We start from the raw sequence: 57,671 nt of genomic DNA, 5'->3' as shown, positions 1-57,671 counted from the left end.
AAACTAATCTATTAGCACTTAATGCAAGTATAGAAGCTGCTAGAGCTGGAGAAGCTGGAAGAGGGTTTGCTGTAGTTGCAGATGAAGTAAGAAAGCTTGCAGAACAGTCTAGTGACGCAACTAATAAAATTAAAGAATCTTTATCAAACATAAACAAGGAAACTAATAATGTGAAAAGTGCAATATATAATACTAATGAGATAAATGCTGAGACAGCTAGTGCTGTTTTAAGTACGGAGAAATCATTTAACTCTATTAATGATGAATTAATGGAAATAGTTAAACTTATAAAATATACAGATAGCAAAACACAAGATATTAATGTTTATAGTGGACATATTTTAAATGGGGTAGAAGATGTATCAACTAATGCACAACAAAATGCCGCTGTAGTAGAAGAGGTAAGTGCTTCAGTAGATGAACAATGCATCATATTTGGAAATATTGCTAAACATTCAGAAGAATTAGCTCAATCTTGTCATGACTTATCAGAAATAATAAAGCATTTTAAGGTAAATGAATAAGTTTTGATACAATAGGCTGTAAAGTTAATATATTTATAATACAATAAGAGGGACTGTGTCAAAAAGATTTTTAAAATCATTTTGACACAGTCTCTTTAGTTTTAAGTGTAAATCGAGATTATAATTAAGGTAATAAAATAAGATTTAATGAATAAAGATATTAATAGTAGTGAAAAATATATAAAGCAACTTAAAAAGTTAATGTTAATTATCAATAGTAATTATAAATAGTAATTATTGATTAATACTTATTATTGATATATAATTAAGTTAAGAAATAAAAGGAAATTTAAGGAGGAATAAACTATGGCAACAGATAAGATTATATGTTTATGTAATAATGTAACCTACGCTTCAGTAAGAGAAGCAATGGCTAAAGGTGCTCGTTCAGTAGAGGATATACAAGGAGCTACAGGAGCGGGTACAGTTTGTGGAGGATGTATTGAAGAAATTGAAAGAGTATTAGGGGATGCTTGTACATGCCGAAATGTATCCACTGATGAAGTTAGAGCAGCTGTAGAGAATGGAGCTGATACAGTTGAAAAGGTTGGAGTAGTTACTGGAGCAGGAACTGCTTGTGGAAAATGCAAAGATGTTATAGAAAATATCATAAAACTAAAAAAATAAATACACATATATAAATAAAAAAGAAATCCTAAGACAGTTAGGATTTCTTTTCTATTATAACCCTCTTTACACAGGTAGTTTATAAATTAAATTTAACTTTGTGCAAAGAGGGTTAATATAGTTGAATAGGTATAATTTTATTTTTTAGTTTCAAGATGTTCTGAATTTTTTGCTTCCTGGCAACATTTCTTTGCGAGTTTACCTTCTTCACGAACTTCTTTATTCATTTGATGCTTTAAATCATGAACAAATTTTCTTTCAGAAAGATGTTCTTTTACATCTTCTTTTGTTTCCTCATAACGGATTTTAATTTCATTAATTTTTTCTTTAACTTCGTGACTTAACTTAGTTACACCGCCTTGCATCTCTTCACCTAACTTACTTGCACTAGTTTTTACATCTTGATTTAATTTGTTTCTATCATCGTTTACATCTTCTATATCTTTACCTAGTTTATTGGCACTAGTTACTACTTCTTCACCTAATTTACTTGCAGTATTTTTGATATCTTCACCTAAGTTACTTGCACTTATTTTTGCATCTTCACCTAAGTTACTTGCGCTTATTTTTGCATCTTTACCTAATTTTTTTGCATCATTTTTTACATCTTTAATATCTTTACCTATTTTACTCATACTGTTTACAATTTTTTCACTTGCTTTGTCCACGGTTTTTTTTACTTCTTCACCTAATTTATTCATGATAATCTCCTTTCTAAATATATGAATAACCAATAAATATTTAAGTAATTATAGGACTAGAAGACTACAAACAATATTATTTTTAGGGTTAGTAAACTTTGTATAAAAACTTTAATTATAGCTTCTATAGTAAGTTTGTGTAGAATTGAAAATAATATTTTATTAAATTAGTGGTAGGCTATCTAATAATTTCAATTTTATTAGCACAATTTAACAAGAATTCTAATGATTATCTAAAAAAACATATAGAAAACCTATGATTTTGGTGGGAATTTTTTTTATTTAGTCTCTCTAAATAACTTAAGTTATAGTATAATTAGTAATATGTGTATTTAAGGGTTAGAATAAGAAACTAATATATAGACACATACTAAAGGGGGCATAAAATGAAAGAGAAATTTAAGGGGATAAAAAAAGAAGTTCTAATTTATTTTATCATTATAGCACTGGTAGCGTTAGCGGCAGGACTTAGTGATGGGGTATTTTCAAATTATTTTAAGGATGCATATAATATAACTGCTTTTCAAAGGGGAGTAATTGAATTCCCTAGAGAGTTACCAGGATTATTATTAATAGTAATTATATCAACATTATCTTTCTTAGGAGATATAAGAATTGCTATGATATCTTCATTACTTAGTGTAATAGGGGTAATAATTCTAGGACTTATAACTCCAAGCTTTGGAGTTATGCTTATATTTTTATTTATTAATTCATTGGGAATGCATATGCTTATGCCAGTTCAAGATGGAATAGGGATGGCTTTGATAGATAAAGAGAATCCAGGAAAAAGAATGGGTCAGTATAAAGGTGTAAGTACTGCATTTACTATGATATCAGGAATCTTAGTATTTATTGGGTTTAGAACAGGATTTTTTAGTTTTACTTCTAAAATAAAATCTATATTTATTATTTCGGCAGGAATTTCAATATTATGCTTAATTTTATTTGTAGCACTTCAAAAGTGTATAAAAACACCTATTAAATCATCAAGAAAAGCCAGGATTATATTTAGAAAAGAATATAAGTATTATTATATTCTAGCTATAATGCATGGAGTACAAAAACAAATTATGATAGTCTATGGACCTTGGGTTTTAATAGAAATACTTAATAAAAAAGCGGATACTTTAGCTATTCTGGGAATAGTGGGATCTTTCATAGGAATATTCTTCATTCCAGCTTTAGGAAGATGGTTAGATAAATTTGGAATTAAAAAGCTACTTTATGCGGATGCACTATCATTCATCATAGTATATTCCATATACGGACTACTAGCTGCAGGTTTTTCAAGTGGAAGATTAGCCACTGTTGGAATACCTGTTGCTATAATATTTGGTATATTTATAATAGACAAGATGTCAATGCAAATGGGAATGATTAAGGTGCTTTATCTAAGGTCTATTGCTGTTGATCCGCAAGATATTACGCCAACATTATCTCTTGGTATAAGTATGGATCATATAGTTTCTATAATATGTGCATACATTGGAGGAATTGTATGGAGTGCATGGGGACCACAGTATATATTTTTCTTAGCAGCAGGATTTTCATTTGTAAATCTTTTCGTAGCTAGAAAAGTTAAGATTAATGAGGTGGGAATTCAAAGTAATTTACAAGCATAGAGAGGTAATAAATATTGGGATAAAAGATAAATTATAGTAAAAAAATATTGAGATTAAGCAAGGTTTAGAGTGCTTAGATTAAGTATTAAAATGGATTAAACTCTAGGAAAAAATTATTCCTAGAGTTTATTTTATGAATTAATTTATATCTAAACTTCCAATTCCAATGCTTAAATCAAATAGATAGGTATCTTCACCTGAAGTTCTAACATTAACATTAACACTTCCTAGACCAGATTCAGTACTTATTTTCACTGGAGAGTTATCTGGTATATCTATTGTTGCTTCTCCGATTCCTCCACTATAAGTTAAGTTTCCACCAACCTCAGCAAGACTTATATCAAGTTCTCCTACACCTCCAGTAATATTCATGTTGCCACACTTATATTTTAATGATATATCTGTAGTTCCCACTCCTTGTTCAAGCTTTAAATCTTTAAATATAACATCTTTTATAGTTAGGTCTCCCGCACCACCTTTAATTTCAAGGTTATTAGATATTATAGAATTAATAGTAATATTTCCAGCGCCAGATCCTAGAGTTATATCATCCTTAAAGTCCTTAGGTATACCTATAACAACTTTTCTATTATATGATGAATTAAAAGAGTTAAGATTAAAAGATGAGCTGATACCATTTTCCTCAATATTTAAAGTGCCACCCTTTTTCTCGAAGGAGGTATTTTTAACCATAGAACTTGAACCTGTGCAGCTTAAGGTAAAATCAGTACCTTCGATAGATTGCACAGTAACAGTTGAAGCATAGATATTGATATTTACACTTTCAATACCTTCCATGGGGATAGAATTATTAAGATTTTCTTCATACAGATCTGTATTAGCATTATTATTATTATTATTATTATTGCTATTAATAATATCACTTACATTAGAACCAATATTATTATTCATATCACGTCTTGAACCAACGCCAAATTTTACATTACACCCTACAAGTAGAGTGGTAGAAAGCAATACACAAGGGATTATAGTCAAAAGTTTCTTTTTCATAAATAACACCTCTCATTTATAATTAAATTATATCTAGTTTTTTATCTATCATATATGCAGCAACAAGTTGTAGGGCTACTAAGGCTATCATATCTAGGATCACTGAGAATATATCTATTTCAATGAAACCTAGTTTTCCTATAGATACATAAAAATAAGGAAGTAGATATAGCATGATTTTAGATAAGAAATCATAAATAATATTTCCAAATATACAACTAAAAATTACTGCGAAAACACAAAGGACAGTACTTTTTATATAGCTAGATAGGATAGCAATTAATGCAGTTATAATTAAATACCCCACCATAATCCCAATTAACATGGTTAAAGAAGTTAGAAATAATACTGAAGCAAATCCGTTGGAGTTTACAGTTCCTGCCATACCAGTTAAAACAACTACAAAACCATTAACTAAAAGAAGCTCTAAAAAATTTCCAAGTATGAATTCTATGCCTTTAATTGGAGTTAGGAAAAGAAGTTTTCCATATTCTTTTGAAAGCTGACAAGAGAAAATTATAATATGAGCTACGAAATTAATTGTAAGAGCAATTCCAACGGTTGGGATTAAATCGAATCCTTGGGTAAACCTAGATATGAATGTACTAGAGCTAAGTCCAAGAATTAAAATTACCGCTTCTATAATGTAGGTAAGTCTAAGACTTCTAAAGCTATACTTCATTATATTTAAAATATTTTTTGTACTATTTATATTTTTTATATTTGATACATTTTCCATAATTACCACCTATTCTGCGAATACCTTTCTATATATTTGGTCTATAGATGCTCCGTACTTTACTCTTAAGTCTTCAGCATCACCGGATTCAATAATTGAACCTTCTCCAAGGAACAACACTTCATCAAAAAGTTTTTCTAATTCTCCTACATAGTGAGTTGTAATTATCATTGAAGCATTAATATCTAAGTTGTCTATAATAGCATTAATTATTTTATCTCTGCTTATAATATCCACACCTGATATAGGCTCATCAAGTATATATAAGCTACATCTTCTACTTAGAGTTAAGCTAAGACCAACTTTTTCAAGCATACCTTTTGATAGAGTTTTTAACTTCATATTTGTGTCTATATTCATAAACTTTAACAATTGATATGCTTTAGATTCATCAAAATCAGGGAAAAAATTCTTGTAAAAATCAATAGCATCCTTTACCTTCATCCACTTAGATAAATAATCTTTTTCTTGTAGATATGAAACTAGCTTTTTAGTTTCATGGCTAACTTTAATTCCATTTACCTTTATTTCTCCACCCGTTGGTTTAAATAAACCAGATATTATATTAAGTAGGGTAGTTTTGCCTTGACCATTAGGTCCAAGTATACCTAGAACCTTACCTGTTTCTAAGTTTATATCAATTCCATTTAGTACATGTTTTGAACCAAAGGTTTTAACTAGATTAGTAACTTCAAGAACAGGTAATACGGGTAAATTTGTATTTATACTATTTTGTAGTTCATTTTCATTTGTTAGATTTAATAAATCATTATTCACTGCTATTCCTCCTCATACATATCCACAATTAGTTGAAGTATTTCGTCTTTAGAAAGTCCTAGACTCTTACTTTTATGAATAAAATCTCTTAATAATTCCTTTGAAGACTCTTTTCTTAAACTTTTAATATTATTCTGGTCTTCAGTTACAAATTTTCCAATACCTCTTTGAGTATTTATTAAACCTTCATTTTCAAGTTCTGAATAAACTCTTAATATTGTATTGGGATTCACTTTAAGTTCACGTGCATAGTCCCTAACAGACAATAATCTCTCCCCCTCTTTTAATTCCCCAGAAACAATTTTCATCTTCATATAGTTTTTAATTTGTACATATATAGGTTCTCTTGAGTTTAATTCAAATTCCACATTTTCACCTCATTCTTGTCAGTTATACTGTCTTAATTACATGATACACCGATACTGTAAAAAGTGTTAATGTTATAGTAAGCCATTTAAGGCTATTCTTATAAATTAGCTCATGATTTCATTGATTTCCTTGATATTAGTTAAAAATGTAATTAATTAACAAGGAAGAAAAAATTAATACGACAGTTTACTTCGGTAACTTGATATATTGTAATATCTTGGAATAGAATGTATAATAAAGTAGTATGAATTTAAAACATTTCAATGGAAAATGTTAATGATATTTACATAGAGAAATGTTAATTAACTTAAGGATAAATAAATAACTTGCTAGTTTATATAGAGGTAATTGGTAGATTTTTAAATGCTTATGTTGAGAATATGTTATATGAATAATAAGCAAAAGGGGGATGCATAATGGAACAAGTTTTTAATAGTATAGATAACTATATTTTGGTTGTGAGTAAAGGTGGAATAATTTTATTTTGCAACAATGTATTATTAAGCAAACTTAGATACAAAAGAGAAGAATTAGAAGGCACTAATGTAAAGAAGCTTTTAAGTCTACAAGATAATGTGTTCAAAGATATATTTGAAAATTTCGATGAACATTTTAAAAATAAAGTTCCCTTAATACTTTATTCTAAGCATGGCGATGAAAATTTTTTTGTGGGAAATATAAATTTAGAACAGTGGAAGAATCAGAGTGCACTTTTTATCACACTAAAAAATCATGTAAATGAAACATACACTAAGGATAATTTAGAGGATCTTTTAGACACTATTCCTTATAGTATTTGGATTAAAGATATAGAGGGTAAATATGTATATGCAAACAAAACTCATTCGGATTTAATGGGTCAAAATAAATTCAATATTATAGGTCATTATGATTCTGATTTTTGGAAGGATGAAGAATGTTGCTATTTTAATGAAACTGATAACACTGTAATACAAAGCAAAATGTCCATAATAAATCAGAAACAATCCAGTCTTATTGATTCAAAACAATGGTTTGAAACCTATAAGGCACCAATACTTGACTGCAATGATGAAGTAAAGTATGTAATGGGGATTTCTATAGATATTACTCTTAGTAAAAAGATAGAATCAGAGTTGGCTAAGAGTCATAATGAGCTAAACACATTAAATGATTTAGTTAATAGTAATTTTGAAAGTGATAAAGGTATCTTTGATAATATAAAGGATGATCTGATTTCTAAATTATGTGTAGATGGTATGTCTATTTGGATATACGATGATAAAAAGGGTAAGCTTATTTCTAAACTTAACATAGGAAAAAATAAAGAAATAGTAGATAAAGCAATGAATATGAACATAACCAGAGAGGAATTTGAAGAAGAATTTAAGGGATGGACTTATAGATGTCTAACATCTATAGAAGAACGAAAGGATTTAGATTTAAATCTTTTAAGACAAGCAAATATAAAATATATAGGAACTTATCTTATAAAGTTTAATAACAAGCTCATTGGAGTTATGAATATTTTATATGAAAATGATAATCCTTCAGCATTTAAAAAAGATGATTTTGTAAAAACAATATGTAATCAAATCGCAATATTGATAGTAAATGATTCACTTACTGAAGGTATAAAGACTGAGTTAAGTAAACGTGCAGAAACTGAGAGAGAGTTAGAATTATTTTTAGATACTGCAGCGGAGTTAATGGCAATGCTAGATTATGATGGAAAATTCATAAAAGTTAATTCAGGGTGGACAACTAACCTAGGTTGGAGTGAAGAAGAGATTTTGTCTATGGAATGGAATGATATACTTGTTCCAGAAGATGCAGCACCTACTCTTGAATTTGTAAAAGCATTAAAAGAGCAAGGAAATGTAGGGAGATTTACCAATAGGTATATTTGTAAAAATGGAGAAATTAGATGGTTAGAATGGAATAGTAGATATGTAGAAGATAGAAAAATATCAGTATGTACTGCTAGGGATATCACTAAACAAAAGGAAGCCGAAGAGCAACAGGCTAATTATGAAAAAGCTATTCAGGTGGAAAGAATAAAGAGTGAATTCTTTGCTAATATATCTCACGAATTTAAAACTCCACTAAATATAATTTTAGCTACAATGCAATTAATTAATCAAAATATAGATAATAATAGGATTATAGCTTTAGATAGCGTTGATATTAAAAAATATATGACATCAATAAAACAAAATTCCTATAGATTATTAAGGTTAGTAAATAATCTTATTGATATGACACGTATAGATACAGGTTTTTACGATATACATTTAGAAAATCAAAACATTGTTAATATAGTAGAAGATATTACAATTTCAGTGGCTCAGTATATAGAAGATAAAGGCATAGAGCTTATATTTGATACAGAGATTGAGGAACAAATAATTGCTTGCGATCCAGATAAAATTGAAAGAATTATGCTTAATTTATTGTCTAATGCAATTAAGTATACGGGAGAACAGGGTAGGATAGATGTAGAACTGAATATTAAAGATAACAATATTATAATATCAGTTAAGGATAATGGTGAAGGTATAGAGAAAGATAAGTTAGATTTAATATTTAATAGATTTATGCAAGTTGATAGTTCTTTAACAAGAAAGGGTGAAGGTAGCGGCATAGGGTTATCCTTAGTTAAATCACTTGTTGAAATGCATGAAGGAACCATTAAGGTTGCAAGTGAGTTAGGAGTAGGAACAACCTTTGAATTTAAACTTCCAATAAGGATTTTAGAGGGGGAAGAGAATATAGTATCGATGAAGGATATAGTAAACTCTAAGGTAGAAAAGTGTAATATAGAGTTTTCAGATATATATAATTAAAAGCGAAATTATATATATTTAAAATTAAAATCATTACACTAATTAATGATTATAATTTTAGTGTTGAATAAACTTTTATAAGTTGTGCTATAATATTCTATATATTCTTAGAATATGAAGAATTTATTAATAAGGAGTGATTTTGCATTATATCATAATTGATATAAGCGGATATTATGAATAAAACTAAAAAGGCTATTTTTGAAGCTGCAATTAAAGTATTCTCTAGAAATGGATATGATAGTGCAACCATGGATGAAGTGGCAACTACTGCAGGAGTTGCAAAGGGATCATTATATTATCACTTTAAAAGTAAGGAAGAGATATTTTATTTTATCGTACAAGCAGGTATTGATTTAATAAATAATGAGGTTAAAGAAGCAATAAAAGAAATAAATGATCCTATAGAAAGGTTGAAGACAGCGGCTAAGGTTCAGTTAAAGTATGTATACACCAATAAAGATTTATTTAGAGTAATCATGAGTCAAGTATGGGGTCAAAAGGAACGTCATGAAGAAATAAGAGAGCATATTAAGAATTTAATTAATATGAATTCTAAGTATTTAGAAGGAATCGTAGAAGGCGGATATATTGAGAAGGGTAATTCAGATATAGTTAGCTTTTGCTTTATTGGAGTATTGTTCTCCTCTGCACTTTATGAAATTATAAATAATGATAATTATAATCATGATGACGTGGTGGAAAAATTTATGAATTATGTTAACTATGGCATAAGACTAAAATGAAATGTGCAATAGAAATAATATTTAATTAAGAGGAGTTTTCAAGGGCGATGTAAGATTGCTAAGAAAACTCTTTTTTTTTTATATTTATTAAAAAAAAATTAAATTTTATAGAAAACCCATATATGTATTGACTATTCAGTACAAAGAGAGTATAAATATAGTGTACTGACTATTCGGTATAAAAAATATAGAGGGTGGTAGCATGGAATTTTTAAAAATTGCAGGTAAGGATATTAAAAGCATTTTCAAAAATAGGTTCATAAGGGTATCTGTTATTGCAATTATTGTAGTACCGTTATTGTACTCATTATTGTACTTAGATGCGTTTTGGGATCCTTATGCGCAAATTGAAGACATGACCATAGCGGTAGTTAACGAAGATGGTGGTGCTTCACTTGATGGAGAAAAGGTAAACTATGGTGAGGACATCGTAGCAAATCTAAAGAACAACAATAAGATTGGTTGGGAATTTACTAGTGATAAAGAAGCCAACGAGGGGCTAGAGAATGAGGGATACTATGCTAAATTTGTAATCCCTGAGAGCTTTTCAGAAAATATTATAGCTGCAAAGGAAGGTAATCCCGAAGTAGCAGATTTAAAATTTGTATGCAATGAAAAGAAGAATTTTTTAGCAGCTCAAATCAATTCACAGGTAGAAAATTTACTTAAAGAGGAAATTGTCAGTACAATTTCAAACAACTATGTCACCGTTGCTTTTGATAAATTATACGAAGCAAAGGATGGACTTGTGAAGGCTTCAGACGGAAGCGGAGAACTTTATGATGGAATTGGTCAACTAAATGAAAAAGTACCAATGTTAGCTGAGGGTGCTAATAAACTTGGAGATGGAGCTACGAAATTAAAGGATGGACAGGGTACACTTAACTCTGGACTAAAATCATTAAATAGTGGCTTAGTAGAATTAAAGAGCAAGGTGCCTTCATTAAGTTCTGGAGTAGACAAATTATATGCTGGTTCAGAGGTATTGAAAAATGGACTAGGCGATGCTGCAAGTGGATCAAATCAATTAGCAGCAGGTAGTAATGGTTTATACAGTGCATTTAGTGGAACAGTTTATCCAGCTGTAACTTCACTTAAGAGTGGAGCTAATGAATTAAATAGTAAATTAGAAGCTGGAAAAGGTAATGTAAATACCTTAAAACAAGGTGGAGAAGGATTAAAAGTTGCTAGCAGTAAGGTTGTAGGAGCTGATGGATATCAATTAGTTAAGGGTGGAGTTGATCAGCTTATAGGTGGCGTAAATGCATCTTCAGCTGCAATGGATGATATAGCTAAAACCATTATGACTGCAGCTGCAACAAATCCTCAAGTAGCTAGTGACCCTAATATAATAGCTGCTCTTGCAAAAATACAAGAGCTAGGTCAAGCAACTAGTGGAACACCAAAGCAGATAAAAGAATTGCAAGCAGGAACTAAGGCATTTGGTGACGAACTAGGAAAGTTTACTGGTAAGGTTAATGATTTTGCCACTGGTACAATAGCTTTAACAGATAGTGTTGCCAATGTTAGTGCAGGAGTAAGCAAAATAAGTGGAGGATTAAATTCTCTAGAAGCTGGACTTAATGAAAATACAGCTGGTTCATTTGGTAATGGATTAAAAGCTGTTTCAGACAATATGTCTGGTTTAAATGCAGGAATCAATAAGTTAAATAGTGGTTCTGCTGAAATTAATGGTGGACTTGGAGAATTAAAAGGTAATGTTCCAGCTTTAAGTGGTGGAATACAAGCTTTATATAATGGTTCAAATCAACTAGTAGATGGATCCAATGCTTTAGTAGATGGACAAAATCAATTAAGCACTGGAGTATCAGAACTAACAGCAAAAGTTCCAGAATTACAAGATGGTGTAAAAAAACTATATGATGGCTCTGATGAGCTTGCAACAGCTTTAGAAGATGGAGCTACTGAAATGAAATCAGGACTTAAAAATTCATCTAAAGTTATGGGTGACTTTGTATCAGCTCCAATAAATATGAAGAATGAACCTATAAACTCAGTACCTAATTATGGAACAGGCTTTGCACCATATTTTATATCATTATCTTTATGGATAGGTGCAATAATGATGTTCTTCGTTATCTCATCTAAAACTGATGATGATGCTAATTTATCTAAATTTGATAAGGTTATAGGTAAATATTTATCCTTTGGATTTATAGGGTTACTACAAGCAGCCCTTGTAAGTATAGTAGTAATGGTACTAGGATTAAGTCCATCAAGTACAGTTATGTACTTTACAGCAGTTATATTCTTATCATTAGTATTTATAGCTATAATTCAATGTCTAATATCACTATTTGGAGATGCAGGAAGACTTTTAGGAATAGTATTATTAATACTTCAGCTAACAGCTTGTGCAGGTACATTCCCACTAGAGATAGTACCTAAATTCTTTAAAGTAATTAATCCATATATGCCATTTACTTATAGTGTAGAATTATTAAGAGAAGTTATTTCAGCTAGTACAATTAATTATGCTATAGTTGGAAAAGATTTCTTAATCTTAGGAATAGTACTTCTTGTATTCTTAACAATTTCTGTAGTATTTAAAAATGTAGGAGAAAGACTTCAAGAAATGATAGAAGGCAGAAAAGAAGAGTCAGCAGAAAATATAAACAAACAATCTATACAAGGATAAAATCTTAACAATAAGTCCTTGAAAAATGTGAATGTTCGTGTTAGAATTAAAATATAATTAGTAAAACTCGTATATAATCGGTGATATGGTCCGAAAGTTTCTACCTGCAAGCCGTAAATTTGCAGACTACGAGGAGTTGTATTTTATTATAAACCCAAGAACTTTGTTTATAGTTATAAAACACAGCACCTCAATTTTTATTGAGGTGCTTTAAGTTTTACTCCAAATTTTACATTTGGCTAAGTAAAACTTACTCATTCGAATGAATATGAGAAGGTGTTTCGTAATTGCTAATTCAAGTTTTATAGTTAGTTGGTTTGTAAAAATATTTAACTCCTGTTGAAGAATAGAATTTCATATCAGTTATTTTTATATTCATTATAGAACTTATTTAAAAAAATATGAATACTAAAGCGAGAGTCACTAGAAAATCTATATTTAAAGGAGCTAAACTTATGAAAAATAAAGAAAACTTTACAAATGACATTAATCTAACCTACGGTGTGGATGATAATCCATCACTAGTAAAAAAGATATTATTCGGATTACAGCATATATTCGCTGCTTTTGGTGGAATAGTTGTTGTACCTCTAGTTATATCGGGAGCATTAAATTTAGATGCTAAGACAACTACTGCAGTGATTAGTGCCACAATTTTAGCATCAGGAATTGCAACTGTAATTCAAGCTAGAGGAATTGGACAAGTAGGATCAAGAGTAGCATGTATAATGGGAACGGATTTCACTTTTGTATCGCCAGCTATTTCTGTTGGATCGGTACTTGGACTTCCAGGAATAATTGGAGCTACAATATTTGGATCAATATTTGAAATTATTTTAAGTTATTTTATTAAGCCATTAATGAAGTTGTTTCCACCAATTGTTACAGGAACCGTTGTATGTTTAATAGGATTAACGCTACTTCCGGTTTCTATTGACTGGGCTGCCGGTGGATTTGGAGCTGCAGATTATGGAAGTATTCGTAATATATCTATTGCAATGTTTGTATTAGTATTTACTCTATTGTTAAATAGATATGGAAAAGGAATGGTAAGTAGTGCATCTATTCTAATTGGAATGGTTGCAGGCTATGCAATATGTATTCCATTAGGGTTAGTAAATTTTTCAGCGATTAAAGAAGCTAGCTGGATTTCAATTCCTAAAATATTTGAATATGGTATAACTTTTGATCTGAAAGCTCTAATAGCATTTTTACCAGCGTATTTTGTTACTACAATAGAAACTGTAGGATGCTTAAAAGCTATTGGAGAAACTTCTCAAATTACAATGGATGAAAAACGTGTTGGTGCTGGAGTTCTAGCAGATGGTATAGGAAGTATGATAGGCGGAGTAGTTGGATCTTTCCCAAATACAACTTTTAGCCAAAATGTAGGGTTAATACCTTTAACAAAGGTTGCAAGTAAACATGTAGCTATTATGGCAGGAATAATCATGATAACTTTAGGATTCTTACCTAAGCTTGCAGGATTAGTTAGTGGAATACCTCAGCCAGTACTTGGTGGTGTTGGAGTAGTTATGTTTGGTACTGTTGCAGCAGCAGGAATTAAAACTTTAAGTAGAGTGAAATTAACTGAGAGAAATCTATTAATAATAGCAACATCTATAGCTTTAGGCCTCGGTGTTACTTTCAGACCAGCGGTAATAGCGCAATTGCCAGAAGGTTTAAAGATGATATTTGCATCAGGAATATCAACAGGAACAATAACAGCATTAGTATTAAACTTAGTTTTAAAAGAAGATGAAATAGTAGAAGAAGTAAAAGAAAGCGAGGTTGCATAATGGAATCATTAAAGAAACGTATCCTAGAAGATGGACATGCGTTAAATGAATCAGTATTAAAAGTAGATTCATTTTTAAATCATGGAGTAGATGCTAAATTAATGAGTGAAATGGGAACATATTTTAAGGAGTATTTCAAAAATCACGGGATAACAAAGATTTTTACAATTGAAAGCTCTGGTATTGCACCTACAGTTATGACTGCACTTCAAATGGAACTTCCTATGGTTACTTTAAAGAAGCAAACTTCAAAAATTCTAAGTGGTGAGGTATATCAAACTACAGTGCATTCATTTACAAAAGCTGTAGATTATGAGTTAACACTATCTAAAAAGTTTATTTCACCAGAGGATAATATACTTATAATAGATGACTTCTTAGCTTATGGAGAAGCAGCTCTTGGAGCTATAAGACTAGTTGAAGAAGCGGGGGCTAAGGTTGCAGGAATTGGTATAGTTATAGAAAAATCTTTCCAACCAGGACGTAAATTACTTGAAGATAAAGGCTATGACATATATTCATTAGCAAGAGTAAATAAACTTGGAAAAGGCGTTATTGAGTTTATAGAAGAATAATATATAGTTCATAGAAAACTTCAGCTTTAAATAGAGCTGAAGTTTTTTTATTATAGCATATAATTTGTCTTCACTTTTTAAAAAAAATTATGGATATGTTATTAATATTTTAGTAGTTAAATAAATTGCAATGATTTTAAAGGTAACAACAAGTAAAAAGTGACTTAAATATTTAACTTCAATCCTTACATATTAAGTAGCACCTAAAGCGGATTTTTGAATAAAAAATTAAACATGTTAACAATATTGTAATAATTTTTATGTAAGGATAATAAAATATCATGAGGATTTAAATTAATAAGGGGGGAATTTCAATGGGAATAGCTTCATTAGTATTAGGAATTGTTAGTATCACATTTGCTATAATTTCTTGGGGATGTCTATGGTGGTTGTCCTTAATATTAGGAATTGTAGGGTTAGTATTAGGAATATTAGAAATGAAAAAGAAAAAATTAGCAGGAGAAGCATATGGTATGGCTAAAGCTGGATTCATATGTTCCATAGTTGGTATAGCTTTATCTATAGTACTAGTAATATTCGTTGTAGGACTGGCATCGTTATCTATGTAAAATTATAAAAGAATATTAAATAAGATGCTTATTAATGAGCATCTTATTTAATATATTGAGGAGGAATTAATATTAATAGTCAAAAAATAATAAAAGAGTACAGTATTTTTAATAGGGTAATGATTATATTAGTAATGGCTATGATATTTTTACCTTTTATAGCTAGATTAATTAATAAAGTATTTCCATTTACCTTTGGATGCCTTTCTTATAGATTCTTAGGAAATCCATGTCCACTCTGTGGATTTACTAGAGATATAAAAAATATAATTTCGGGAAATATATTTGCATATAAATATAACTTAATATCTACTCCAGCAGTGTTCTTAGGAATTATAGAGTTAATAGGAAGAATAAAACTATTGGGATCTAAAGAAAAGCTACTTAATGACAAGTACAGAAATAATGTAATAAAATTTGATATTATATATCATTTAGGAATTTATTTTTTATTCATATTATATGTGGCATTATTTTATATATTTGATTTAGCACGGGTAGGTTAATGAAGCTTTAATATGAATAACAATGAGTTTCTATCAGGAAAATCATATTTTATAGGTAATTGTTCCTTTGTAATTTCCTTAAATCCTATTTTTTTATAAAAACTATGGGACCTGTTAGCAACAGCAGGTGTATCTAAAATGATGGATTTTATTTTTTTCATCTTAGCATACTTTAATAATTCATCATATAATTTTATAGATACACCAAAGTCTTTACCTCTATATTCTTTGCAAACAAAAAATCTCTTTAGTATTCCAACCTGTTTTTCTCTCTTTTGCAATCCTAAAGTTCCAATAACTCTACCATTATCAATAGCAACCCAAAAGCTACCTCCGTCAGTAAAATATGATTTGACTATATCAATTAAATCTGGCTGGTCTTCAATGGATAATCCCACAGAATACTCAACATTTTGTATATGTAGTATCAAATCAATAACTTGATTTTTGTATTTATCATCATAACTAATTATTTTCATTACATACCCTCCTCATTCATTTCTTTAAATTTAATAACCCTACTAAGATTCTGGTTTGAAAAAGATATAACAGGTGCAATTAAAAATGTAGTAATAATTGTTCCTATACCTATTGGCCCCCTTAGTATAAGACCTATACAGAATCCTGTTATTTCTATTACGAATCTAGATTTATTAATACTCCAGTTAAACCGTTCTTTAATAGCTAACATAAGTCCATCAATTGGCATCCTCGGTAACTTAGGAATAATATATGTTCCTATTCCGATACCAACTAAAATAAAACCACTTATGAATAAAATAATTCTAGCAAAATATCCATATTCACGTATAAATAAATTATTAATAACTGGCATTATCAAATCTAGTGTAATTCCTCTAAGTATTACTGGAATTACAGCAATAAATTCAAGTTTTTTAATAATAATTGCTGATAACATAAGAAATATACTTTGGATTATTATTGACCAAGCACCCATAGTAAGAAATGTATAAGTTTCTAATACTACGAAAATAGAATCCCATGAACTAACTCCTAGGTTGCTTTTAATAGCTAAGCCAATACCTACACTTGAAATAAAAATTCCTAATATATAAATTAATAATCTCTTTTTCATGTTACCACCTCCTATTAATAATTATATAGATGGATAGTATATTTGTATAATTGAAGTTTGTAAATTGACAGTTCATTATTACTGATATATCATTATGTAAAATAAACTAAGAAGGTGAACTATGGATATAAGGCATTTTGTAACATTTAAGAATATAGTTGATACTGGCAGTTTTATAAATGCTGCTAATAAACTTGGATATACTCAATCAACAATAACATCTCATGTACAACAACTTGAAGATTCTTTAAATGTTAAATTATTTGAAAAAATAGGCAGGAAAATGGCATTAACTAATTTTGGTAAAGACCTACTCCCCCTTACTACTGAATTACTTAATGTTCTAGATAAAATTGAACAAATTGGCAAGGATTCAGACAATATTACAGGAGAACTAAAAATTGCAGCTCCAGAAACCTTAACAATTTACAAACTTGAGCCTATATTAAAAGAATTCCGAGAAAAAGCTCCTAATGTTAATTTATCTATTATAAACTCAAGTTGTAACGACATAAAAAATCGTACTATAAAAGGTGAAGTAGATATTGCACTTCTTTTTGAACCTTGTAATGAAAATGACAATCTTTATGCTAAGCCTTTAGTGGAAATACCTCTTGTATTTGTATGTAGTCCAAATGAAGATGTAAGTAATATAGATTTAAATATTCAGAATCAGACTCTACAAACAAGTATAATTGTAAATGAATCAGAATGTATTTATCGTAATTTATTCGAGGAATATCTTAAAAACAAAAACATAATTATTGATAATATTATTGAACTTTGGAGTGTAGAGTCTATTAAAAAATGTGTTCAAAGTGGAATAGGCATTGCTTTGCTTCCTGATATAGTGGTAGCTCAAGAGATTAAATTACATCAATTACAATTACTTAGTGCAAATTCTACCAATTTAATTATTACTGCATCTATTGCCTATCATAAAAACAAATGCATTAACCCTTCAATTAAGTTATTTATGAAAATAGTAGAAAAACATTTTAATTTATAATTAGCTAATAGTTATACTGTGAAAAATTATGATTAATAGGCAATCTTATTAAATTGATAATAACAAAAATGAGTAATATTTTAAGTGCTTAAGTCCCTAGAATATTGCTCATTTTTAAGTTGTGAATATTACTATGATAAATATTATAAAAACCTCATTTACTTATGATACGGTTCCTTGTGTAATATTCTAAATCATTTTTCTTTATAAGCCTTTTACAAAATAGGATGAACATATAATAAGTTACATTTTGAGAATAGAATAATCATTTGTTAGGCTATGGTTTAAACTAGTATTTATTTATATAGCTAGATTGTATATTTTATACATTAGAATTTTTTATTTTATTGGTATATAATAAGAAAAATAAGGAATTTTAAAGGACAATAAAGGAGTATCATAATGAAAAGTATTTATCTAGTTAGACATTGCAAGGCGTTTGGACAACCTGCTGAGGCGGAGTTGACAGAGGTTGGGATTCATCAAGCACAGAAATTAAAAGATTATTTATTGAAATATAACATTAATTATATAGTGTCTAGTCCCTATGTAAGAGCTATAAAAACTATAACACCCTTTGCAGAACATTTAAATTTGAAAATAAACATTGATGAGAGAGTAAGAGAGAAGCTGTTACTACCTTATGTAGTAAAGGATTATACTCCATATTTATTAGCAGCATATGAAGATATGGACATAACCTTTGATGGAGGAGAGTCTTCAAATCAGGCTACTGAAAGAGCTATTGAAACTTTAAGCGATATTTTAAAGTTAGAAGAAGAGAATGTAGCAGTAGTAACCCATGGTGAACTATTTTCCTTAATAATGAGGTACTTTGATAAGGTTTCTGGTTTTGATTTTTGGAAAAACTTAAGTAATCCTGATGTGTACTTATTAAGGTTTAATAATAGTGATATAAGTAGTTTAATAGATATCAAAAGAATATGGAAGGATATCTAGCTAGTTGAAATTTTATCAAGGTTTTGATGTTTAAAAAGGAATACATAAAATATAGATTTTAGCTGACGTTGTAAATTGACACGTCGGCTTTTTTATTTGAAAATAATATAAACATATGTTCGTATAAATTCCGTAAAAGTGTCAATAATTATAATATAGATTAATTGTTGCAATGATTATTATCTTTATAAAACATATTTATGTAAGGCTATATAAAGGATCAATGAATCCACACTTGGAAGGAGATACTATATGGATTATAATGAAATTGAAAATGCAGTATTAGAGATTCTAAATAAGGGATGAATCATAATGTAGATACCTTTAGGAAGAGAAAATGATTGATATGGACGATATAGCAAGAAATATAGTTAATATTGGGTCTGAACTAGATTATGTTTAAAAACAAATTACTAAATGTTTAGAAGCGCTTTGGATTAATCAATTAGGAGGTACTTATGTCAGATATAGAAAAGTATAATGAAAAAACATTTGAAAAAATTAAACATATAAATGATTACGGACAAGAATTTTGGTATGGGAGAGAGTTAGCAGAAGTAATAGAATATACAAAATGGGTAAATTTCAAGAAAGTAATTGATAAATCTAAGGATGCTTGTAAGAATAGTGATATGGACATTTCAGACCATTTTGCTGATGTCGGTAAAATGGTTGAACTAGGATCTGGTTCAGAAAGACAAATAGAGGATATAATGCTTTCAAGATATGCATGCTATCTTATAGTTCAAAATGCTGATTCAAGAAAAAAGGTTGTTGCATTAGGTCAAACATATTTTGCAGTACAAACTAGAAAACAAGAGTTGGCAGAGGATTTTGAAAAACTATCAGAAGAACGAAAAAGATTGGCAATAAGAAATGAATTGAAGGATCATAATAAAAGATTAGTTGATGCGGCTAAAGATGCAGGAGTAGAAACTAATTTAGAATATGCAATTTTTCAAAATTACGGATATATGGGGCTTTATGGCGGTTTAAAAGCTAAAGATATACACTCTAAAAAAGGGTTGAAGAAAAGTCAACAAATACTTGACCATATGGGAAGTACAGAACTTGCAGCAAACCTCTTTAGAGCAACTCAAACAGAAGAAAAGATTAGAAGAGATAATATTAAGGGAAAAGAAAATGCTAATAATACACATTATGAGGTTGGATCCAAAGTAAGAATGACCATAGAAGAACTCGGTGGAACCATGCCAGAGGAGTTACCAACACCAGAGAAGAGTGTGAAGGCTATAGAGAAAGAAGAAAAGAAGAAGCTAATAAGATAGAAACTTATAGCAATAAGAATAAATGTTTAATTAGAAAAAGGTTTCAGGTATTTTAAAAGTAATACATAAAATAAAGATTTTAGCTGACGTTGTGAATTGACACGTCGGCTTTTATTTTTGTAATTAAAAGAAATAAGTTTAGCTTTACTATTTATAAGAAAAAATAAAAAATAATTTTAATAAAAGGTGCAATAATTCTTAGAACTGCATACTTACTCATTGTAAAGGTGAATTACACCTGTTGAAGTGGGGGAATATAAAATGGGATACACAAGAATTAGTAATGATATTATAGAGATGAGCAATATTTCTAATGGGGCATTTAGATTAAATATAATACTTCAAAAGATGTGTTTTGGGGATAAGAATAAATGTTTTCCATCTCAGAGCTATCTTGCAAAAGCTTTAAATAAATCTGTGAGAACTGTACAAAGGTACATAGATGAGTTAATTAAGGCTAAAGTTATAGTAAAAAAGAGAAGAGGAAGTATTTCTAATATATATACTGTCATGGATAAAGTATGTACAAGCTGTCATGGGATTGTTGATAATTCTTATAAAAATTCAGAGGTTCATGAAGAAAAATCAGAAATTCATGAGAAAAATTCAGTGGAGAGCAAAAATGAAGAAGTAAGTGTTGAAGGTGATTTGGAGGCTATTATTAATAGAAGAAACTATGATGATGGTAAGAAAAGAAAAAATATGAGGACAGGGTTCTCTAGTAATTATAAAAATAACTACAATAAAGTTAAATATTCTAATGAAAAAAATAGTCAATTTAATGGTTATGAACAAAGAAGTTATGATATGGAAAGATTAGAAAATATGCTTCTTGGACATGAAGTCTATGACTCAAATGTGCTATAAACAGACCTCTTAGCTTCGGATGTAGTTTTGATTCCACCTGAAGAATTATTAACTGACTTCTAAGTGGAAAAGGAGAAGTCGTTATCTAGGGAGTAGGTACTGTTATCTCTGTCTGGGAGTGTTAAGGTAGATAGCCATGGGATAAATAGGAATAAAATTGAGCACTCTATTGAATTTTTCAATGGGGTTTTTCGTCATGTAAAAATATAATACTAACTTAAAGTACATAGTATTAGAGGGAAATAGCTATATCAATAAGTTTAAGGTTATGAATCATGTAGTGGTAAAAATTAGCATATGGTAGTGATAATTTTAAAAAAATACCTATTATGTCGTATTAGATGTGACAAATATTAAGCTTATTATAAGACAAGTATAAAGTATCTTATAGGACACAGATTGCCTACAAATAATAACAAGTTAATAATAAAAAATAATAAATACAATAGTAATAAGGTTGGATAGTAAGAAACTATATTTCAAGGGATAAAGAATAAACAAGATTGGTACTATGTCATTTTTTACTCAGTATAATAATAATATGATTTGGAAAACTTAAAGCTATGGTTAAAATACATTATTAATGAGGAGGTGTAGAATATGAAAACAATAGTACCTTATCATAATTATATAGTAGTTACTCCAAATGGAGATGTTATAGGATTCCAAGAAGAGGATGATGCACGCCGTTTTATAGCTGGATATTATGTAGGGAAAATAGAAGAACTTTCAGCGGATACAAGTATGCTTTATGTAGACTATAGCACAGATCCATTTCAAGCTTCTATCGATATTTGTACAGAATTAGGTGCTTATGCTGGAGATTGTGTTATATATGATTTAGAAAACTTTATGGAAAACATAAGAAAGTCTGGAATCTTTGAAGAGGAAAAAGAAGAACTTATATCTATGCTTTTGCAAAATAAAATAGATTTAAATATTAATGATTATCAAGTAGACAATATTTTAATGGATACGAGGGTATTACCTCGTAGTGATTGATAAAATTAAGTGAAACTTAGATTCAGAGGGTATTTGATTGAAGCAGGGAAATTAGAGCCGGTAGATATTGAATAAATACTTTAAAAGGGATGTATCAAAAATGATATATCCCTTTATCAATGAATTAATTACATATGTTTATGTTTTAGAATAATTAATATTAATTTGTTAATCGATTATGAGCTAAAAGCATTTGTTCATCAAGGTAAGTTGTGGTATGAGCACAGTTAAGAAGCATATTACTAATATCATTAGGCATTTCACCGTTATATTTATACCTTAGTTTATGTTCAAGACTTGCCCAAGTATCCATAGAAACAGTTCTAAGTTGAATTTCTACAGGAACATATTCAATTTTCTTTGAGAAAAATACAGGAATACTTACAACTAGGTGAAGACTACGATATCCATTGGATTTAGGACTTTTTATATAATCACGTTCTTTAAGAATGGTTAAATCATCTTGAGCCTTAATTGATGCAGCAATATCATAAACATCACTTAAAAATGAGCAAGTAACACGAATTCCAGCAATATCAGTCAATTTGTCAGCAGAATCTACAGATAACTCTAAACCCTTTCTTTGAAGCTTTTCTAAAATACTCATAGGACGTTTAATACGAGATTTCATATGTTCAATTGGATTATGAGAATGAATACTCTTAAATTCATCATTAAGTATTTCAAATTTTGTTTCAATTTCTCGAAGTGCACAACGATACTTTAAAGAAATTAATTTAAAAGATTCAACATGTCCTTCTAATTCAGAAACGTTTAGCTGTTCAAGATTATGTATAGAAAATTGTTTCATGGTCAGTTCTCCTTTATAAATGATTTATGTATCACTTTAGTATAACATATTCTAAAATGAATTTTAAAGAAGATTTATTGCCGCACTTAATACATTTAATAATTAAATTTTGTAAAATTAATAATAATTTTACTTTTAATGTTATATAATTGATATATGTTCTAACAAACAAATGTAAGATATTTAAAATCGTTATGAGGGGGAAATAAAATAATGAAAATAAGCTTTGAAGAATTTAAAGATGAAATTGATACTCTTGTAGAATTTTTAACATCAAATACTTGGGAATTTTATGGAACACCTAATCCAAAGCCAGAAAGAATTAGAGCCAGCTATGAAAACCAGTATTATACTGGGGATGACTGCAAAACATTTTGGGTTGTTTTAGACAAGGATACAAAAGTAGGAATGATAAGGATTCATGATTTACAAGATGATACCCCTATGTTTGATATAAGAATTTTAAGCAAATACAAAGGTATGGGAATTGGGACAATCACTATTAAGTGGTTGGTTGATTATACATTTAATAATTACGCTGATAAAGATAGGATAGAAGGTATTACAAGGCAGGATAATTATCCTATGAGATGTGTATTCTATAAGTGTGGTTTTGCTAAAGAAGCACACCATCGAAAAGCATGGGTAGGTCAAGATGGAAAACCATATGATACAATTGGCTATGGCATTACAAAAGAAGATTGGCAAAATGGAAAAACTACCCCAGTAAATTGGAATGACTTTAAGTATTAAGTATACCAATACACAAATTTCTTATATATTTAAATTAGAATCTATAAACTTTATAAAAATATCTTCCTCGTCTTTATTATTAAAAGCTTTAAGTGATAAATTATAGATAGTATTTGTTAATACAAGGGGCTGTATCATAGATTGATCAAAAATGATTATCGTAAGGAATACCATAGGTATGTAAAGTAATAAGAGGTGTGGTAGGACTATATTAAGGTATGGGAATTAATATGGAAAAATTAAAATTAGGATGTGTAGATATATTTATTCTATCCAATAGTAAAGAGGATATTGGTTTCGTTGAACTTTCTAAAGATATTGATACAGCAGTAATTGAAGAAATCTATATTAGAAAACAATATACTAATTATAATACATATAAAATTATGTTGGAGTTTGTAAATAAACATTACTGTGACACTAATATTGGAAGAGTGAAATTTATTGGAGTAAATGATAAAGATAATTTTATAAAAGAAGCATTTGAGCGAGTAAAAAGGCTGGAGGCATTAAAACTTTATAATCCATGAAAACAGAAATAATCCGCTACAAGCTTTGATATATACAGGATACCGTAATTAGCAACATCTTCGCCTATGTAGATAAAGCGAAGCAAACAATAAAATGTGATCTTTGAAATTGAATAGTACGACATTTGAAAATATGTTATAATATGTATAAAACAAATTGACAATTAATAGGGGGCGGTTATTGTGAATAAGAAAATTGGATTAACAATTTTATGTTTGCTAATTATTTTAACAGGATGTACATCCGAAAATTCAAAGTATAAAAAGATGGATGTGGCTTTATTAACCCCAAAGGAGGTTATAGAAGGATTTTTTGAATTTTATAATCAAAAGAATTTGGAAGGTATGAATACATTCACAGCTGAAAAATTTCATTCTTCAGAATCAGATTGGGGATTTGATAATTTAGAATATATTAAAGTTATCAATATAATTGAAGATACTAATCAAGAAAATAAAGAAATCTATCTACGCCAGATGAAAAAGGGTCAGATAATAGATATGGAAAAAGAAAAATCAGAATTAGAAAATGTAGCTATTTTTAACGTGGAATATGAAGTTAAATATAAGAAAGAGGGAGTTGGTCCACGTGATAGTGGGTGGGTTGGATATAATTATACTTTAGTCAGAAAAGACAAAAATTCACCTTGGCTAATAAGTTCTTGGGGATATTAGTATGATCAAGCAACATTAAAACGGTATGTAATTGCGAACCGATAGTTCATGATCTTCCTATAGTATGAATCTAAGTCAAAGATATGTTGAAAAATTATTAAGGGAGATGGAGTTATGAAATTTAAAATTACATATGCAATAGCTGTAATGCAACTTATATGCTTTTATATGTTTTTCGGAAATGGTTGTGGGAAACTTAATATGATTTCAGATGACCTGGGATATATTGTTTGGGGAATATTTGCTGTTGTAAGTTTAGTATTATCTATCTCTTACTTTTATAAAACTCGTAAGGCGACTTCTATTCATTTATCGATTATAAGTTGTTTAGAAATAGTTTTTGTGATTTTTATTTGGATTTTACCATCAATAGTAGGGATTCCATTTGATTAAAGCAAGATTTAGATTATTATCAAACAATAGACCCTTATAAATTTCATGAATATGACAAGCGTTGATCACAAAGTAATTATAAAAGGTGGTAGCTATTGAATTTTAGCTACCACCTTTTGAATTTAGAGCTTATTAACAGCTTCGTTTAAAACTTTCCCTATAGAATCATGAATAACTAAATCAGCCTTAGAATCAGCAGAAGTAGTACTCTTATTTATAAGCACAAGATTCTTACCTTCAAAGTAATTAATAAGTCCAGCAGCAGGATAAACTACAAGAGAAGTTCCTCCTATAATTAGTGTATCTGCTTTAGAAATAGCATTTACTGCACCTTTAATAGTATCTTCATCTAAACCTTCTTCATAAAGAACCACATCAGGTTTAACTCTTCCACCACATCTTGTGCAAGTGGGCACGCCAGTGGATTCCAAGATGAAATTAGCATCATAAAAAGCATTGCACTTAATGCAGTAGTTTCTATGAACTGATCCATGAAGCTCAAATACATTTTTAGAGCCAGCACCTTGATGAAGGCCATCTATGTTTTGAGTAACTATTCCTTTAAGTTTTCCCATTTCTTCAAGTTTAGCCAAAGCTATATGCCCAGCATTTGGTTTAGATTCTGGATATATAAGTTTTGATTTATAAAAGTTAAAGAAAAGCTCTGGATATTTCATATAAAAGGAATGGGAAACTAATTGTTCAGGGGTAAAGGTAATATTAAGTTTTTCATTAAACAAACCATTAGCACTTCTAAAATCAGGAATACCTGATTCGGTGGACATGCCAGCACCACCGAAGAATACTATATTATTACTATTATTTATTATTTCTCTCAGTTTTAAAATCTCATTATTCATAAAGTAACCCTTCTAATATTTATTTTTATCTTTATTATTACATAAACAAGTAGGAAAATAAACTAATTATAAGTTAAATATATCTGAGAACATTTATTTAAATAATCGATGCCTTGTTGTGTTATTCTATTTCCTGATCTGCCCTTTCGTATTTCGATGTAACCTTTTTTACTTAAGGATTCCAATAGTGTTCTAACTTTTGAATCGCTTAATTTTATATCTTTTTCTTTTAAAAGGTATGTTAATTGAGTTCTTCCTATGCCATGAAAATCATCAGTATTATTGTTTATAATTTCTAAAACTACAAGTGTATTATCCTTTAATATGTTTTTATCAGATGCATTATTTAGCTTATTTATTATATAACTTGGGAATTCATCTAGTGTTTTATAATAATTTGTTACGCTTTCTAATTCTCTTATATTTCCTGGCCAATTATAATCTAAGATAGCCTTTTTTTCTTCAGGGGTTATATTAGAATAAGTTCTTTCTAAAAAGCTTTCTAAAAGTAATAATATATCTTCCTTTCGCTCTCTAAGGGCAGGTATGCTAATGGGAATTACATTAAGTCTGTAAAATAGATCACTTCTAAATTTATTTTTTTGCACTTCTATTTCTAGGTTTTTATTTGTAGCTACAATAATTCTAACATCAATGTTTATTAATCTGTCACTGCCTATTCGCATTATTTGTTTTTCTTGAATTACCCTTAATAGTTGACTTTGAAGGTTAGGAGAAATATCTCCTATTTCATCTAAGAATAATGTTCCTGTGTTAGCTTGTTCAAATAATCCTATCTTTCCGTTTTTGCTTGCTCCTGTAAATGCTCCTCCTTCATATCCAAATAACTGGCTTTCTAATAATGATTCAGGAAGTGCAGCACAGTTAACTGCTACAAAGGGCATGTGTTTTCTATATGAAAAGTTATGAATTGATTGTGCTAACAGTTCTTTGCCTGTACCACTTTCCCCTTGAATTAGTATTGTATAATCTGTAAGGGCTGCCTTTTTTGAAAGCTTTATGCATTGAATCATTAAATTTGATTTATGTATTATATCTTTAAAGTTATACTTTGCAAAAAGTCCTTTCTTAACAAGGTGATTTTTTAAATTATTTTCTAAATCCCTTATATCTTTTTCATCTCTTAAAATTATACTATATCCTACAGTTTGATCCATAAGCATAACAGCTGTTTTTTCAACGGTATAATTGGCGTCGTTTATTCTAATGAATTTGCTTTTTAAATCCTTATCTATTATATTACTTAAGGTTTCAGCATCTATAAATGTATCTATATTTTTTTCGCAGGTATCTTCATCAATATTAAAAATTTTATTTAATCTTTTATTTGAGTATACTAAGTTATAATTATTATCTGTTAACATTATACCTTCATAGGAATCGAAAATAATTCTGTTTAACATCTCGCTTTTTAGATAACTATTTAAGTAGTTACTTTTAAAGGTTGCATTAGGCTCCACTATATCATTCATATGTTTAATGATATTTCTATTTATTAATCTATGACTTAATTGCTGTTTTTGCATTATTTTAATAATAGTATCATATCCAATTTCTCTTTGCCCAACATTTATAACATTTTTAATAAACTTTGGTACCAGATCCACTTCATCAGGGGTTATGGCTATTTCAATGGCATTATAGTAATTATTCACATCTAACTTTTTTTCATAGGGAATAAAATTAATATGACTTATACCAAGTTCATAAAAGGTATTTGTTGTTTGTGTAGTACTTTCATAAGAGTCATTTACTACTAAAACATCTGTATTTTTAGGGATATTTTTAATCCTAGAAATAAACTTTTTATTAATCCCCCTAGTCATAACTACAACATTATTAAAATTTGTTATATGCTTTTTTAAGGGGTATATCATATGCTCATATAAAATTAGATATATATCACCTTCAATAAGTTCATGTTCATTTAGTTCACTTAAAAACACATTGTTAATTTGAACATAATTTTCAAAGATAGATTCTAAACGTTTTTTTAGAAGTTCAATTACTTGCCAATTATCTCTATTATTATAAATCATCAATATTGTATTCATTAATAATGATTCCTCCCCGTATATAAAGGTTGTTATAGTATATAATACCATATTTTCCATGAAATAATAGGATTATTTTATATTTTATCCTATTATTTTCTATTGTTTTCTATGGTATATATTCTGAAAAGTTATAATTGTTAGTATTTATAATGAATTTTAACTATATTTACCTTGGCATAGGAATTGCTATATATAAGAGTGAAAATAAAAATACTCATTAGTTTAGGGGGTTTTACATTAGGACAGGGGGATTTGTTTGTATCAAGACTAAGGCATCTGAAAATAGTCTAGGAGATTGACTTATTTATTTTTTGAAGATGCCTAAATCAAATATTAAAATTAGGGGAGGACAGATGAAAAATGAGTAAAATTGAGATTAATCCAGAATTTAAGCCAGCTAAATCCGAATTTAAACAAGAAATTGGAGTATTCGGTGGTGTAAGTATTATCGGTGGTATCATGGTAGGTTCAGGTATTTTTTATTTAGGTTCATATGTTTTAATGCGTACAGGGATGAGTATGGGACTATCCTTATTATGTTGGGTTATTGGTGGTATAGTATCCTTACTTGGTGGACTATGTTTTGCAGAACTTGGTGCTTCTCGCCCAGTTGCTGGGGGTATAGTAGTTTATTTAAATGAAGCTTATCACCCAATGGTAGGATTCTTAAGTGGTTTTTGTAGTTGGCTTCTTAGTGGTGCGGGATCAATCGCAGCTGTTGCCATTGCACTTCCAACAGCATTGAAAGCCTTTTATGATTTAAGTGATTTTACAATTAAATTAATTGCTATTGCATTAATTATCGGACTTACTATTTATAATTATTTTGGTGTTAAAAATTCATCTATATTACAAAACGTTTCAATGATTGCTAAATTAATTCCTATAGGATTAATTATGTTTGGTGCATTGATTATGGGAAAACAAACACCTAATTTAAGCCTTACACCAGTTACCGGTGGACCTGTAACCTTTACCAGTATCATAGGAATGATTGCCTTTGCTACCGTAGCGACCTTGTGGGCCTATGAAGGGTGGACAAACTTAAATACCGTAGCTGAAGAAATAAAAAATCCTAAGAAAAACTTACCTCTTGCTATAATTATTGCAATTGGTAGTATCTTAGCTTTATATACTGTATTTAACTATTCAATTTATAAAGTTCTTCCTTATGAAGACATAGTTACAATGATAAATGACAAAAACTATTATCTTGGTACTGAAGTCGCTAAGCGTCTTTTTGGAAATGTTGGTGGTACCATCGTTCTTACTGGTATGCTAATTTCTATATTTGGTTGCTTAAATGGTATGATACTTACTTTCCCAAGAACTTACTATGCAATGTCTGTAGAAGGTCACTTCTTTAAAGCTATAGGAAAGTTACATCCAAAATATAAAATTCCACACGTAGCACTTATAATACAATGTATTATAGCTAGTTGCCTTGTGTTATCTAGAAACCTAGATCAATTAACATCTATGGTGGTCTTTGTATCAATGTTCTTTAACGTTTTAGTTGTTGTAGCTGTTTTAATTTATCGTAAAAGGTACCCTAAACTAGAAAAACCTTATAAGGTTTGGGGATATCCAATTACAGTAATATTAACTATATTAATATTTGTAGGTTTAATGATAAATACATTTATTGAAGATCCAGTTACAGCATTGATAGGTTTCGTGGTTCCTGCTATAGGATGTTTTGTTTATCTGTACTTTGATAAAAAGCATAAAAAAGAAGCTCAATAATATAAAATAGGATAAGAAAGGAGAATATACTAGATATATAGTTTCATTATATATCTAGTATACAAAAAAATATGATAACTTTATATAAAAATGGTAATATCCATACTATGGACAATGTTAATCCCGGTGCTGATACTATTATAGTAAATGAAAATAAATTTGCATATGTAGGAACTCAGGCTGGTGCTGAAAAGTACATGGAATCAAAGGGGAAGGCTGATAAAGTAGTTGACCTAGCTGGACGTTTAGTTATACCAGGATTAAATGATTCTCATATGCACTTTGTACATTTTGCTAAAAGTTTAAAAAGTGTAAACCTTTCTGGAACTAAAAGCATTGGAGAAATCAAAGAGCGTGTCCTTGAAAGAATTAATAGTAGGGATCAGGGTGATAAAACATGGATAGAAGGTGAAGGCTGGAATCATGATTATTTTCTAGATGAAAAGAGATTTCCTACTAAATTTGACCTAGATGAAGTGTCCACAGAAATTCCTATTTTAGTAGTACGTGCATGTTGCCATGTAGGTTCATTAAATACTGCTGGTATGAATGCCTTTGGAATAAACAAGGAAACAGCCCCTTCTTATGGTAACTTAATTGGGTTACTTCCTAGTGGAGAACCTGATGGAACTATAAAAGAAAGCTTGCTAGATACTGTAAAATCTAAAATTTCAACTTTAAATCTAGAAAGTTTAAAAGATATTATTGATGTAGCACAGCATAAGGCTCTTGCTCAAGGATTAACGTCCGTACAAAGTGATGATGTAGGCTATACACCAAACTATGATTATGATTTATTATTCCAAGCCTTCCGTGAATTAGACGAGGCAGGAAAACTTCATATTCGTATAGGAGAACAATGCTCGCTATTTAAAAAACCTACTATGGAAGGGTTCTTTAACGAGGGATATAAATATGGCTTTGGTACAGATAAATATAGGGTTAATTGCCTTAAATTATTTACCGATGGTTCTTTAGGAGCACGTTCTGCTTTATTAAGAAACCCTTATGCAGATGATAGCAGTACAAAGGGTATACAAATGTTTTCTCAAGAAGAACTAGATGAAGTAGTAATGTTTTCTCATAGCAATAACTGCCCTGTGGCAATCCATGCAATTGGTGATGGTGCAATAGTTATGTGTCTTGATTCAATTGAAAAGGCTCAAAAGGCTTACCCTGAAATTCATTTGCGTCACGGTATTGTTCATTGCCAAATTACTGATTCTCATATGATAGATCGTTTTAAAGAGCTTGATATATTAGCCTTCGTTCAACCAATATTTATTGATTATGATATAAATATTATAGAGGACAGAGTAGGGGCTGAGCTTGCAAAAACATCCTATGCATGGAAAACTATGATTGATAAAGGTATTCATCTATCCCTTGGAACTGATTGTCCAGTTGAAACCTTTAATACAATGCCAAATATTTATTCAGCTGTTGCAAGAAAAAATATCACTGGAGAAAATAAAAGAGTATATCTTCCTAATGAAAGATTGAGCATGAATGAAGCCATTCATGCATACACTTACGAAGGAGCTTATGCTGCTGGAGAAGAAAATGTAAAAGGTACAATTTCAAAAGGAAAATTAGCAGACTTTATTGTCCTTGATAAAGACTTATTTAACTTGCAATGTGACGAAGAAATTCTTGATACTCACGTAGTTGAAACTTATGTAGATGGACAACTAGTTTATACCTCAAATTAATTTCTTTAAATATTGTAGATTTATTAAAAAGTCCCCAAGGTCTAATTGTCCTTGACAAAGGGTACATTTTATTAGAGACGGTAAATATTTAATAAACATTGATAAAGGGACGTATCAAAAAAATGATACGTCCCTTTATCAATGAATTGATCACATTTATTTATGTTTTAGAATAATTAATATTAATCAGTTTTATTATGGCACAGTTAATGAAGAAAATAAAATTATTAATAATAATGTATGTAAGGTTAACTTGACAATGGGATGAAAAGTATTATAATGTAAGGTAAACATTACATTATAAGGAGAGATATTATGAAAAATAGGATTCGTGAGTTACGTGAAAAAATGGGTATTACTCAAGAGCAGTTAGGAAAGAAAATAGGAACATCACGTCAAGCTATTAATGCAATCGAAACAGAGAAGTACGAACCATCAATATGGATTGCCTATGATATTGCAAAGGTATTTCAGTGTTCTATTGAAGAAGTTTTCATTTTTGAAGAAAGTGATAGAAAATCGAGAGCAGACAAAAGTAGAGGTGAAAAAAATGGCATTAAGACAGTTTAGATATAATGATGACGATATATTAAGAAAAAGATGCAGAGAAGTAGTAGAGGTTAATGACCATATAAGAATGATATTAGATGATATGTTAGATACTTTGCATAATACAGAAAATGGTGCAGCTATTGCAGCACCTCAAGTTGGAATATTAAGGAGATTAGTTGTAATAGATATGGGAACAGGTATATTTAAGTTAGTAAATCCACAAAAAATTGATGAAAGTGGAGAGCAAAAATGTATTGAGGGATGTCTAAGTTTTCCAGGCAGATTTGGGAAAACCATTAGACCCCAAAAGGTAACTATAAAAGCATTAGATGAAAATGGTAAAGAGGTTGTTTTAACTGGAGAAGGTGAGATGGCTAAATGCTTTTGTCATGAAATAGACCATTTAGATGGAATTGTTTTTGTGGATAAAGTTATTAAATGGATTAACATATAATAGATAGTTTAGGGAATATAAATGCTTATTCATATCCCCCCAGAGGGCTTGTACATAAAATATGATATGTTATATTGATTATAGAATAGCGGTTAGGGGGATTTTAATATGAAAAAGTACTCATTAAAAAATGGGATTATAACATCAATGTGTATAGCTATCGGAATCAGTCTACCAATGGTATTGCACTCAATACCTAATGCTGGTGGACACTTGGATTCTATACGTAGGATGGTTGAGTCTGGAAGGGATTGTTCAGAGGTGCTGATTCAATTAGCAGCTGTAAAGTAAGCTATTAACAATACTGGGAAAATTATTTTAAAGGATCATATTGATCACTGTATTGTGGATGCTGTAGAAAAAGGTGATGGACAGGCACTGATTGAATTAAACAAAGCAATAGAAAGTTTCTTTTAGAACAATAACCATAAGGGCATACAAGGGATTTACGAGTAAATCTTATATATAGGTTATTTATATAATCCACGGACAAAGTTGAGCAAGATAGGCTAGGACAGAGAGAAAAAAATAACTTACAATTTAATCATGAGGTGAGAGAATGGATTGTATTCAAAGTATACAAAAGGCAATTGAATATATGGAAAATCATATATTGAAGCAAATTAACTATGAAGATGTTGCGAGGCAGGTATATATGTCAAATTACCATTTTCATAGAATTTTCAGTATGATAACGGGAATTACAGCAAATGAGTATATTAGAAATCGAAAACTTTCTATGGCAGGTCAAGAATTAATAATGTCTAATGCTAAAGTAATAGATATTGCAATGAAGTATGGATATGAATCACCAGAAAGTTTTACGAAAGCTTTTTCAAGATTTCATGGAGTTACCCCAATGATTGCTAAAAGAGCAGGAATGGAATTAAAATCTTTCAATCGCCTTGTAATAAAAATTAAATTGGAAGGTGGAAAAATTATGAATTACAAAATTGTAGAAAGAGAAAGCTTTAAATTATTAGCAAAGGTAGAAGCATTTAGAAATGAGTTAATTTCAGAGGATGGCAATACAGAAATACCTGATTTTTGGGAAGAGTGTGGAAAAACTGGAGTATTTGATGTACTTAAAAAGAACACTGAAGATCATGATATTTATGGGGTATGTGCTCACATTTCTAAAGAAAGTACACATTTTCATTACGGAATTGCCATGAAATATGCTGGAGGTAATATACCTGATGGTTATAGATTGTGGGAAGTAAAGCCAACCTTATGGGCTGTATTTAAATGTATAGGTGAAGATCCAAACTGTATTGGAGATACTTGGAATAGAATTTTCACAGAGTTCTTACCAAGTTCAGATTATAATATGCTAGATGATACAGACTTTGAATTTTATCCAGAAGAGAATAATTCAGATTGTTTCTGTGAAGTATGGATTCCTGTTGAGAAGAAGTCTTAACATTTAAAAATAAGCATACCTTTAATAAAATTAGACACATACAGAAGATTTAATTATCAATTTCTGTATGTGTTTTTTCATAAAAATGTGAAACACTTAAATGGTAAATTTATTTTAAATTTACTTTTATTGGTGTATAATTAATATATAAACTTATGAATGATGGTATTTTATTATGATTAAAAAAGGGGGATAAGGATGGTAAATATATTTTTAAGTGAATATAACTTTCATGGAGAATGGGCAAAAGACACAATTAAAAAATATATAAATTATTGTGATAAAGTTGTAGTCATCCCATTTGCTTTTAGTGAAAAATGGATAAGTAATAATGTTGAGTGGCAGAATGCGTATAATAGATATTATGGTAATTATTATAAAGAAGTAGTAGAACCATTTTTGGAGTATGGTATTGATGAGGATAATATTGTATGGCTTAATTACTTTGAAGATACTGACGAAGAAATGAGAAGAATAATTGAAAGTAGTAACATTATTTTTATAACAGGTGGATTGCCTGATATAGCAGTTGAACGAGTAATAGAAAGAGGATTGCTTAACTACATTGATAGTAGCAAGATAATTATGGGTGCAAGTGCGGGAGCATTGATGCAGTTAAATAATTATTATATATCACCAGATGAAGATTATACAGATTTTATGTATTGTCATGGACTTGAATTAGTAAATAAAGATTTTTATATTGAAGTTCATTATGAAGATACAGATATACAAAATGATTGTATTAAGAGAGTTTTAAAAGAAAAGACAGATACAATTTATGCAATAAAAGATAACGGAGGAATAATTGTTGATAGTGGAAATCTTTTATTACTTGGAGATGTAGTTACTTTTAAAAACAATTAATTCGTATCTTTCCTATATGTTGTGTAAATCCAATAAATACGATATATGCAACTTTGTAATTTAAAGACTACGAGGATGGAATATGCGAAACGGATATGATATTCATCAGTCTTATGACTATTGGATGTATGGAATATTTAATTAGTCACCTGTTGATTTAAAATGACACAAGACCAACTAAACTTTCATGGGGGTGAAAAATGAAAAAATTTTTTTTAATACTCATGTTAATTATAGGTTTAGGCACTTTTGGGGGATGCGAAAAGCAGACTTTAACTATGCCAGAATATCCACTAGATTCTACCACCATTGATAAGGCACTGCAAGAAGCAGAGCTTTCTTGGACAATAATAGGGTCAGAAGACGCTCCATTTGTAGGGCAAACCATTGAAGGACAAACCGTATATACTCTTAATAAAAATGGTGAAATTGTTGCTACTATTTCAAGTGCAATTAAGGAGGGGGAGAGGTATCTTCAGATCGGATTCTCCCCTTATCACAATAATGAGTATTCTCTACCAGAGGAAGAGTGGGAAAAAGCTATTGTCTTTGCAACTCTTTTATATGGCGGCTTTGATAATACACACCAAGTTTATAATGAATTTACCAATGACTATGACACGAAAAACACAGTGAAGGAACCACGAGAAAGAATAATGGGTGGCAGCTTGGGGCACGAGGAAATGTCAAAGTGGGAAAACGAAATCAATGGTGTAAACTGTCAGGTGATTTTGAATAAACCATATCGCAGTATGCCACAAGAATACCTAGGCTCAATTAGAATAACCAGTGATGTAGACACTTTTAAATAAAATTAATATTGTAATCAAGAGTATATATTTAAATCCTTTTTTGAGGAAGGTCTAAGCTGCTCTTTGATGGATGATAACATCATTGATAGTTGCAATGTGTGTAACTTAGAATGTATCTGTGAAAGATTAGAGAACATTGCAAAAGAGTGTGTTCATAGCACATCAACTGTAATAAATACATTTAGTTTTCAGTAAATCATAAGGTAGCAAGTATCCTTCTACTTTTAGAAAATATAAACAGCCACTAAGAAAAGTACTCAAGGAGCTTTAAGCTCTGAGCAATTTTCTCAGTGGCTTTTATTTCATTGGTCTTATAATTAAACTCAACTAAGCTGTAGACAGTTTCCAGCTAAATCTTTCACTGCGTTCAAGTCTTAGCCGGAAATTTTCTTTGATTTTCTCTTCGAGTACAAGAAATTGAAAGTAACAGGTATATTGTTACAGTGAATATGTGGTAAAATAGAATTAGTAAGATAGTACGTTATAGTAAATTAAGCCGCACTAAAGGAGGATTAAAAATTAATGAGTATTAGAATTGAAACACCTAATCTAATTCTTAGACAGTATTTACCATCAGATTCAAAAGATGTAGCATTTTATAGTCAGCAACCCAATGTAGCATACTGGATGTCTGATATGGTTTTCCATGACGAGCCAAGAGCACTTCGTTGGATAAATTGGGTAAATGAAAAAATTAATACTACTGAGCCTAATATATCATTAGCAATAGAAAATAAGGCTGATGGCATATGTATTGGTGTTGTGGGGGTTCATCCAAAAGATGAAATAGACAATGAGGTTGAGGTCTTTTATGGTATTTCTGACAATTACCAAAATAAAGGATATGCAACTGAAGCATCTAAAGCACTAATTCAATGGACTTTTGAAAATACTCAATTAAAGTCATTAGTTGCAATCGTAAAACCAGAGAATATTCCATCTAAAATTGTAATTGAAAAACTTGGTTTTGAATATGTTGATTCCAGAGAAGTACTATATGATGGTGATATGTGTAAGTTTGATTATTATAAGTTATATAATAATCATTCGTAATATTCTTATATGGTGTGTAAATCTTGTAAATACGATATATGCAACTTGGTAGTTAAGTGTGAGTTAGTTTTATATTTATATAATATATAAACAGGAATTTGTAGTGAAGATTATTTATAAATGATAGGGGAATATTTATTATGAGGATAAAAGACTTAGAAACAAGTCGATTAATTATTAAAAATACTAGGAAAGAAGATGCATCCTTTTGTTTGGATATCTGGTTGGATGATGAAATGGGGAAATATTTATCAGATCCACCTCGAGATAAAGCAAGTGATACATACTTGAGATGGAAAGAAAATGTAGAAAATTATGATGGGTGCTATTATTTTATTGCAGTTTCAAAGGAAACAGGAGATTATATTGGAACATGTAGTGCGGTTCCAAGTGAAGACCAAAAACATTGGGATTTAGGATATTGTGTCCATAAAAAATATTGGCGTCAAGGGTATGCTACAGAAATAATAAAAGTACTAATTGATTTTTGTTATATAAATGGAGGTCGAAAGATTACAGCAGATGTAGCACAGGAAAATCCAGGTTCAAATGCTGTATTAAGAAAACTTGGCTTCTATGTTGAAAAAGAAGGCACTTTTAAAAAGTGTGGAACTGATATTATATATGATGAGTATACCTACAGACTTGATTTGGAATAATCATAAATTACCTAGATTAAGAATAAACTTGATAAATGGGTAATTTATCTAATTAGAAATATATAAGTTTATAGGAACAACCTTAGATAATTTTGGGTAAAAAGGGACAACAATATTGTTGTCCATTTTAGATTGGTCATATTTCCACACTATTTTAAAATAGAATAATTAATAATTATTAGCGTAAATGTTTATAGATTTGAAGATATATATATAAATTAGAATATAATGTAAATTGTGATATACTTTAATAAAGGAGATTTTATATGCAAGGGGAAGGGAGTCTATATGAAAAATTTAATTAGATTATGTGATTATACAAAGGAAGAAATATTTAAAATTTTTAATATAGCTGATGAGATTGAACAAGGGAAATATGAAAATTGTTTAAAAGGAAAAACTATAGTATTATTTTTCCCTAATTCAAGTATACGTACAAGAGTGACATTTGAAAAAGGTACTAATATGCTAGGTGGGCAATCAATTTTATTTCCAAGTGATGCATTAGATAAAAAAGAAGAAATAAAAGATGTTGTTGGATATCTTAATAATTGGGTAGATTGCCTTATTGTAAGGCATAGGGATATTTCTTTAATAAATGAAATGGCAGCATATAGTTCAGTACCAGTAATTAATGCAATGACAAGTGTAAATCATCCTTGCGAGGTTTTATCAGATTTATATGCTTTGTGTAAGTTAAGAGAGAATTTTTTAGAATTAAATTATTTATTTGTTGGGGCAAAAGAAAATATAGGATTGGCATGGAATGAAGCGGCACAATTATTGGGTTTTTCACTTACACAATGCTGTCCTAATAATCATGAAATGGATGATATTCCTATTGAAAATGATATTACAAAAGCTTTTTTAAATAAAGATATTATATTAACTGATCCAGTAAGTGAAGAAATCTTGAAAGACTTTAAAGAATATCAAGTCACTACAGAGTTAATGAATTTAGCTAATAAAGATGCATTACTGAATCCTTGCCCACCCTTTTATAGAGGTAAGGAAGTATCAGTAGATGTAATTGATAGTGAGTATTTTATAAGATATGAATTCAAGAAAACATTACTTAATGTTCAACAAGCAATTATTATTTTTAATATGCAGAACTTTTAAATGTAGACAAAACACAAAAATCTAACAGGAACACAAATAGCAACCGCTTTAGGAGAAAAGGGTGTCAGCCACTTAATAAGAAACTACAAGATATATCATACTGTTGACCCTAGGTATGTTTTAGAAGATTGTAAGGATTGCTTAGACCTAAAGTTTTTCAATGAGTAAAAATAAGTACATCTTTATTTAAATTAGGCACATGCAGAAGATTTAATTATAAGCTTCTGTATGTGTTTTTTTATAAAAATGTAAAATTATTAAATGGTAAATCTTCTTTTGGTTTTACCATTTATTGGTGTATAATCAATATATAAACTTATGAACGATGGTAGAGTAAGGCGAAATAAAGATTATAAAAAAAGACATAGATAAATAGGAATTTGTCGCTTAGATTATATTAAATATGAATTAACTAAAAAGGTGGTGCAGGGAATTGAAGTGTAGACCCAAAAATGTGATTTGCTGCTTGATAACAATTGGCAGTTTATTTATTCTAAATGGATGTGGTAATTCAGATAAACTAAAGTATGGTGAAATAACAGATAGACCTAAAGATACTGCAGAAGAGCTTTATAAATTTAATTCTAACAAAACGGAGAGTGAGAGATGGGCTATTAATGATATAGGTAGTATTGATCTTACTTCTACGGACTTAACACATGAGAATTTGACGGATAAAACTGAATTATTTAAGTATTTTCAGTTTGATACGAAAACGCTCTGGCCTACCCAATTACCGGATGGAATTGATCCAAATAAGTTGTTAGAGCAAGGAAAAGACCCAGGACTAAATATAAGAGAATTGCATAAAAAGGGAATTACAGGTAAAGGAGTTGGAATTGCAATAATAGACCAGGCATTGCTAGTTGACCATGAAGAGTACAAAGAACAGATAGCTGTATATCACTCATATAGTGAGAATAAACATCAAATGGCATCGATGCATGGACCAGGAGTAGCTTCATTAGCAGTTGGAAAAAATATAGGAGTTGCACCAGATACGAAGTTATATTATATTTCAGATGATTATGCTTTATATGGAGAGAGGACTGAGTCTGGAGAGATGACAACTAGTCTAGAATATTTATCAAAAGATATTGATAGAATAATAGAATTAAATAAATCACTTAATGATAACGAAAAAATCAGAGTTATCTCAATTTCGATTGGATATACAAATGATAAAAAGGATAGAGATAAGTTTATACTTGCAGTAGAAAGGGCAAAAAACGAAGGAATAGAGGTTTTATGTTTAGGAGATGATAATCTGCTAAATCAATATATTGGTATGGGAAGAACTATGTATGGAAATTCTAATGTTGTAGAGGATTTAAGACCGGCATATATGACTTATAAATTATATAATGGTAGATTTGATACAGGAAGATTATTAGTTCCAATGGATCAACGAACAGTAGCATCAAGTATTGGAACCTCAGATTATCTTTACACACCTATAGGAGGAGGTAGTTGGATTGTTCCTTATGTAGCGGGATTATACGCATTAGCATGTCAAGTTGATTCTCAAATTACTTTTGAAGAGTTTACAGTAATTGCAAGAGAAACTGGCAAGATTACAAGTGTTACTGATGAAAATGGAACCTATGAATTTGGTACGATAATAGATCCAATTGCACTAATAAATAAATTACAAAATAAACAATAATATGTTAGAATTACTAAAAATCTTTAGATATTATAAAATTCCAATTTATCGTTGAGGTAATTCGTAATCTTCTTATATGGTGTGTAAATCTTGTAAATACGATATATGCAACTTGGTAATTAAGTGTGCAATAAAAAGTATAGAGGAGAATTATATACTAAAGTATCTTCCTAACAGTAAATATGTTATTGAATCGGAGAATTTAGAATAAATAAAAGAGTGAAGTAGAGTTTTTACATTATTATCCCAATTGCGATATGCTTTAACAAAGGAAATTTTATATGCAAGGGGAAGGGCGTAAAGATGAAAAATTTAATTAGGTTATGTGAATATAAAAGGGAAGAACTTAAAGATTGAGAAAAAAATTAGAGAAAGTCAAGAACAAATAATTTGTATGTAATTGTAAAGAGGTTTTAACTATGAAAATTATTTATAAAATCACTTATCCTAACGGTAAAATTTATGTGGGTAAAGATTTAACTGATGATATTAATTATTTTGGAAGTGCAAATAGTAAATTAATTGAGAAAGACTTTACAAGAGAAGAAAGAAGCGATTTTACAATCCGAAAAGAAATTTTGTGGGAATCAGAAATTGCTACAGATAAAGACGTTAATCGTAAAGAGGTAGAGTATATAAAATATTATGAGTCAAATAATCCAAGTATCGGTTATAATCAATGGCCCAAATTTAAGAATATTTGAAAAATATATGAAAAATGAGATAGATTATTTTTATATTCAAAAATAACATATTATGCGCAGAAAATAGTATAAGATGAAAGGGGGATAGCTTTAGTGAGAGTTTGGCACTTACAAATACACTCGCTCACTAAAGATAAATTATGAAATTTACTTGTCCGCTTATTGTGGTGAAGAGTATTGAAAAATCAAGAAAGTTTTATGAAGATGTACTTGGACAAAAAGTTGTTATGGATTATGGTGAAAATATAACCTTTGATGGAGATTTCTCACTACAAAGTAGCTCATCGTGGCAAAAGTTTATTGATAAAAATGATGATGAAATAATACAAAAATCTAATAGCTTCGAATTGTATTTTGAAGAAGAAGACTTTGAGGGATTTTTAAATAGGTTAAAAGCAATAGACTATATAGAATATGTTCATGATACAAAAGAATATTCGTGGGGGCAACATGTTATACGTTTTTACGATCCTGATGGTCATATAATTGAGATTGGTGAAAGTATGAGATTTGTTGCAAAACATTTTCTGGCACAGGGAATGACAGTAGAAGAAGTATCCAAGAGATCTCAACTTCCAATAGAATTTGTTAAATCTTGCATTGAATAAAATATGATGAAATAACGTATGAAGAAGAAAGTACATCTTTATTTAAATTAGGCACATGGAGAAGATTTAATTATAAGCTTCTGTATGTGTTTTTTAATGCAAGAAAAGTTTATTGAAATATAGTATAATATAATTAATAGATGTTATTATAGAGTTATTATCATCATAAAAAGGGAGAAACAATATGAAATATGAATTAACAGTATATGAGTTAGGGAAACTACTTAAAAGTGTAAGTGAAGAATACAAATTGAGTTTAGTATCAAAAATAAAATTAAGCGGCGGTTGGATGACTATGATAGGGGAAGTAGAAATAGAATACATACCAGCTAAACCAGTATTATCAAAAGGGAACAATATCATAAGCTTAAAGGTTAAAAATGATTGTGGACAAGGTAATGCAATTAAAATTACTGGTCTAAAAGATTGTAAATTTGAAGTAGATATAGCTCCAAAAAGAGTTAAGGAAGTACATGTAGGTGGATTAAATTTAATCACTATAAAAGAAAAACACGATGAATGTACATTAAAGATAGATGAAAATGTAATTTTTAATGTAAATGGACCTGCTGGAGAAATAGTTAAGTTCCTATAAAATTAGACTCAGTTTTAAACTAGTGTTGATTATGACATCATATTATCTTCCCTCAACCGTTTCGCAACATTTATTTACTAGAGCTCTGCTCAAGGAAAAAGCTAAACTACAAAAACTCGCATGCGCTCAAACACTTTGTAGTTATTAACGCCTTTACCTTTCCCATCACTGAGTAAATATAATGTCCCTGCAAATGGTATTCGCTCAAATAATATTGATGTCAATTCCAACAGTCACTTAAAACATAGCCTAAAATAAAAATATAGGACTGCCTCAATGATTAAATTATATTTAATCTTGAGACAGTCCTTTTAATTTAGATTATTTTTTTAATGATTCTTGAAATTAATAATATGATGTTATAATCAACAATAGTTTAAAAGATTGCCCTAATTTATTATAAAACCTTTGATAGAAAGTCTATAGTTCTAGGGTTTTTAGGGTTTCCAAAGAGTTCTTCTGGGGTGCCTTGTTCCACGATTTTACCACCATCCATAAAGAGAATTCTATCTCCAACTTCCTTTGCAAAGCCCATTTCATGAGTAACAACTACCATGGTCATTCCGTCATTTGCAAGGTTCTTCATAACACTTAAAACTTCTCCAACCATTTCTGGATCTAGAGCTGAGGTTGGCTCATCAAATAGCATAACATCTGGGTCCATTGCTAGGGCTCTCGCTATTGCTATTCTTTGTTTTTGTCCACCAGAAAGAGAGGCAGGATAGGATTGTGCCTTTTCAGTTAATCCTACCATTTTTAGAAGATCCATAGCTTTCTTATTAGCATCCTGGGTTTTTTGTCCCTTAACTTTAATTGGTCCTATAGTTATATTTTCTAATATTGATTTATGTGGGAAAAGGTTAAATTGTTGGAATACCATTCCCATCTTTTCTCTTAGTTTATTTATATCAGTATTCTTATCAGTTATGTTGTTTCCCTCAAAGTTAATTTCTCCAGAGGTAGGTTCTTCAAGGAGGTTAAGGCATCTTAAAAAGGTTGATTTTCCTGAACCTGATGGTCCTATAACTACAACCACTTCTCCCTTTTTTATATGTTCATTTATACCCTTTAAAACTTCATTTTTTCCGAAATTCTTGTTTAAATTATTAACGTGAATCATTTGCCTTAAGCCTCCTTTCAAGATATGCCATTAGTCTTCCTAATGTAAATGTAAGTGTAAAGTAACATAATGCTGCCACTATTAATGGTTCAAAGCTTCTATAGGTAGCTCCTGTAACAAGCTTTGCTCCATAAGTGATTTCAGCAACTCCAATTGCTGATGCCATAGATGATTCTTTTATTATTGAAACAAATTCATTACCTATAGCGGGCAAAATATTTCTTACTGCTTGAGGTAAAATTATATATTGCATTGCCATTCTTTGACTCATACCTAAACTTCTTGAGGCTTCCAATTGACCTTTATCAACAGCATTTATTCCAGCTCTTATTATCTCTGCAACATAGGCACCAGAATTAAGTGATAGAGCTATTACACAGGCTACAAATGGAGTAAGTTTAATTCCAAAGGAATTTGAACCAAAGTAAACTATAAATATTTGTAGTAATAGTGGTGTTCCTCTTACAAACTCTATGTATGCAGAAGAGATAATCTTCGGTAGTGGTACTTTTAATATAGATAACTTAGATCTTTTCATAAAGCAGAGGATTGTTCCTAAAATTACTCCGCATATAACTGCCAGTATTGATACTAGTAATGTCCACTGAATACCTTCTATAAATACTGGAAAATATTTTTCTAAAAACTTAAAACTTAAATTACTCATAGTTCCTCCTTAGCTTCCCCTTGAAAAGTATTCTAAATTTCAAGGGGAATTTTATGTTACTCTGCTGTAACTTCATCCTTACTTAATTTAACTGCATTTGTGTAAAACTCATCTATTTTACCTTCAGATATTAATCTTTGAAGTGTACTATTAACTGCTTCTAAGAAAGCTGCTTGATTTTTAGGAAGAGCTATTGCTGATCCACCACCTGATGCATCTGCAATCTTTTCTTCAGCAACTGCTAAATCTTCATGTACTGTAGCTTGTATATCTGCTACAGGTAACTCAACTATAACTGCATCTAAGTTTCCTGTAATTAAATCTTGAATTAATGTTGGAACTTCTGGTAATAACTTAACATCAGCATCTTCAATTCCTTGGGCTATAGTAGCTTGGATTGAACCATTCTGTGCTCCAACTTTCTTTCCTTTTAAATCATCAATACTTTTAATGCTGCTTGTACTGTTTTTATTAATTAATATTCCTTGCTCTGCTTCAAAATATATATCTGAGAAATCTACAATTTGTAGTCTTTCTGAATCAGGTGACAAACCAGAAACCCCTAAGTCTACAATTCCATTTCTTACTGCATCACAGATTGTACTAAATTCCATCTCTTGAACTTCATATTCTACTCCAAGATCCTTTGCAATTTCCTCCATTAAATTTATGTCCATACCAACCTTTTTCTTTTCGCCATTGTCCATAACGAAGAATTCATATGGAGCATAATCAATACTCATACCTACTGTGATTTTTCCTTCTTCTTTTATTTTAGATAATAAGTCCTCTTCTGGTTTATTTCCACAAGCCATTAATGATAATGACATAACTCCCGCCATTGCTACTGCAAAAATTTTCTTTAAAAATATTTTTTTCATTATTGAATCCCCCTTATAAGTAAAAACTATTATTCCTTTGCTGTAGTATGATTATACAACTGAAACTAATAATTATGCAATAGTTTTTTAAAATTTTATGAAATATTCCATAAAAACATTGATAAATGGGTAAAAACTGTTTATAAATGTTATAATTATGCATAAACATGATGACTTTATTCATAGTGCTTCAATAGTTATTAAAGGATTAACAGAGGATTACTACACTCATAACAGGGAAGTATCTAATACATAATAGATTATATTTAATTAAAATATTTAAGGGGATTAGAAATATATTAATTTTATAAAAAATACAAAACATATTGTGTACTATATAGTGACATGATAATATTACTATGTTGTTATAAGATGGATAATTTATGTTGAAAACTAAGGAGAATAGAAGATGAAGCTATCAGAAAAAGCAAAAAATAAACAAATAAATAAGGAAGCAATTATTTCAATTGTTGTATATATCCTTTATTTTATATGGTGGTATGTTACTGGATTTGGATTAGGGAGTAGAGACCCGGGAAGTTATAAATACGTAATGGGGCTTCCAATGTGGTTTGTATTAAGTAGTTTTGTAGGTCCTATACTACTTATTATTGCAGTAATATTTACAGTAAAATATTTATTTGTAGATTTTGATTTAGAAAGTAATGAAGAAGAGAACGATAAAGATGAATGGAAATAAAGTGAGGAAAAAAATATGCAAAAATTTTTAATTGTAATACCAATTGTGCTGTATCTAGCACTTAATCTATTTATAGGGGTTTGGGTTAGTAGAAATGCTGCAAGTGAAAATGCCAAGAATGGATTTATTAATAATTATTTTATTGGAGGAAGATCCATGGGAGGCTTTGTCCTTGCCATGACATTAATAGCTACCTATACTAGTGCTAGTAGTTTTATTGGAGGGCCAGGAATTGCTTATTCAGTAGGTTTAAGCTGGGTGTTTGTGGCGGTGACTCAAGTGCCAACAGTTTTTTTAACTCTAGGTATTTTAGGTAAGAAACTTGCGATAATATCAAGGAAGATTAATGCAGTTACTGTTACAGACTATTTATCAAAGAGATATAAATCTCCTACAGTGGTTATTTTAGCCTCCATTGCGCTAGTAGTATTTTTCATTGTGACCATGGTTGCTCAATTTATAGGAGGAGCAGTATTATTTCAAACTATTACGGGATACTCATATATAGTTGGATTAATTCTTTTTGGAACTATAGTAATTTTGTATACTACTATTGGAGGATTCAAAGCTGTAGTTATAACAGATACGTTACAAGGAATTATAATGTTATTTGGTACAGGATTAATTCTTTATTTCATAATAAAAGCAGGCGGTGGTGTGGAAGCCATTTCAGTTACACTAAGTGAAGTAAACCCTGTATGGAGTACTCCTCTATCAGGTGATCATTTTAGTAAGGGCTATATATTATCCTTTTGGGTTCTGGTTGGTGTAGGGACACTAGGACTTCCACAGAATACAGTTAGGGCTATGGGATTTAAGAATACTAAATCTATGCACAGTGCAATGATCTATGGAACAGTAGCTTTCTTTATTCTTATGTTTGGAATGCTTTTAGCAGGTGTATTTTCAGCTGCAATACTTCCAGCTGGAATAGTGAATTCAGATACTGTAATTCCTAGACTGGTTGTAGAAATTATGAACCCCGTTTTGGCAGGAATATTCCTAGCAGCACCACTAGCTGCAGTTATGTCAACGGTGTCTTCTATGCTTATTTTATCTTCAGCAGCAATCATAAAGGACATTTATATGAACTACTTTATGAGTGATAAGAAAGCACAAGAAGGTAGTGAGTTTGAGAAAAAGATTTCAAGAATGAGTCTAGCATCCACAGCTATAATTGGGATAATAGTATTTGTACTTGCAATACAACCACCAGATTTACTGACTTTTATTAATTTATTTGCCTTTGGTGGGCTTGAGGCAGCATTTTTCTGTCCTGTTGTATTTGGACTATACTGGAAGAGAGCTAATGCTACAGGTTCAATTATATCTATGGTATGTGGTATTGGATCTTTTATATTGTTCAGTGTTACAAAGTTTGCACCATTTGGAGTTCAACCAATCGTGCCAGCTCTTCTAGTATCAATAATTACCTTTGTTATAGGAAGTTACATAGGTAAGAAGCCGGATAAAGAAGTCATTGAATTATTCTATGGTACGGAGAGATAAATGTAGAAAAAATCATTAATAAATTCACACTATAGCTAAGAGTAAATAAAGGGGAGCCACATTAATATTAATACTTAAAGGGGGAGAAGAGATGAATCTAAAAATTCAATACAATTGCTTGAATATTAATTGGGATTATGTATCTGAAATATTGAAAAGAGTTGAAATGGCTTATTTTGAAGGAGCGGTGCATAAGAAGGCCTTTGAAAATAGTCATACTGTTGTATTTGCGTTTGACGATAATAAGTTAATTGGTTTTGGTCGTGCAATTTCAGACGGAATTTACCAAGCCGCAATTTATGATATAGCAGTTCTACCTGAATATCAAGGTAAAAAGGTAGGTGCAACAATTGTTAATAGTATTTTAAAATGTATCCCTCAATGTAATTTTATATTATATGCTTCACCAGACAAAGAACATTTTTATGAAAAGTTGAACTTTAGAAAAATGAAAACAGGAATGGCATTATTTCTTAATGGAGAAAAAATGCAGACGAAAGGCTTCACTGAATAAATTCAAATCTAAAATGTTGAAAAGACCTTATTGTATGAGTTTACAATAGGGTCTTTGTTAGTATAAATAGATAACTTGATGTATAATTATATCTATAATAAAGAATTTTTAAACTAAATAAAAAGTTTTAAAATGAAGTAAATCATGAATGAGTTTTAAAAATAAACTACAGATGAAAATGATGAATAAGTAGAATAGTAAAGATATAAAATTAGTAATTGAAGTGGGGGAAATATGATGACTAAGATATATTTTGTTAGACATGCAAAGCCAGATTTTTCAGTTCATGAGGATTTAATTAGACCTCTTACTGAAGAGGGATTAAAAGATAGTAAAAATGTAACAGAGTTTTTGAAGGACAAAGAAATAACTAAGGTTTATGCAAGCCCATATAAAAGAGCAATAGATACAGTTAGAGGTTTAGCAGATAAATTAAACCTAGATATTATAATCAAAAATGATCTTAGAGAAAGAGCCGTATCCGAAGAATGGATTGAGGATTTTAACGCTTTTTCAAAGGGACAATGGGAAGATTTTAACTATAAGCTTCCTAAGGGAGAATGCTTAAAAGAAGTACAAGAAAGAAATGTACAAGCCTTGCAGGAGATATTAAAGGAAAGTTGTGGTAATAATATTGTAATAGGAACTCATGGTACAGCTTTAAGCACAATAATAAATCATCATAATAAAAGCTTTGGATATGATGAATTTAATAGAATAAAGAATATAATGCCATGGATTGTTGTCATGGAATTTCAAGGACAAAACTTGGTTAATATTGAGGAAATGAGTTTAAATAAATAGATTTTGATTTTGAACTGTGGTTTAGTACTCTATTGAAATTGGTGTAAATATTATCTTAGGGTAATGTCATAACCAACACTTTTTTTTATAGGGACTAACTCGTAGTAAACAGTAGAATGGGGGAAGTTAATTGAGAATATTACACACTGGAGATTGGCATCTAGGTAAAAATCTAGAAGGTCAAAGTAGAATGGATGAGCAGGAAGAATTTTTAAGTGATTTTGTTGAGATGGTGGAGACAAATAATATAGATTTAGTTATTATTGCAGGAGATGTTTATGATACAAGCAATCCTCCAGCTAGAGCAGAGAAAATGTTTTATGATACTTTAAAGAAACTTTCCAGAAATGGAGAGAGACTAACTTTAGTAATTGCAGGAAATCATGACAATCCGGAAAGACTTGTGGCAGCTGGACCTCTTGCTATGGATCATGGAATTATTATGGTTGGAACTCCAAAGATGGTGGTACAGCCAGGAGTATATGGAGAACATAAGCTAGTTAACTCAGGGGAAGGTTTTATTGAAATAGAGATAAATGGTGAAAAAGCAGTTATTTTAACAGTACCTTATCCAAGTGAAAAAAGATTAAATGAGGTTCTTTATGATGGTATGGAAAGTGAAGAGGGAAGACTAAAATCCTATAGTGAAAGAATATATGAATTATTTAGTTCTTTAAAAGAAAATTATAGAGGAGATACAATTAATTTAGTTGTGTCTCATTTATTTGCAATGGGTAGTGAAGAAAGTGGATCAGAGAGAAGCATTCAACTAGGGGGAAGCTACATTGTTAATGGAAGTTGCTTTCCAAAGGAGGCTCAATATATAGCCCTCGGTCATGTTCATAAGCCACAAATGGTACCGGGTACTGATAAAAGAGCAAGATATTCAGGTTCTCCACTTCACTACAATAAGAAGGAGATTAATTTTCAAAAGAAATGTTTTATTGTAGATGTAAAGGCAGGAGAAGAAAGTAATATAGAAGAAATTGATATAAAGGTTTATAAGCCTATAGAGATATGGAAGTGTAATGGAATTGACGAGGCAATCTTAAAGTGTGAAGAAAATAAGGATAGAGATTGCTGGGTATATCTTGAAATTTCTACAGATAGATATATAAATGAAGATGAAATTAAGAAGATGAAGAGTTTGAAAAAAGATATATTGGAAATTATGCCTAAAATCATAGGTGATGATGAAGAAAGTGAAGAAACTACTAGCCTTTCTGAGAAATCCTTTCAGGATATATTTAAGGAGTTTTATAAGAAAGAAAGAGGAGTAGAGGCAGCTGAGGAAGTTGTAGACTTACTTCTATCTATAATTTCAGAAGAGGATGGTGGACATATTGAGACCAATTAGTCTTAAAATAAAGGGATTAAATAGCTTTAATGAGGAGCAATTTATAGATTTTGAAAAGCTAACAGAGGAAGGCTTCTTTGGGATTTTTGGACCAACAGGAAGTGGAAAGTCTACTGTTCTTGATGGAATAACCTTGGCACTATATGGAGAAGTTTCAAGGAAGAGTTCTAACTTTATAAATACAAATTGTGATACCTTGGCTGTAAGCTTTAAATTTCAAATTTCAGGGTCAGAGGTTAAAAGATATGTAGTTGATAGAGAGTTTAAAAGAGATAAAAAAACAGGAAATCCTCAGTCAGGAAAGTGTAAGATTGTAGATATAACTGGTGATGAACCTAATGTTTTAGCAGATAAGGTTAAAGAAGTTACAAATACTTGTAAGGAAATTATAGGTCTTAGTTTAGAGGATTTCACAAGAACTGTTGTATTACCTCAAGGTAAATTTAGTGAGTTTTTAAAGCTTGAAGGTAAATCAAGAAGAGAAATGCTAGAGAGATTATTTAATCTTCAAAAGTATGGTGATGATCTGGCTAGAAAGTTAGGTAGTGAGATAAGTAGGGAAAAAACAGAAAATAGTGTGCTACTTGGAGAACTTAAAGGCTATGAAGATATAAGTGAAGAAGTGTTAAAGTTAAAGGAAGAAGAACAGCGGGAAGCAAAGGAGAGTTTAGAAAGGGCTAATAAAGATTTTAAAATAATTGAAAAAGCCTTTGAAGAAGGAGAAAAACTTTGGAATCTTAAACTGGAGCTTCAAGGATATAAAGATGAAGAAAAGAAACTTAGAGACATAAGTGAAGATATAGAAAACCATAAAAATACAGTAAAACTTGGAGAAGCAGCTGCTAAGGTTATGCCTTATATAGAGTCCTATGAAGGAACTTTAAAAGAGATAGAAGCTTCCAAGGTAGAGTTAGGGAAATTAAAAGCTAGCCATGACGGTTTAACAATTGAAAAAGATAAGATTAAAAAGGATTGGAATCTATGGAGAGAGAAAAAAGATAGCGAACTTCCTATTCTAAGAGTAAAGGAAGAGAAGATAAAGGATGCTATATTAGAGGAGAAAAATATAAGAGTTCTTCAAGATGAAATAGATAATTTAAAATCTAATATTAAAAATATAGAATGTAATGAAAGAAAAACTGAAGAAGATATAACTGCTATGGGTCATAGAATTCTTAAGGGTGGAGCTGTGATTAAGGAAGCAGAGGAGAAATTTGAAGCTTTAAAGATTGATAGTGAATTAAAGGAAAAAGTTCAACAAGGTATTAGATTTAGTGAAAAATCCAATGATCTTAAATTTTTGGTGAAAAATAATAAATCTAAAATTACAAAGCTAGAAAAAGACATAGAGGATGGAAATTCAAAAGAGAAGTTATCTACAGAAGTCCTTTATAGTAAGGTAGAGTTACTAAAGGCTAAAAAAGAAACCCTTGAGGAATTAATAAAAGCATGTCCTGGAGAACAAACAGATCTGTTAATTCTTCAAAGAAAGTTATCAGAAAGCAAAGATAAATGGCAGAGATATGAGGTGGCATTTAAAGATATTGAAGCTTCCAAGGAATCCATTTTTATGTTGCAACAGGTTATAAAGAAAAACTTCATTGATAAAAAGGAGCTAGAAATTATCATCGAAGAGTTGAAAAACAAAGCTAAGGAACTTCAAGTTGAAACATTAGCTCATAGTTTAAGAGAATCACTAAATAGTGGAGAAGTATGTCCAGTTTGTGGAGCTATAGAACATCATAAAGAAAATATAAAACATGTAGAAGCTATAGATGTAAGTGAAATAGATAGTGAATTATCAACTAGGGAAAAAGCTTTTAGACAAATTGAAATGGACATAACTAGAGGTGAAACAAATCTTTTAACCTTAGAAGAAAAAGTTAAAGAAAGAACTCTTGAAATAGAAGTCCTAGGAGATGAGTTTAAAAAGATTTCTTTAGAAGAATTAGAGAAAAACTTCAAAACTTTAAGTGAGGAATTAACTAAATATATAAAAAATAAGGAAGCTTTAGAGGAAAGTATAAATAAATTAAATGAAGATAAAGTTACCTTAGAGGGTAATATAAATACTATAAAATCTGTAGTGGTAGAAAACTCTAAGCAATTAAATGAAGTAAAGGAAGAGTATAAGAAAAATAGTTCAGACCTTGATGAAATTGAAAAAAACTTGCTAATACTTAAGGATAGTACTGGAGTAGAAAATTTCACAGAGAAAAATCAGGAGATATTAAAGCGAGAAAAAGAAAGAGAAGAACTTGAAAAAAGTATCAAGGTTTACAGAGCAAAGGTAGAAGAGTTGATTAATAACAAGGAACTTTTACAGAAAAGTTTAAATAGTATAAGAGAAAACCTAGCTAAAGAAAAATCATCTTTAGTAGAAAAAGAAAAAAATAAAGAAGATAAAATTGCTAATATAAAATTAAAGGTAGGAGACGAAATAGACTTAATATCCTTATTAACAACTGTAGAACAGGATATACTAATCATAGAGGAATCCTTTGCTAAATGTGAAAAACATAAGGAAGCTATTGAAGAATCCTTTAAAGTTTGTAATGAGTCATTGATTGAAATAATGGGTAAATGTCATGAACTTGAAAAAAGAGTAGTAGTGGAAAAAGCTAATGCAGAAAATAGTTTAAGGGAAGAAGGCTTTGAAACCATTGAGCAAGTTAAGGAAAATATAATTTCTAAAGAGAAAATCCAACAGTTAAAAGAAGTTATAGAAGTATATAATCATAACCTATCAAAGATAAGTGGGGCAATAGAAAGTCTAGTTAAAAAAATTAATGGCAGAGAAATTACCCAGGAAACATGGATGAAAATCCAAGAGGATAAAGAGGTGAAGGAAGAAGAAGTTAAGTCTTTAAATGAAATAAAAATAAAGGTTGAAGAAGAAGTTAACTTTATAAAAAGAAAGCTTTCAGAACTTAAGGATTTAGCTAAGAAAAAGGAGAAACTTGAGCATAAATTAGCTTTGCTTAGTGATTTGGAAAAATTATTTAAAGGTAAAAAGTTTGTAGAATTTGTAGCGACAACTAGACTTAAATATGTTTCTATAGAAGCTTCAAAAAGGCTTAAGGAGATAACAAGTGGCAATTATGGACTAGAGGTTGACGAGAATGGTAAATTTATAATTCGTGACTATAAAAATGGTGGAGCAGAAAGGGATGCTTCAACTCTATCAGGGGGAGAAACCTTCCTAACATCTCTGGCTTTAGCCTTAGCTCTTTCAGCAGAGATCCAACTAAAGGGTACAGCACCACTAGAATTATTCTTCTTAGATGAAGGTTTTGGAACACTAGATGATAATTTATTAGAGGTTGTTATGAACTCACTAGAAAGAATTCATAATGACAAGCTAAAGGTGGGAATAATAAGTCACGTAGAAACCATAAAAAATAGAGTGCCAGTAAAGCTTATTCTTACGCCAGCAGAATCGGGAAAAGGTGGAAGTAAGGTTAAAATTGAGCGAAGTTAGGGTTAAATCAGAGTAGGTTAAAATACTATATTATTCAATAATAACCTAGACATGACCTTTTAGAAAGATTTAATATAAGTAACAATAAAAATATATAACGAATCCTATTATTTACTTGTTGTAACAAATCATCTTAGTGATATAATAGATACATTGCCATTAAAAGATTAAACCATGACTATACAACTTGGTACAGGGAATTCGAAGCTTCACAGGTGTGAAAACCTTAAGTGACAGTAAGAACTTGGTATGTGGCAAAATAAAGATGTAAAGTAGGAAAAATAAATGAGAAATGAAAGATTAGAAAAACAAATAAATAGATTAGATAATGATATGGATTGTCTTGCAGTATGTAAGAAGTTTTTATCTAATACTGATGAAATTAATGATGTAATTAAAGAGATAAACAGTAAGAGAATAGAGCTTGCTAATGAGTTATATTTTGAAGATCATGCATCATATGATGAGTGCTGTATAGAAATAAGAAACTTACTTGATAGAGAGCTTGGAAAAGAAGAGCAAGCGGAATTATTAGAAACTATAAAAGATATATACGGAAGAAAATCTCCAAATGTAAGCAAAAAAAGTCAGGGGCTTAATGCTTGGCTTAAAGAACTTAACATTGAGTACAGATGGATAGAAAAAGCAGATTCAGATTGGGCTGGCTTAATCATGAGCGGATTTGGATTACACGACTAATAACTAATTATAATTCCCTACGCAATTTTGTGTAGGGAATTATTTTTTAATATTAATTTATAAATTGGGGAATAAATATATATAAAGGTATTGACAAAATAAATATATTTACATATATTATATATAATACAAATAATAGCTATGATGAGAAAAGTAGGTATATATATTCTTTTACAGAGAGTTCCAGTAGCTGAGAAGGAACATGGAAGTATTTATTGAAACAAGTCTCTGAGCTTCATACGGATCCTTTATGTTAGTTTTTAAAGCTTTATGCTTAGTTATTCAATAGGAATAATAAATGGATACTATTAAAGGTGATGCTATGACGTGAGTTCACGTTACAGAACTAGAGTATAAGTATTATTTTAATACCGTACTTGAAGAGGTGAGTATGGCAACATATTAACGAATTTGGGTGGCAACACGGAAGTATAACTCTCGTCCCTTAGACTGAAAAGTCTTTGGGTCGGGAGCATTTTTTTTGCGATAAAAATAAAGGGGCTGAAGTTATGTGTAATGAAAAAGAAAACTTAAATTTTGTAGACAGATTAGTTAAGGAAGATATAAATGAGGGGTTATGTGAAGAAATTCATACTAGATTTCCACCAGAACCAAATGGATATCTTCATATTGGAAGTGCCTATGCTATTAATATAAGCTATGGTATTGCAAAGAAATATAATGGAAAATTCAATTTAAGATTTGATGATACAAATCCAGGTAAAGAGGATCATGAGTATGTAGAGTCCATTATGGAGGACATGAAGTGGATGGGTTTTGACTATGAAGATAGACTTTTTTATGGGTCTGACTATAGTGAAAAAATCTATGATTATGCGGTGTATCTAATTAAAAAAGGTAAGGCTTATATTTGTCATCTAACTAGTGATGAGTTAAGAGAATATAGGGGAACTTTAACTACAAAGGGGAAAAATAGTCCTTATAGGAATAGGAATATAGAAGAAAACTTAGAGCTCTTTGAAAAAATGAGATCAGGAGAATTTAAGGAAGGAGAAGCTGTACTGAGAGCAAAGATTGATATGGAAAGTCCTAATATGAATATGAGGGATCCTGTTATTTATAGAATATCCTACACACCTCACTATAGAAGTGGAGATAAGTGGTGTGTCTATCCTATGTATGACTATGCTCATCCAATTCAAGATTATATAGAGGGAATTTCACACTCCCTATGCTCAAATGAATTTAAGGACCATAGACCACTATATGATTGGGTTTTAAAGGAATTAGATTTGAAAGCTCCAACACCAAGACAAATAGAGTTTGGAAGAATGAATTTAAGTGGAGTTGTTACTAGTAAGAGATATTTAAAAATGTTAGTAGCTAGTAATGAAGTTCATGGATGGGATGATCCGAGACTTCCAACCATAAAGGGTATGAGAAGAAGAGGCTACACTAGGAAGGCAATTTTAGATTTCCTAGATGAAATTGGAGTAGCAAGAGCAGATACTATGGTAGATGTGGCTATGCTTGAGAATTCACTAAGACAAGATTTAAAGACAAAGGTTCCATCAATAATGGCAGTTCTAAATCCAATAAAAGTAGTAATTACTAACTTAGAAGAGGATTATATAGAACATTTAGAAGTTGAAAATAATATGGAAAATGAAAATTTAGGAACTAGGGAAATGCCTTTTACTAAAGAATTATATATTGAGAGAGAAGACTTTAGTGAGAATCCTCCTAAAAAATATAATAGGTTGGTACTTGGAGGAGAGGTTAGACTTAAGGGAGCGTATTTCATTAAATGTAATGAGGTTATAAAAGATGAAGCTGGAGAAATAATTGAGCTTAGATGTACCTATGATCCGGAAACTAAGAGTGGAAGTGGCTTTACAGGAAGAAAGGTAAAAGGAACTATTCACTGGGTTAGTGAAACTTATGGTGTGCCTTGTGAAGTTAGACTATTTGAAAATTTATTTAATGAAGCTCCATCGGGAGATAACTTATTTGAGTTTATAAATAAAGATTCTTTAGAGATAAAGATCAATGCAATAGTTGAACCAGCAGCCTTAAGACTAAATGATGAAGGTAGATTCCAATTTATGAGACATGGTTATTTTATAAGAGATAATAAACTATCTAAGGATAAGCTTGTATTTAATAGAACTGTGTCATTAAAGAGTTCTTATAAGAAATAGGAATATTTCACAACACCCATTAATAGGTAAAGTTTTGGGAAGGAATGAAGTCACAGTATAAGTTATTTAATAAAAAAATCCAGAGAAATTTTCCTGGATTTTTTTTATAGGGCGTAAGACGAGTAGACATTTAATATTGCAATTAACATAAATTTATTTTGGTGCAGTACTGATGTAAATTTCTCCTTTCCCAAAAATAATTACAGAGTCCCCTTCTATTAAAGTTCCTTCGCTGTAAGTAGAAGCAGAAGTAAATCTTTTAGAAAACCTTGCTATAGTATTGCTGTCAATTACATATACGTATACCACTGAATCGGGAGAGACTAATTCCATGCTACATTTACCAGGTTTAATAGCACCTGCACCAGTTTCACTAACTTTATATATACCCTGTTTAAGTACATTAGTATATGGTACTTTAGTGCTAGCTGATGCTGATATATTTAGTGTAGTTGTAATCAAGAGTATTAGGATAAGAATTTTAGCAAAATTTTTCATAAGAAATTCGATCTCCTTTTAAATTAATTATTAAGTTTATTTTGTATATAAATTTAAGTTTGTATTCTTAATTATTAAATATAGGTATAGCTTATATTTAATAAAATAGTTATGTCTGATTTTGAGATTAACTCTTTTGAGAAAATATAGAACGAATACGTTAGCTGTTTTAGTATATATAAAGTATAGGACCTGTAAAAACTTTGTGTAAACTGAACTTTGGAATTAACACAAAGTTACATTGGTGCATTACTTATGTGAATTTCTCCTTTCCCAAAAATAATTACAAAATCTCCTTCTAGTAAATTTACTTGGGAAGAAGGAGACGTAGCAGAAAATTTTTTAGAAAATCTTTCGATAGTATTCTTATCGATTATATATACATATACCGGGGAATCGAGAGAGACTAATTGAAATTTAACTTTACCAGGTTTAATAGCTCCGGGACCTGTTTCACTATATATACCTTGTTTAAGTGTATTAGTATATGGTAATTCACCATTAGCTGATGCTGATATATTTAGTGTCATTGTAATCATAAGTGCTAGGATAAGAACTTTAGTAAAATTTTTCATAAGAAATTCAATCTCCTTTTAAGTTAATTATTAAGTCTATTTTATATAAAAATTTACATTGGTGCAGTACTGATGTAAATTTCTCCTTTTCCTAAAATAATTATGTAGTCCCCTTCTAATAAGGTTCCTTTGCTATGTGGGGAAGTAGAAATAAATCTTTTAGAAAACCTTTCAATAGTATTGCTATCTATTATATATACGTATACCACAGAATCAGGAGAGATTAATTCAATTTTACATTTACCAGGTTTGATATTACTTCCTCCAGTTTCACTAATTTTATATATACCCTCTTTAAGTATATTAGTACAGGGTACTTCAGTACTAGCTAATGCTGATGTATTTAGCGTAGCTAT

Annotated in this window: 58 protein-coding genes, 1 pseudogene and 1 riboswitch (2 of these 60 cut by a window edge); of the genes and pseudogenes, 43 read left to right on the top strand and 16 right to left on the bottom strand. The window is 30.0% G+C overall.

Features of this window, described 5'->3' with window-relative positions; all coding sequences use genetic code 11:
- Together RSD37_RS04660 and RSD37_RS04655 are read left to right on the top strand one after the other, a co-directional pair.
- Positions 1-524: the final stretch of a methyl-accepting chemotaxis protein gene (locus RSD37_RS04660; protein WP_346945537.1), read on the top strand. It extends 1,465 nt beyond the left edge of the window; 524 of the gene's 1,989 nt are visible here — the last part of the coding sequence; its start codon lies off the left edge, out of view; its stop codon occupies positions 522-524.
- 306 nt (positions 525-830) lie between these two features.
- Positions 831-1,151: a (2Fe-2S)-binding protein gene (locus RSD37_RS04655; RefSeq protein WP_346945536.1), complete on the top strand. Its 321-nt coding sequence runs from the start codon at positions 831-833 to the stop codon at positions 1,149-1,151.
- Positions 1,152-1,288: 137 nt separating this feature from the next.
- Here RSD37_RS04655 and RSD37_RS04650 read toward each other — a convergent pair whose 3' ends face one another.
- A complete protein-coding gene (locus tag RSD37_RS04650) occupies positions 1,289-1,852 on the bottom strand; it encodes a hypothetical protein (RefSeq protein WP_346945535.1) in 564 nt (187 codons plus the stop codon).
- Positions 1,853-2,238: 386 nt separating this feature from the next.
- Between RSD37_RS04650 and RSD37_RS04645 the strand changes: the two genes are divergently transcribed.
- Complete coding sequence (locus tag RSD37_RS04645; protein ID WP_346945534.1) at positions 2,239-3,477, top strand: MFS transporter; 1,239 nt, start codon at positions 2,239-2,241, stop codon at positions 3,475-3,477.
- 138 nt (positions 3,478-3,615) lie between these two features.
- On the opposite strand, the gene RSD37_RS04640 is transcribed toward RSD37_RS04645, so the two are convergent.
- The 4 genes from RSD37_RS04640 to RSD37_RS04625 are packed head-to-tail and all read right to left on the bottom strand — an operon-like array spanning position 3,616 to position 6,372.
- The gene (locus RSD37_RS04640) at positions 3,616-4,488 is read right to left on the bottom strand and encodes a DUF4097 family beta strand repeat-containing protein (protein ID WP_346945533.1); all 873 of its coding nucleotides are present in this window, start codon (positions 4,486-4,488) and stop codon (positions 3,616-3,618) included.
- A 22-nt stretch (positions 4,489-4,510) separates the two neighbouring features.
- Complete coding sequence (locus tag RSD37_RS04635; protein WP_346945532.1) at positions 4,511-5,227, bottom strand: hypothetical protein; 717 nt, start codon at positions 5,225-5,227, stop codon at positions 4,511-4,513.
- Between the two features lie 9 nt (positions 5,228-5,236).
- Positions 5,237-5,953, bottom strand: a complete 717-nt coding sequence (locus RSD37_RS04630; protein ID WP_346945589.1) for an ABC transporter ATP-binding protein — start codon at positions 5,951-5,953, stop codon at positions 5,237-5,239.
- 53 nt (positions 5,954-6,006) lie between these two features.
- Positions 6,007-6,372, bottom strand: coding sequence for a GntR family transcriptional regulator (locus RSD37_RS04625; protein WP_346945531.1), 366 nt, complete (start codon positions 6,370-6,372; stop codon positions 6,007-6,009).
- A gap of 417 nt (positions 6,373-6,789) precedes the next feature.
- Here RSD37_RS04625 and RSD37_RS04620 point away from each other — a divergent pair, with 417 nt between their 5' ends.
- The 7 genes from RSD37_RS04620 (at position 6,790) to RSD37_RS04590 (ending at position 16,052) form a co-directional block, all read left to right on the top strand.
- A complete protein-coding gene (locus RSD37_RS04620) occupies positions 6,790-9,198 on the top strand; it encodes a PAS domain S-box protein (protein ID WP_346945530.1) in 2,409 nt (802 codons plus the stop codon).
- 176 nt (positions 9,199-9,374) lie between these two features.
- Complete coding sequence (locus RSD37_RS04615; protein ID WP_346945529.1) at positions 9,375-9,944, top strand: TetR/AcrR family transcriptional regulator; 570 nt, start codon at positions 9,375-9,377, stop codon at positions 9,942-9,944.
- A gap of 202 nt (positions 9,945-10,146) precedes the next feature.
- Positions 10,147-12,603, top strand: a complete 2,457-nt coding sequence (locus RSD37_RS04610; protein WP_346945528.1) for a YhgE/Pip domain-containing protein — start codon at positions 10,147-10,149, stop codon at positions 12,601-12,603.
- Between the two features lie 47 nt (positions 12,604-12,650).
- Positions 12,651-12,752, top strand: a riboswitch (purine riboswitch).
- A gap of 306 nt (positions 12,753-13,058) precedes the next feature.
- On the top strand, positions 13,059-14,402 hold the full coding sequence (locus tag RSD37_RS04605) for a nucleobase:cation symporter-2 family protein (protein ID WP_346945527.1): 1,344 nt from the start codon (positions 13,059-13,061) through the stop codon (positions 14,400-14,402).
- Positions 14,402-14,977 carry a xanthine phosphoribosyltransferase gene (locus tag RSD37_RS04600; protein WP_346945526.1) on the top strand — a complete coding sequence of 192 codons (576 nt, stop codon included), beginning with the start codon at positions 14,402-14,404 and terminating at the stop codon, positions 14,975-14,977. The genes RSD37_RS04605 and RSD37_RS04600 overlap by 1 nt, the downstream gene beginning before the upstream one ends.
- A gap of 314 nt (positions 14,978-15,291) precedes the next feature.
- The gene (locus tag RSD37_RS04595) at positions 15,292-15,546 is read left to right on the top strand and encodes a hypothetical protein (RefSeq protein WP_346945525.1); all 255 of its coding nucleotides are present in this window, start codon (positions 15,292-15,294) and stop codon (positions 15,544-15,546) included.
- Between the two features lie 119 nt (positions 15,547-15,665).
- Positions 15,666-16,052 (top strand): hypothetical protein, encoded by a 387-nt coding sequence (locus tag RSD37_RS04590; protein ID WP_346945524.1) that lies wholly within the window; start codon positions 15,666-15,668, stop codon positions 16,050-16,052.
- Here the strand turns inward: RSD37_RS04590 and RSD37_RS04585 are convergent.
- Together RSD37_RS04585 and RSD37_RS04580 are read right to left on the bottom strand one after the other, a co-directional pair.
- The gene (locus RSD37_RS04585; protein WP_346945523.1) at positions 16,049-16,531 is read right to left on the bottom strand and encodes a GNAT family N-acetyltransferase; all 483 of its coding nucleotides are present in this window, start codon (positions 16,529-16,531) and stop codon (positions 16,049-16,051) included. The two genes, RSD37_RS04590 and RSD37_RS04585, sit on opposite strands and share 4 nt — an antisense overlap.
- Complete coding sequence (locus tag RSD37_RS04580) at positions 16,531-17,148, bottom strand: DUF6198 family protein (protein WP_346945522.1); 618 nt, start codon at positions 17,146-17,148, stop codon at positions 16,531-16,533. Before RSD37_RS04580 ends, RSD37_RS04585 begins: the two co-directional genes overlap by 1 nt.
- A gap of 121 nt (positions 17,149-17,269) precedes the next feature.
- Here RSD37_RS04580 and RSD37_RS04575 point away from each other — a divergent pair, with 121 nt between their 5' ends.
- The 5 genes from RSD37_RS04575 to RSD37_RS04555 all read left to right on the top strand — a co-directional run bounded on the left by RSD37_RS04575 (position 17,270) and on the right by RSD37_RS04555 (position 22,275).
- The gene (locus RSD37_RS04575; protein ID WP_346945521.1) at positions 17,270-18,157 is read left to right on the top strand and encodes a LysR family transcriptional regulator; all 888 of its coding nucleotides are present in this window, start codon (positions 17,270-17,272) and stop codon (positions 18,155-18,157) included.
- 402 nt (positions 18,158-18,559) lie between these two features.
- Complete coding sequence (locus RSD37_RS04570; RefSeq protein WP_346945520.1) at positions 18,560-19,117, top strand: histidine phosphatase family protein; 558 nt, start codon at positions 18,560-18,562, stop codon at positions 19,115-19,117.
- 458 nt (positions 19,118-19,575) lie between these two features.
- On the top strand, positions 19,576-20,406 hold the full coding sequence (dinD, locus tag RSD37_RS04565) for a DNA damage-inducible protein D (RefSeq protein ID WP_346945519.1): 831 nt from the start codon (positions 19,576-19,578) through the stop codon (positions 20,404-20,406).
- 261 nt (positions 20,407-20,667) lie between these two features.
- Entirely contained in the window at positions 20,668-21,273 is a 606-nt protein-coding gene (locus RSD37_RS04560; protein WP_346945518.1) for a helix-turn-helix domain-containing protein, read from the top strand.
- A 600-nt stretch (positions 21,274-21,873) separates the two neighbouring features.
- A complete protein-coding gene (locus RSD37_RS04555) occupies positions 21,874-22,275 on the top strand; it encodes a hypothetical protein (protein WP_346945517.1) in 402 nt (133 codons plus the stop codon).
- A gap of 160 nt (positions 22,276-22,435) precedes the next feature.
- Here the strand turns inward: RSD37_RS04555 and RSD37_RS04550 are convergent, their stop codons facing one another.
- Complete coding sequence (locus RSD37_RS04550; protein WP_346945516.1) at positions 22,436-23,086, bottom strand: GTP pyrophosphokinase family protein; 651 nt, start codon at positions 23,084-23,086, stop codon at positions 22,436-22,438.
- A gap of 213 nt (positions 23,087-23,299) precedes the next feature.
- Between RSD37_RS04550 and RSD37_RS04545 the strand changes: the two genes are divergently transcribed.
- The 4 genes from RSD37_RS04545 to RSD37_RS04530 all read left to right on the top strand — a co-directional run bounded on the left by RSD37_RS04545 (position 23,300) and on the right by RSD37_RS04530 (position 25,437).
- A complete protein-coding gene (locus RSD37_RS04545) occupies positions 23,300-23,839 on the top strand; it encodes a GNAT family protein (protein WP_346945515.1) in 540 nt (179 codons plus the stop codon).
- A gap of 230 nt (positions 23,840-24,069) precedes the next feature.
- The gene (locus RSD37_RS04540) at positions 24,070-24,369 is read left to right on the top strand and encodes a hypothetical protein (protein ID WP_346945514.1); all 300 of its coding nucleotides are present in this window, start codon (positions 24,070-24,072) and stop codon (positions 24,367-24,369) included.
- 183 nt (positions 24,370-24,552) lie between these two features.
- Entirely contained in the window at positions 24,553-25,044 is a 492-nt protein-coding gene (locus tag RSD37_RS04535) for a DUF4829 domain-containing protein (RefSeq protein WP_346945513.1), read from the top strand.
- Positions 25,045-25,158: 114 nt separating this feature from the next.
- Positions 25,159-25,437, top strand: coding sequence for a hypothetical protein (locus tag RSD37_RS04530; RefSeq protein ID WP_346945512.1), 279 nt, complete (start codon positions 25,159-25,161; stop codon positions 25,435-25,437).
- 122 nt (positions 25,438-25,559) lie between these two features.
- Here RSD37_RS04530 and RSD37_RS04525 read toward each other — a convergent pair whose 3' ends face one another.
- The gene (locus RSD37_RS04525) at positions 25,560-26,297 is read right to left on the bottom strand and encodes an NAD-dependent protein deacylase (RefSeq protein ID WP_346945511.1); all 738 of its coding nucleotides are present in this window, start codon (positions 26,295-26,297) and stop codon (positions 25,560-25,562) included.
- Positions 26,298-26,359: 62 nt separating this feature from the next.
- Positions 26,360-28,372: a sigma 54-interacting transcriptional regulator gene (locus RSD37_RS04520; RefSeq protein ID WP_346945510.1), complete on the bottom strand. Its 2,013-nt coding sequence runs from the start codon at positions 28,370-28,372 to the stop codon at positions 26,360-26,362.
- A gap of 363 nt (positions 28,373-28,735) precedes the next feature.
- On the opposite strand from RSD37_RS04520, the gene RSD37_RS04515 reads away from it, so the two are divergent.
- From RSD37_RS04515 to RSD37_RS04440, 16 genes and pseudogenes are all read left to right on the top strand, one after another.
- A complete protein-coding gene (locus RSD37_RS04515) occupies positions 28,736-30,121 on the top strand; it encodes an APC family permease (protein ID WP_346945509.1) in 1,386 nt (461 codons plus the stop codon).
- A 71-nt stretch (positions 30,122-30,192) separates the two neighbouring features.
- Positions 30,193-31,833, top strand: coding sequence for an amidohydrolase (locus RSD37_RS04510; RefSeq protein WP_346945508.1), 1,641 nt, complete (start codon positions 30,193-30,195; stop codon positions 31,831-31,833).
- Between the two features lie 315 nt (positions 31,834-32,148).
- On the top strand, positions 32,149-32,403 hold the full coding sequence (locus RSD37_RS04505) for a helix-turn-helix transcriptional regulator (RefSeq protein ID WP_346945507.1): 255 nt from the start codon (positions 32,149-32,151) through the stop codon (positions 32,401-32,403).
- Positions 32,384-32,839: a peptide deformylase gene (gene def, locus RSD37_RS04500; RefSeq protein ID WP_346945506.1), complete on the top strand. Its 456-nt coding sequence runs from the start codon at positions 32,384-32,386 to the stop codon at positions 32,837-32,839. The genes RSD37_RS04505 and def overlap by 20 nt, the downstream gene beginning before the upstream one ends.
- A 147-nt stretch (positions 32,840-32,986) precedes the next feature.
- Positions 32,987-33,256, top strand: a pseudogene (locus RSD37_RS04495) (metal-sensing transcriptional repressor).
- Between the two features lie 142 nt (positions 33,257-33,398).
- Positions 33,399-34,262 (top strand): AraC family transcriptional regulator, encoded by an 864-nt coding sequence (locus RSD37_RS04490; protein WP_346945505.1) that lies wholly within the window; start codon positions 33,399-33,401, stop codon positions 34,260-34,262.
- A 198-nt stretch (positions 34,263-34,460) separates the two neighbouring features.
- Positions 34,461-35,129 carry a Type 1 glutamine amidotransferase-like domain-containing protein gene (locus tag RSD37_RS04485; RefSeq protein ID WP_346945504.1) on the top strand — a complete coding sequence of 223 codons (669 nt, stop codon included), beginning with the start codon at positions 34,461-34,463 and terminating at the stop codon, positions 35,127-35,129.
- A gap of 200 nt (positions 35,130-35,329) precedes the next feature.
- Positions 35,330-35,941, top strand: coding sequence for a hypothetical protein (locus tag RSD37_RS04480; protein WP_346945503.1), 612 nt, complete (start codon positions 35,330-35,332; stop codon positions 35,939-35,941).
- Positions 35,942-36,004: 63 nt separating this feature from the next.
- Positions 36,005-36,136 (top strand): hypothetical protein, encoded by a 132-nt coding sequence (locus RSD37_RS04475; RefSeq protein ID WP_346945502.1) that lies wholly within the window; start codon positions 36,005-36,007, stop codon positions 36,134-36,136.
- A gap of 327 nt (positions 36,137-36,463) precedes the next feature.
- Complete coding sequence (locus RSD37_RS04470) at positions 36,464-36,994, top strand: GNAT family N-acetyltransferase (RefSeq protein WP_346945501.1); 531 nt, start codon at positions 36,464-36,466, stop codon at positions 36,992-36,994.
- Between the two features lie 140 nt (positions 36,995-37,134).
- Positions 37,135-37,653 (top strand): GNAT family N-acetyltransferase, encoded by a 519-nt coding sequence (locus tag RSD37_RS04465; protein WP_346945500.1) that lies wholly within the window; start codon positions 37,135-37,137, stop codon positions 37,651-37,653.
- Positions 37,654-37,941: 288 nt separating this feature from the next.
- Positions 37,942-38,775, top strand: coding sequence for a peptide transporter (locus RSD37_RS04460; protein ID WP_346945499.1), 834 nt, complete (start codon positions 37,942-37,944; stop codon positions 38,773-38,775).
- Between the two features lie 433 nt (positions 38,776-39,208).
- Entirely contained in the window at positions 39,209-40,441 is a 1,233-nt protein-coding gene (locus RSD37_RS04455) for a S8 family serine peptidase (RefSeq protein ID WP_346945498.1), read from the top strand.
- A gap of 419 nt (positions 40,442-40,860) precedes the next feature.
- Positions 40,861-41,145, top strand: coding sequence for a GIY-YIG nuclease family protein (locus RSD37_RS04450; protein WP_346945497.1), 285 nt, complete (start codon positions 40,861-40,863; stop codon positions 41,143-41,145).
- Between the two features lie 140 nt (positions 41,146-41,285).
- Entirely contained in the window at positions 41,286-41,753 is a 468-nt protein-coding gene (locus tag RSD37_RS04445; RefSeq protein ID WP_346945496.1) for a VOC family protein, read from the top strand.
- Between the two features lie 184 nt (positions 41,754-41,937).
- Positions 41,938-42,348, top strand: a complete 411-nt coding sequence (locus RSD37_RS04440) for a UDP-N-acetylglucosamine pyrophosphorylase (protein ID WP_346945495.1) — start codon at positions 41,938-41,940, stop codon at positions 42,346-42,348.
- A 397-nt stretch (positions 42,349-42,745) separates the two neighbouring features.
- On the opposite strand, the gene RSD37_RS04435 is transcribed toward RSD37_RS04440, so the two are convergent.
- The 3 genes from RSD37_RS04435 to RSD37_RS04425 are packed head-to-tail and all read right to left on the bottom strand — an operon-like array spanning position 42,746 to position 45,016.
- Positions 42,746-43,468: an amino acid ABC transporter ATP-binding protein gene (locus RSD37_RS04435; RefSeq protein WP_346945494.1), complete on the bottom strand. Its 723-nt coding sequence runs from the start codon at positions 43,466-43,468 to the stop codon at positions 42,746-42,748.
- On the bottom strand, positions 43,455-44,135 hold the full coding sequence (locus RSD37_RS04430) for an amino acid ABC transporter permease (RefSeq protein WP_346945493.1): 681 nt from the start codon (positions 44,133-44,135) through the stop codon (positions 43,455-43,457). The genes RSD37_RS04435 and RSD37_RS04430 overlap by 14 nt, the downstream gene beginning before the upstream one ends.
- A 56-nt stretch (positions 44,136-44,191) precedes the next feature.
- Positions 44,192-45,016, bottom strand: a complete 825-nt coding sequence (locus RSD37_RS04425; protein ID WP_346945492.1) for a transporter substrate-binding domain-containing protein — start codon at positions 45,014-45,016, stop codon at positions 44,192-44,194.
- Between the two features lie 409 nt (positions 45,017-45,425).
- Here RSD37_RS04425 and RSD37_RS04420 point away from each other — a divergent pair, with 409 nt between their 5' ends.
- The 8 genes from RSD37_RS04420 to RSD37_RS04385 all read left to right on the top strand — a co-directional run bounded on the left by RSD37_RS04420 (position 45,426) and on the right by RSD37_RS04385 (position 56,242).
- Positions 45,426-45,716 carry a YhdT family protein gene (locus RSD37_RS04420; protein WP_346945491.1) on the top strand — a complete coding sequence of 97 codons (291 nt, stop codon included), beginning with the start codon at positions 45,426-45,428 and terminating at the stop codon, positions 45,714-45,716.
- 15 nt (positions 45,717-45,731) lie between these two features.
- On the top strand, positions 45,732-47,225 hold the full coding sequence (gene panF, locus RSD37_RS04415; RefSeq protein ID WP_346945490.1) for a sodium/pantothenate symporter: 1,494 nt from the start codon (positions 45,732-45,734) through the stop codon (positions 47,223-47,225).
- Positions 47,226-47,316: 91 nt separating this feature from the next.
- Positions 47,317-47,739: a GNAT family N-acetyltransferase gene (locus RSD37_RS04410; RefSeq protein WP_346945489.1), complete on the top strand. Its 423-nt coding sequence runs from the start codon at positions 47,317-47,319 to the stop codon at positions 47,737-47,739.
- A gap of 237 nt (positions 47,740-47,976) precedes the next feature.
- Positions 47,977-48,543 carry a histidine phosphatase family protein gene (locus tag RSD37_RS04405; protein ID WP_346945488.1) on the top strand — a complete coding sequence of 189 codons (567 nt, stop codon included), beginning with the start codon at positions 47,977-47,979 and terminating at the stop codon, positions 48,541-48,543.
- A 130-nt stretch (positions 48,544-48,673) separates the two neighbouring features.
- Positions 48,674-49,900 carry an exonuclease SbcCD subunit D gene (locus RSD37_RS04400; RefSeq protein WP_346945487.1) on the top strand — a complete coding sequence of 409 codons (1,227 nt, stop codon included), beginning with the start codon at positions 48,674-48,676 and terminating at the stop codon, positions 49,898-49,900.
- Positions 49,887-53,381, top strand: coding sequence for an SMC family ATPase (locus tag RSD37_RS04395; RefSeq protein WP_346945486.1), 3,495 nt, complete (start codon positions 49,887-49,889; stop codon positions 53,379-53,381). Before RSD37_RS04400 ends, RSD37_RS04395 begins: the two co-directional genes overlap by 14 nt.
- A 285-nt stretch (positions 53,382-53,666) precedes the next feature.
- Positions 53,667-54,080 carry a hypothetical protein gene (locus RSD37_RS04390; RefSeq protein ID WP_346945485.1) on the top strand — a complete coding sequence of 138 codons (414 nt, stop codon included), beginning with the start codon at positions 53,667-53,669 and terminating at the stop codon, positions 54,078-54,080.
- 509 nt (positions 54,081-54,589) lie between these two features.
- Entirely contained in the window at positions 54,590-56,242 is a 1,653-nt protein-coding gene (locus tag RSD37_RS04385) for a glutamine--tRNA ligase/YqeY domain fusion protein (RefSeq protein WP_346945484.1), read from the top strand.
- Positions 56,243-56,395: 153 nt separating this feature from the next.
- On the opposite strand, the gene RSD37_RS04380 is transcribed toward RSD37_RS04385, so the two are convergent.
- The 3 genes from RSD37_RS04380 to RSD37_RS04370 form a co-directional block, all read right to left on the bottom strand.
- The gene (locus tag RSD37_RS04380; RefSeq protein WP_346945483.1) at positions 56,396-56,740 is read right to left on the bottom strand and encodes a hypothetical protein; all 345 of its coding nucleotides are present in this window, start codon (positions 56,738-56,740) and stop codon (positions 56,396-56,398) included.
- A 236-nt stretch (positions 56,741-56,976) separates the two neighbouring features.
- Positions 56,977-57,315 carry a hypothetical protein gene (locus RSD37_RS04375; RefSeq protein ID WP_346945482.1) on the bottom strand — a complete coding sequence of 113 codons (339 nt, stop codon included), beginning with the start codon at positions 57,313-57,315 and terminating at the stop codon, positions 56,977-56,979.
- 53 nt (positions 57,316-57,368) lie between these two features.
- Positions 57,369-57,671: the 3' portion of a hypothetical protein gene (locus RSD37_RS04370; RefSeq protein ID WP_346945481.1), read on the bottom strand. Its footprint extends 42 nt past the window's final position; the window shows 303 of its 345 coding nt (coding positions 43-345); its start codon lies off the right edge, out of view; it ends in the stop codon at positions 57,369-57,371.

It is taken from the genome of Clostridium sp., assembly GCF_036646415.1.
Classification (GTDB): Bacteria; Bacillota; Clostridia; order Clostridiales; family Clostridiaceae; genus Clostridium_J.
Note: the sequence above shows the minus strand (reverse complement) of the source record. Positions and strands in the feature narration are given on the sequence as shown.

Excerpts from the sequence above, each read along its gene's own strand:
- RSD37_RS04515 (WP_346945509.1), top strand. The coding sequence starts at position 28,736 with ATGAGTAAAATTGAGATTAATCCAGAATTTAAGCCAGCTAAATCCGAA.
- RSD37_RS04460 (WP_346945499.1), top strand. The coding sequence starts at position 37,942 with ATGAAAAATTTAATTAGATTATGTGATTATACAAAGGAAGAAATATTT.
- RSD37_RS04435 (WP_346945494.1), bottom strand. The coding sequence starts at position 43,468 with ATGATTCACGTTAATAATTTAAACAAGAATTTCGGAAAAAATGAAGTT.
- RSD37_RS04390 (WP_346945485.1), top strand. The coding sequence starts at position 53,667 with ATGAGAAATGAAAGATTAGAAAAACAAATAAATAGATTAGATAATGAT.
- RSD37_RS04580 (WP_346945522.1), bottom strand. The coding sequence starts at position 17,148 with ATGAAAAAGAGATTATTAATTTATATATTAGGAATTTTTATTTCAAGT.
- RSD37_RS04425 (WP_346945492.1), bottom strand. The coding sequence starts at position 45,016 with ATGAAAAAAATATTTTTAAAGAAAATTTTTGCAGTAGCAATGGCGGGA.
- RSD37_RS04480 (WP_346945503.1), top strand. The coding sequence starts at position 35,330 with ATGAAAAAATTTTTTTTAATACTCATGTTAATTATAGGTTTAGGCACT.
- RSD37_RS04465 (WP_346945500.1), top strand. The coding sequence starts at position 37,135 with ATGAGGATAAAAGACTTAGAAACAAGTCGATTAATTATTAAAAATACT.
- RSD37_RS04430 (WP_346945493.1), bottom strand. The coding sequence starts at position 44,135 with ATGAGTAATTTAAGTTTTAAGTTTTTAGAAAAATATTTTCCAGTATTT.
- RSD37_RS04440 (WP_346945495.1), top strand. The coding sequence starts at position 41,938 with ATGAAATATGAATTAACAGTATATGAGTTAGGGAAACTACTTAAAAGT.
- RSD37_RS04520 (WP_346945510.1), bottom strand. The coding sequence starts at position 28,372 with ATGAATACAATATTGATGATTTATAATAATAGAGATAATTGGCAAGTA.
- RSD37_RS04555 (WP_346945517.1), top strand. The coding sequence starts at position 21,874 with ATGAAAACAATAGTACCTTATCATAATTATATAGTAGTTACTCCAAAT.
- RSD37_RS04650 (WP_346945535.1), bottom strand. The coding sequence starts at position 1,852 with ATGAATAAATTAGGTGAAGAAGTAAAAAAAACCGTGGACAAAGCAAGT.
- RSD37_RS04410 (WP_346945489.1), top strand. The coding sequence starts at position 47,317 with ATGAATCTAAAAATTCAATACAATTGCTTGAATATTAATTGGGATTAT.
- RSD37_RS04635 (WP_346945532.1), bottom strand. The coding sequence starts at position 5,227 with ATGGAAAATGTATCAAATATAAAAAATATAAATAGTACAAAAAATATT.
- def (WP_346945506.1), top strand. The coding sequence starts at position 32,384 with ATGGCATTAAGACAGTTTAGATATAATGATGACGATATATTAAGAAAA.
- RSD37_RS04590 (WP_346945524.1), top strand. The coding sequence starts at position 15,666 with ATGATTATATTAGTAATGGCTATGATATTTTTACCTTTTATAGCTAGA.
- RSD37_RS04560 (WP_346945518.1), top strand. The coding sequence starts at position 20,668 with ATGGGATACACAAGAATTAGTAATGATATTATAGAGATGAGCAATATT.
- RSD37_RS04655 (WP_346945536.1), top strand. The coding sequence starts at position 831 with ATGGCAACAGATAAGATTATATGTTTATGTAATAATGTAACCTACGCT.
- RSD37_RS04570 (WP_346945520.1), top strand. The coding sequence starts at position 18,560 with ATGAAAAGTATTTATCTAGTTAGACATTGCAAGGCGTTTGGACAACCT.
- RSD37_RS04575 (WP_346945521.1), top strand. The coding sequence starts at position 17,270 with ATGGATATAAGGCATTTTGTAACATTTAAGAATATAGTTGATACTGGC.
- RSD37_RS04540 (WP_346945514.1), top strand. The coding sequence starts at position 24,070 with ATGGAAAAATTAAAATTAGGATGTGTAGATATATTTATTCTATCCAAT.
- RSD37_RS04375 (WP_346945482.1), bottom strand. The coding sequence starts at position 57,315 with ATGAAAAATTTTACTAAAGTTCTTATCCTAGCACTTATGATTACAATG.
- RSD37_RS04620 (WP_346945530.1), top strand. The coding sequence starts at position 6,790 with ATGGAACAAGTTTTTAATAGTATAGATAACTATATTTTGGTTGTGAGT.
- RSD37_RS04450 (WP_346945497.1), top strand. The coding sequence starts at position 40,861 with ATGAAAATTATTTATAAAATCACTTATCCTAACGGTAAAATTTATGTG.
- RSD37_RS04525 (WP_346945511.1), bottom strand. The coding sequence starts at position 26,297 with ATGAATAATGAGATTTTAAAACTGAGAGAAATAATAAATAATAGTAAT.
- RSD37_RS04505 (WP_346945507.1), top strand. The coding sequence starts at position 32,149 with ATGAAAAATAGGATTCGTGAGTTACGTGAAAAAATGGGTATTACTCAA.
- RSD37_RS04595 (WP_346945525.1), top strand. The coding sequence starts at position 15,292 with ATGGGAATAGCTTCATTAGTATTAGGAATTGTTAGTATCACATTTGCT.
- RSD37_RS04545 (WP_346945515.1), top strand. The coding sequence starts at position 23,300 with ATGAAAATAAGCTTTGAAGAATTTAAAGATGAAATTGATACTCTTGTA.
- RSD37_RS04600 (WP_346945526.1), top strand. The coding sequence starts at position 14,402 with ATGGAATCATTAAAGAAACGTATCCTAGAAGATGGACATGCGTTAAAT.
- RSD37_RS04640 (WP_346945533.1), bottom strand. The coding sequence starts at position 4,488 with ATGAAAAAGAAACTTTTGACTATAATCCCTTGTGTATTGCTTTCTACC.
- RSD37_RS04605 (WP_346945527.1), top strand. The coding sequence starts at position 13,059 with ATGAAAAATAAAGAAAACTTTACAAATGACATTAATCTAACCTACGGT.
- RSD37_RS04470 (WP_346945501.1), top strand. The coding sequence starts at position 36,464 with ATGAGTATTAGAATTGAAACACCTAATCTAATTCTTAGACAGTATTTA.
- panF (WP_346945490.1), top strand. The coding sequence starts at position 45,732 with ATGCAAAAATTTTTAATTGTAATACCAATTGTGCTGTATCTAGCACTT.
- RSD37_RS04530 (WP_346945512.1), top strand. The coding sequence starts at position 25,159 with ATGAAATTTAAAATTACATATGCAATAGCTGTAATGCAACTTATATGC.
- RSD37_RS04610 (WP_346945528.1), top strand. The coding sequence starts at position 10,147 with ATGGAATTTTTAAAAATTGCAGGTAAGGATATTAAAAGCATTTTCAAA.
- RSD37_RS04445 (WP_346945496.1), top strand. The coding sequence starts at position 41,286 with ATGAAATTTACTTGTCCGCTTATTGTGGTGAAGAGTATTGAAAAATCA.
- RSD37_RS04585 (WP_346945523.1), bottom strand. The coding sequence starts at position 16,531 with ATGAAAATAATTAGTTATGATGATAAATACAAAAATCAAGTTATTGAT.
- RSD37_RS04615 (WP_346945529.1), top strand. The coding sequence starts at position 9,375 with ATGAATAAAACTAAAAAGGCTATTTTTGAAGCTGCAATTAAAGTATTC.
- dinD (WP_346945519.1), top strand. The coding sequence starts at position 19,576 with ATGTCAGATATAGAAAAGTATAATGAAAAAACATTTGAAAAAATTAAA.
- RSD37_RS04420 (WP_346945491.1), top strand. The coding sequence starts at position 45,426 with ATGAAGCTATCAGAAAAAGCAAAAAATAAACAAATAAATAAGGAAGCA.
- RSD37_RS04645 (WP_346945534.1), top strand. The coding sequence starts at position 2,239 with ATGAAAGAGAAATTTAAGGGGATAAAAAAAGAAGTTCTAATTTATTTT.
- RSD37_RS04550 (WP_346945516.1), bottom strand. The coding sequence starts at position 23,086 with ATGAAACAATTTTCTATACATAATCTTGAACAGCTAAACGTTTCTGAA.
- RSD37_RS04385 (WP_346945484.1), top strand. The coding sequence starts at position 54,590 with ATGTGTAATGAAAAAGAAAACTTAAATTTTGTAGACAGATTAGTTAAG.
- RSD37_RS04490 (WP_346945505.1), top strand. The coding sequence starts at position 33,399 with ATGGATTGTATTCAAAGTATACAAAAGGCAATTGAATATATGGAAAAT.
- RSD37_RS04405 (WP_346945488.1), top strand. The coding sequence starts at position 47,977 with ATGACTAAGATATATTTTGTTAGACATGCAAAGCCAGATTTTTCAGTT.
- RSD37_RS04485 (WP_346945504.1), top strand. The coding sequence starts at position 34,461 with ATGGTAAATATATTTTTAAGTGAATATAACTTTCATGGAGAATGGGCA.
- RSD37_RS04510 (WP_346945508.1), top strand. The coding sequence starts at position 30,193 with ATGATAACTTTATATAAAAATGGTAATATCCATACTATGGACAATGTT.
- RSD37_RS04380 (WP_346945483.1), bottom strand. The coding sequence starts at position 56,740 with ATGAAAAATTTTGCTAAAATTCTTATCCTAATACTCTTGATTACAACT.